Origin of the sequence: Frankia sp. R82 (genome assembly GCF_023716925.1) — a bacterium.
GTDB lineage: Bacteria > Actinomycetota > Actinomycetes > Frankiales > Frankiaceae > Frankia.
Map to the genome: position 1 here is coordinate 83,885 of NZ_JAMQQG010000001.1, position 43,902 is coordinate 127,786.

A 43,902-nucleotide genomic window follows, 5' to 3' on the forward strand; every position below is an offset into this window, starting at 1 on the left:
GCGACGGTTCCGCGGAACACCACCAGACGCGACGGTTCCGCGGAACACCACCAGACGCGACGGTTCCGCGGAACACCACCAGACGCGACGGTTCCGCGGAACACCGGGCCGGGGCCGAAGCCCCGGCCGGTGTCCTCAGGAGGCGATGCGCTCGTAGATGGCGGTGATGCCCTGGCCGCCGCCGATGCAGAGGGTCTCGAGGCCGTAGCGGGCCTCGCGGCGGTGCATCTCGTGGAGCAGGGTGGCCAGGATGCGACCACCGGTGGCGGCGACGGGGTGGCCGAGGGAGATACCGGAACCGTTGACGTTGAAGCGGTCCCAGTCCGCGGCGGACCAGTCGCCGGCGGGGAAGCCCCACTCGCGGGTGCAGGCGAGGACCTGCGCGGCGAACGCCTCGTTGAGCTCGATCAGGTCGATGTCGGAGAGCTTCAGGCCGGCGCGGTCGAGTGCCTTCGCGGTCGCGGGGACCGGGCCGATGCCCATCCGCGACGGTTCGACGCCGGCGACGGCCCAGCTGACCAGACGGGCCAGCGGACGCAGGCCGAGCCGCTCGGCGGCCTCGGGGTGGGTGACGACGCAGACCGAAGCACCGTCGTTCTGACCGCTGGAGTTACCGGCGGTGACGGTGGCCTCGGTGTCCTCGCGGCCCATGATGGGCCGCAGCCGGCCGAGGGTCTCCAGGCTGGAATCGGCGCGCGGGTGCTCGTCGGTGTCGACGACGGTGGTGGCCTTGCGGCTTTTCACCGTCACCGGAATGATCTCGTCCTTGAACCGGCCCTCGGTCTGGGCGGCCACGGCGCGCTGGTGTGAGCGCAGCGAGAACTCGTCCTGCTCGGCGCGGGAGATGCCGTACTCGCGGCGCAGGTTCTCCGCGGTCTCGATCATCCCACCGGGGACGGGGTGGTTGACGCCGCCGGCGGTCGTGCGACCGCGAGCGAGGGCGTCGTGCAGGGTGAGGTTGCCCGAGTTCGGACCCCAGCGCAGGTCGGTGGAGTAGAACGCGGCGTTGCTCATGCTCTCCGCACCGCCGGCGAGCACCACGTCGGCCACGCCGGTCTGCACCTGCATCGCGGCGAACGCGACGGCCTGCACACCCGACCCACAGCGCCGGTCGAGCTGCAGCCCGGGGACGGTGATGTCCAGGCCCGCGTCCAGGGCGACGACCCGACCGAGTGCCGGCGCCTCCATCGTCGGGTAGCAGGAGCCGAACAGGACGTCGTCGATGTCCGCGGAGCCCAGGCCCGTGCGCTCGAGCAGGCCACGCAGGACGGTGGCGCCGAGCTCGTGGGCGGTCAGCCCCTTGAAGACACCGCCGTAGCGCCCGACCGCGGTCCGGACCGGCTCACAGATCACCGCGTCACGCATGAGAACTCCCGTCTGCACCTACGCCATCCCGGGGGACGGCCCACACACGCCACGTCCCGGGCCGGTTCCGAACAGCACGATAACGCGGCGGGGACGCACATTCCGCAATCGTGCCGACGTTCTGATCATTCCCGCAAACGGCCTGATCATGGGGCTGTTGTGGGGTGATCCGCATTTCTGGCGCCGTCCACGGCGGCAAAGTAGGCTCTTGCGCCGGTGACCTCGCCGACGCGGCCGGCCCGACCTTCCGGCGCGCGCACCTGGGCACCCCGGCACGCGCTCCCCGGCTTCGGCCGCCCTGTGGCCGTCAGACCTGGCACCGTCAGACCTGGCACCGTCGGACCTGGCACCGTCAGACCTGACAGCTGACATGGATGGCATGCCCACCGTGAACTAGGAGATGCTGATGAGCGAAACCCGACGCGTCGCGATCGTGACCGGGGCGGCCCGGGGTCTTGGCGCGGCCACGGCCCGCCGGCTCGCCACCGACGGCTTTGCCGTCGCCCTGGTCGACCTGGACGAGGCGGGGGCCAAGGAGGTGGCCGAGAGCATCGTCGCGGACGGTGGGGCAGCCCTTGCCGCCGTCGCGGACATCAGCGACGGCGCGCAGGTCGCCTCGGTCGTCGCCCGGGTCGCAAGCGAGCTTGGTCCGCCCACCGTGCTGGTGAACAACGCCGGCATCACGCGGGACAACCTCATCTTCAAGATGCCCGAGTCCGAATGGGACCTGGTGCTTGCCGTGCACCTGCGCGGTGCGTTCCTGATGACCCGCGAGGTCCAGAAGTACATGGTCGAGGCCAGGTACGGCCGGATCGTCAACCTGTCGAGCACGTCCGCGCTGGGCAACCGCGGCCAGGCGAACTACTCGGCGGCCAAGGCCGGTATCCAGGGTTTCACCAAGACGATCGCGTTCGAGCTCGGCAAGTTCGGGATCACGGCCAACTCCGTCGCCCCCGGCTTCATCGCCAGCGAGATGACGAAGGCGACCGCCGAGCGGCTCGGCAAGGACTGGGAGGAGTACAAGGTCGAGCGGGCCAAGTCGATCCCGGTCGCCCGGGTCGGTGTCCCCGAGGACATCGCGCACACCGTGTCGTTCCTGGTCAGTGAGGGTGCCGGCTACGTCTCCGGTCAGGTCATCTACGTCGCCGGTGGCCCGCGGAACTGACCCGTCAGGCCACAGCGGCGCACGCCGAAGCAGCGTAAGCAGCCAACCAGCGCAAGCAGCCAACAAGGTGGAGAGATGACGGGCACCGAGGTCGTGGTGGTGGACGCCTGCCGGTCGGCGATCGGCAAGCGCAAGGGGTCACTGAAGGACGTCCAGGCGCCGGACCTGCTCGGGGATGTGCTGCGCGGCCTGTTCGACCGCACCGGCCTCGACCCGGCGCTCGTCGGGCAGCTCGTCGTCGGCTGCGTCAGCCAGGTCGGCCAGCAGGCGGCGAACATCGCCCGCAACGCCTGGCTCGGTGCCGGCCTGCCGCTGGAGGTCGGCGGTTCGACCGTGCAGGCCCAGTGCGGATCGTCGCACCAGGCGACCACGATGGCGCACGCGCTGGTCGGCTCGGGCCTGATCGACATCGCGGTCGTCGGCGGCATCGAGTCGATGAACCAGGTGCCGATCAACGCCAGCGTCGACGTGCCCTACGGCACCGGGCGGGGCGAGCGGTTCCGCGAGCACTACGAGGTGACCACCCAGTTCGAGGGCGCGGAGCGGATCGCCGAGCGGTGGAACATCACCCGCGACGACCTCGAGGCCTACGCGCTGCTCGCCCAGCAGCGCGCGGCCGTCGCCGTCGCCGAGGGACGCTTCACCGGCCAGATCGTCCCCGTCTCGGCACCGGTTACCGACGACGAGGGCACCGTCGTCGGCCACAAGCCGTTCACCATGGACGAGGCGCTGCGGGCCACCACGCTCGAGGGTCTGGCCAAGCTGAAGACCAACATGCCCGACCGTCCCGGTGGCAGCCGGCACACCGCTGGCACGTCGTCCCAGTTCGCCGACGGCGCCTCGGCGATCCTGCTCACCAGCGCCGCCCGCGCCGAGCAGCTCGGTCTGCCCGCCCGCGCCCGGCTGGTCCACTCGGTGCTGGTCGGCTGCGACCCGGTGACGATGCTCACCGGGCCGATCCCGTCCACCCGCAAGCTGCTCGCCGAGACCGGCCTGACCATCGATGACATCGACGTGTTCGAGGTCAACGAGGCGTTCGCGTCGGTCGTGCTGGCCTGGCGCAAGGAGCTCGGCGCCGACCTGGACAAGGTCAATCCCAACGGGGGAGCCATCCCGTTCGGCCATCCGCTCGGCGCGTCCGGCGGCATCCTGCTCACCCGCGCCCTGAACGAGCTCGAGCGTACCGGCGGTCGCTACGGTCTGATCACCATGTGCTGCGGCGGCGGCCTGGGCACCGCCTCCCTCATCGAACGTCTCTGACGTCGCTGATCCCGTCCGGGCCGCCCGCGCCGCTCACCTGAACGAGCGGCGCGGGCAGCGCGGGCGGCGCGGTCAGTGGCAGGACATGCCGCCGTCGACGGCCAGCGTGATGCCGGTGACGTAGGACGAGCCGGGTGACGCGAGGAAGATCACGGCGGCGTCGAGTTCGTGGGACTCGCCGATACGAGGCAGGATGCCGGTGTTGGTGATGAACGCGGTCAGGGTCTCGCGGGGGACGTCCGCGGTCAGTTCGGTCTCGAAGTAGCCGGGGGCGATGGCGTTGACGCGGATGCCCTTGCGGTCGGACCACTGCTGGGCAAGGTCGCGGGTGAGGCCGATCAGACCGGACTTGCTCGCGCTGTAGGCGGCCTGCGGGGTGTACGACTTGACCAGGCCCAGCACGCTCGCGATGTTGATGATCGACGAGCCGGGGCGCATGTGGCGGGCGCAGGCCTGGGCGGCCCAGTAGGCGCCGTTGAGGTTGATGTCGATGACCCGGCGGAACTCGTCGGGCTTCTCCCTTGAGGCGGGGACGGCGGTGCCGATCCCGGCGTTGTTCACCAGGATGTCGATGCGGCCGAACTCGGCGAAGGCTGCGTCGGCAAGGGCCGTGCAGGCGTCGGGGTCGGCGATGTCGGTCTCCACCGCGAGGGTGCGCCGTCCGGTGGACTCGGCGACCGCGGTCGCGACCTCGCGCAGCCGGTCGGCGCGGCGGGCCGCGAGCACCACGTCGGCGCCGGCCTCGGCGAGGATCTGGGCGAACCGGGCGCCGAGCCCGGAACTCGCGCCGGTCACGACGGCGACCCGGCCGTCCAGCCGGAACAGATCCAGCACACCGCCGGCGCCGTTGGAGCCGGTAGCAGAGCTGTCACCGCTCATGCCGGGACCACCTTTCCGTCATAGGTCCGGTCCGCCAGGGCCTGCAGGCCGGCCGCGGCGAGCGGGGCGGTGGCCTCGCCGACCCGGTCGAAACCTTCGCCACGGGTGAGGCCCTGCAGGTGACGGGCGTGGATGCCTTCCGCGATCACCGCGATCTTGAAGTAGGCCAGGCCCAGGTAGAAGGAGAACGCGCCGAGGCTGCGGCCGGTGGCGGCGACGTACCGGTCGATCAGGGCGTCGGCGGCGGGCATCCGCGGGCTGGTGGCGGCGGCGGAGCCGGCAAGGACGGGGGCGAACGCCGGATCGGCGTAGGCCAGGTGCAGGCCGAGGTCGGCGAGCGGGTCGCCGAGGGCGGCCATCTCCCAGTCGACGACGGCGCGGATGTCGGTCGGGTCGGCCGGGTTGAGGATGACGTTGTCGATGCGGAAGTCACCGTGCACGATCGACGCGCCGGACTCGACCGGGCAGAGCTCGGCGAGCCGGGCGTGCAGCGCGTCCACATCGGGCAGTTCGGCGGTGCGGACCCGCTGCCACTGGTCGTGCCAGCGGCGGACCTGGCGGGTGAGATACCCCTGCGGGCGGCCGAAGTCGCCCAGGCCCACCGCGGCGGGGTCGACGGCGTGTAGCCGGGCGAGCACGTCGACGAGCGCGAACGCGCAGGCGTCCACCTGGGCCTGGTCGAGCGCCGCGAGCTCCTCCTCGGTGCGGATCACCGAACCGTCGACGAACTCGACGACCGCGAACTGCACACCGAGTGGCCCGCTCGCGTCGCTGGACGCCACCGCCCGGGCCACCGGCACGCCGCTGCCGGCGAGCGCCGAGACGATCCGGTACTCCCGCAGCATGTCGTGGGCGGACGGAGTGAGCCCGCCGAGCGGCGGACGGCGCAGGACCCAGCGGTACTCACCCGCGGTGAGCAGGTAGGTCAGGTTGGACCGGCCACCCGAGAGCAGCCTCGCCGACAGCGGCCCGGTGAAGCCCTCGACCCGCTCGGCGAAATACGCCTCGAGCGCGGGCAGATCCAGTCCCTCGACGGCGCCGCTGTCCGCGGCCAGCTCATCCCCGGTCGCCTCGACTCCGGTAACTCCGGTAACTCCACTCTCGGTCACGCCGCTCACCGACCGGCACCGGACGTGGCGGCGTGGCGGGCGACGCGGCGGGCGATCGCCCAGCGGTGGGTCTCGGACGGACCGTCGTAGATCCGGAACGGCCGGACCTCGCGCAGGAAACGGCTCAGCGGGACATCGCCGGAGACACCGAGCGCGCCACAGATCTGCAGCGAGCGATCGACGACCCGGTAGATCGCCTCAGCGCAGAACGTCTTCGCGATCGCGGTCGACTGGGCGCCGGAGCGGCCCTGGTCGAGCTCCCAACAGGCCTGGTTGATCAGTCCGCGGGAGGCCGCGATGTCGATCTCGTTGTCCGCGATCATCTGCTGGATCATGCCGAGTTCGACCAGGCGGGAGCCGAACATCTCTCGTTCGTTCGCCCGGCGCACGGCGATGTCGCGGGCGTGTTTCGCGATGCCCAGCCAGCGCATGCAGTGCGTCATCCGGGCGGGGCCCAGGCGCACCTGGGCGTAGCGGAAGCCCTCGTCCACCTCACCGAGGACGGCGGAGTCGGGCACCTCGCAGTCGTCGAAGACCAGCTCACAGTGGCCGCCGAACAACGTCTCGTCCAGCGTCTCGATGTGTCGGACGATCTTCATGCCGGGGTTGTCGGCATCGACGAGGAACATCGTCGCGCCGCCGGTGGCGACCCCGGGCTCGCCGGAGGTGCGCGCCATGCAGATCGCGAAGCCCGCACCGTCCGCGCCGGTGATGAACCACTTGCGGCCGTTGATTCGCCAGCCGCCGTCGATCCGCTCGGCCCGGGTGAGCAGCGCCCGCGGGTCGGAGCCGGCGCCGGGGGCGGGTTCGGTCATCGCGAAGCAGGAGCGGATCTCGCCGGTGGCCAGTGGCCGCAGGTACTGCTCCTTCTGCTCGTCGGTCGCGATGATCTCGAGCATGTGCATGTTGCCCTCGTCGGGCGCGGCGATGTTCAGCGCGAGCGGGCCGAGCAGCGCGTAGCCGGCCTCCTCGAACACGGTGGCGCGCCCGCGCATGTCCAGCCCGTGACCGCCGTACTCGACGCTGACGTGCGGGGCGAACACCCCGGCCGCGCGGGCGGCGTCCTGCAGCTCACGGCGCCGCTCGGACGTGGGGGCGACGACACCGTCACGGGCCTCGAGTGGCAGCACCACGTCGCGGACGAACGCGGCGGTGCGCTGGGCCAGATCGGCGACGAACGGCTCGGGGGCGAGGTCAATGGTCATCAGGTCTCCACCGGAGCGGCGTTGCTGGCAGGTGCGGGTGAACAGCTGTCCCGGACCGGCTGTGCCCGGGACGGGCAGCGTCCGGGGCAGGCAGCTAATGGTCGTTAGCGAAATCCTAGAAGCGGCTTTCGTAGCCCGCAACCGGTCCCCGCTACCATCAGGGCATTCCAACGAGCAGCGCCGCGCTATCGCCTGTTAGCAGCGAAGGTTCGACGCGCGGCGGCGGTGCGCGATGTCCGACGGCGCCGCTCGACGGTGGGAGGTGATCGAGGAGTGGGACGGACCGGCTCGGCGCGTTCCGGGGAGATCCTGGCCGCCGCTCTCGATCTTTTTACCCGTCTTGGTTATGAGGCGACCACGATGGCCGACATCGGCACCGCGGTCGGGGTACGCGGGCCCAGCCTGTACCGGCATGTGGCGTCCAAGCAGGACATCCTGGCCCAGATCATGACGCGGACGATGGAGGAGCTGCTGGCGGCGCACCGGTCGGCGCTGGCCGGCCTGGCCGGTACCGCGCAGGATGATCCGGTCGAGCGGCTACGCCGGGCCACCGAGGCGCATGTGCGCTATCACGCGCGGCACCGGCGGGAGGCGTTCGTCGGCAACCGGGAGATCCGCAGCCTCGTCGCGCCGGGACGGGCCCGGGTGCTGGCACTGCGGGCCGACTACGAGCGCTGTTTCCGGGACCTGATCGAAACGGGCATCCAGGCCGGCCGGTTCGACGTGACCTCCGCGCAGTTGGCCTCCTACGCCATCCTTGACCTGGGGATGGGAGTGGCCGTGTGGTTCCGGGAGGAGACCTCACCGGACGAGGACGCGGTGGTCTGGCAGTACGGCCAGTTCGCGCTGCGTCTGGTCGGCGCGCACTGATGCGAGGTGCCGCGCCCTCCCGGGTCAGCTGCTCGTCGCCCCGCCGCCGGCGGCCTTGCTGGCGCGCTGGGCGGCCTCGGCGACCTGGCGGCCAAGCGCGTGCATCTCGCGGCTGGTGAGGTCGTAGTTCGGGCCGAGCAGCATCAGGGCGGCGACGACCCGGCCGGCGACGTCGAGCACGGGCGCGGAGACCTGGGTCATCCGCACGCTCACCCCGTCGTTCAGCTCGGGGACCAGGACCAGGTACTCGGTGTGCTGCATCAGGTCGACGAGTTCCTCCTGCTGGCGGCGAGCGGCCCCCATGTCGGGCGCGGACTCCATCAGCGAGAAGGCGGTCGCGAAGTCGGGGATGTCGCCGCGGGCCACCGTGATGCTGTAGCCACGGGCCCGGATGGCCTGCAGGGCCTGTTCCCAGGCCCGCGTCTGGCCGCTCGTCACGGCGTCGTCGGCCCGGGCGAGCCAGGCGGCGGAGTCGGCCTCACTCCAGGCGACCAGCACCGCGCCGAACGGCGGCACCAACGGCATCGACTGGCCGGGCCGGGGCCGCATACCCAGCGGCGGCCCCCAGTCGGACACCGACATCACCCGGGTCTGCGTCCCGGCCCGGGCCGACACGGCCACGCAGGCGCCGAGCTTCTGGGCCAGCTCCTCCGCCTCCCGGCTCGCGGCGCTCAGCGTCGGGTTGCCCACCCGGGTCACATCACCCAACGCAATGCAGAACGCACCCAGTTCGTAGCGCAGCCCCGGCTCGCGGCGGACCACAAGGCCGTGCTCGGCCAGCGCCTGCAGAATGGAATCGCAGGTGGCCCGGGGGATGTCCACGGCCCTGGCCAGCTCCGAGACCGAATAGGACTCGGAGGGGTGCCGTGCCATGAGCCACAGCAGCTGACCGGCCCGCAGGACGGCCGGGGACGGGTTGATCGGCATGTTCATCCCCAGGGGATGGCGCGAAGCGTAACAAGCTTCGCTAGTATTTCAGACAGGTCGCCCATATACTAGCAGCCCGCCGATGGGTTGCCGTCGACCCGGCTCTCGACCAGGTGGTCAGGCCAGGCGGGTTGCGGCCTCGCGCCGAAGCGTGGCCTTGATGATTTTTCCGGTGGAGGTCCGGGGGAAGTCCGAGACGGCCTGGACGTACTCCGGTGTCTTCTGCCGGCCGAGGCCCCCCTTGATGAGACGCTCCCGCAGCGCCTCCGGCGTCGGCGCGGTCGCGTTCGCGGCCAGCCGCAGCACCGCGCAGGCCTTCTCGCCGAACCGCTCGTCGGGCACGGCCACGACCGCGACCTCGAGCACCTCCGGAACCACCTTGAGGATGAGCTCCTCGACCTCGGCCGCGCTGATGTTCTCGCCACCCCGGATGATGATGTCCTTCCTGCGATCCGTGATGGTCAGGCAGCCCCGGTCGTCCAGGACGCCGACGTCCTCGGTGCGGTACCAGCCCTCGTCGTCGAACACCGTCGCGTTGAGGCTGGCGTCGGTGTAGCCGAGGCACAGGTCGGGGCCGCGCGACCAGATCTCTCCCGGCACCCCGACCTCGACCGGCTGGCCCTCGTCGTCCAGCAGCCTGATCTCCACGCCGGCCAGCGGTCGGCCGTCGGTGTAGAGCCGGTCGTGCCGGTCGTCCTCGTGCCGGGTGCCGGTGATCGACGGATGCTCGGTCGAGCCGTACATGCGGACCACCGACGTGCCGGCCGCGGTCGCCCGGTCGGCGAACGCCTCGGGCACCGCCGCGCCGCCCAGGCCCACGTAGGCGAGGTAGCGCATGTGCTCGGGGGTGAGGTCGGGATGGTCGAGCAGGCTGGCGAGGAAGTAGGTCGACCCGGCGCCGGTGGCCAGCCCATAGCGCAGCACGATCTCCAGCACCCGCTTCGGGTCCCAGACGTCGATCATGTTGACCTGGGAACCGCCCAGCACCGGCATCTGCAGGGCGCCCAGCATGCCCATGAAGTGGCCGACGGGTGTGCCGGTGAGGTGGTCCACGCCGCCGCCGGAGTTCATGGCCCGCAGCTGGTCCGCCTCGGCACAGATGGTGTTGTGCGAATGGATGACGCCCTTGGGCTGCGAGGTCGTACCCGAGGTGTAGGCGATGACGGCCGGGGAGTCCGGGTCGGGCCGGGCGATCTCGGCCAGCGGTACGGACGCCTCGAGCTCGGCGAACCGCACCGCGCCGGCCGGCAGCGGCGCACCATCCCCGCCGACCACGGCCAGTACCCGCAGCGACGGCAGGTCCGTGACGGCCTCGGCGAGATCGGCCAGGTAGTCGCGCCGGCCGAACCGCGCCGCCGAGACGAACGCGGTGACCCTGGTCCGGCGCAGGATGTACGCGACCTCCTTCGCCCCGTAGAAGTGCACGATCGGGACGACCGCGGCGCCGAGGAAGGAGGTCGCGTAGAACGCGACCGCGGCCTCGGCCCAGTTCGGCAGCTGGAAGGCGACCGCGTCTCCCGCTGCCACCCCGCGGGCCCGCAGGCCACCGGCCACCGCCAGGGCCCGCTCCCGCAGTTCGCCGAAGGTGCCCTCCCAGGGCCGTTCCTGGGAGTGGACCCGCAGAATCTGATCACCGTGTTCGCGCAGCGCGCTTTCGATCCGCACGCCCATCGGGACGTCGCCCCACAGGCCGTCCGCCCGGTATCGCTGCGCCAGGTGCGCCGGAACCGCACGCGTGACCCATTGCTGGTCCGACCCGGCAGGCTGGTCCGACCCGGGAGACTTGTCTGACACGACAGGCTTTTCTGACACGACGGCTTCCTCGTTGACGCAGTGTGCGGATGGGTGAGCACAGGTCGGAACAGACCACGGGCGGGGCCCGGCCGGGCCGAACCGATGGCGTCGGGTTCGGTGACCGGCGGGGTTCATGACCGGCGAAGGTTCAGTGGCCGGCGACAGTTCAGTGATCGGCGATGGTGAGAGCGTCGTGGTCCGCCGCGGCCGTGCCCAGGCGGCGCAGCAGTTCGGACCGGATCTTCGGCACCACGATCTGGGTGATCCCCCACAGGTAGAAGCCGTGCAGGATGCCGCCGCGCAGCGCACGCCACGCGTCGTCCTGGCCGGGCGGCTCGACCCCGCCGGCGCGCAGGTGGTCGAGGTAGTGGCGCAGCAGGTCCCGCTCGTGGATCCGGCGGTCCTCGACGGTCAGCGTCGAGGCGATGTGGTAGCCGACGTCGAGGTACCAGGGGCCACGCTGGGTGAGCTGCCAGTCCAGCAGCGCCGGCCGGCCGTCCGCCTGGAGGTAGAGGTTGCCGACGTGCGCGTCACCGTGGATCACCGACCAGGGAGTGGCTCTGCTGCTGCGCTCGACCAGCGCCCGGTAGGCCGCGGCCAGCCGCTCGGCATCGCGGACCTCGGCGGGGACACCGGCGCCGATCTCGGTGTCGAAGTTGACCGTACGGATCACCTCCACGCCCCGGACGTCGGCGATGGCGTGCAGCCGCGGCGTCAGCCAGGGCACGTCGGCAAGCTTCGGGCTCAGCCAGGTGGCGGCATGCAGCCGGGCAAGCTGGGCAAGGCTCTCGGCGACCTGCGCCGGGCCGTACTCGCTGGTGGGTTCGAGGAAACGGGCGCCCTGGGCGACGACGTCCTCGGTGATGATCACGTTGTCCTGGGTCTGCGGGTCGATGTCCGCGTACAGGCTGTTCAGGGTGCGCACACCGGTTGCGGCGGCCAGATCCCGGTAGAAGTAGACCTCGAAGGCTCCGGTTGACCGGGCCCCGGCACCGGCCTCGGTGAAGTAGCCCTTGCCGCAGAGATGGGCGGACAGGCCCTCGGGCAACCCGTCCTCGGCCTCGATCTCGAAGCGGGCGTTGGTGGAGACCCGGCTGACGATCGGCCCGGGCGTAACTCCGGTGATCCGGACGCCCGGGAAGCGTTCGGCGAGGGCGAGGTTCAGCCACTCCGGCGACTGTAACCGCGCCAGATCGGTGGGAATCGGCACGGCACGGTCCTGGGATAAAGCCATACGCCACCTCACATTGCCAGCATGACAACGGTGCCGGCATGACAACGGTGCCAGCGCTACACCAGCGCCGACATGGCAACAGCGCTAGCATTATAGCGATGTTGATGGAATGTTAGCGTCTTTTTGGTGGCCCCGCCAGGGTTCGACGCGACCCGAGCCGCAGATCGACGACCACCCCCGCGCGTCGACACCCAAGCGCATCATGATCGATAGCTAGATGGCTAGCAGATATTCAGAGAGATGTCAATCAGACACGCGCGGCAACGTGGCGATCGATCGGTGCCGCGGCTCACATTATTGCGGCCGTTCCACTAGCATCGACAGCAGCTTGTTGCTACGATTTCCGCAAGCCTGTTGAAATACTAGCATCTATCGGCAAGCTGACAGCTAGTTGATCTAACCGCCGCCAGAGGAGAGGTCACCGTGGACCAGGGTGCATTCGAGGGCTTACGCGTCGTCGAGCTGGCGCAATGGGTCTTCGTTCCCGTGGCCGGCGCGCTGTTGGCGGACTGGGGCGCGGACGTCATCCGGATCGAGCGCCCCGAGGGCGACCCGTACCGGGCCCTGGCGACGCAGGGCATCGGCACGGATGCCGGCGGGGTGAACATGTCGCTGGCGCTGGCCAACCGGGGCAAGCGCTCCGTCGCTCTCGATCTTCGCAACGAGCAGGGCCGCGCCATCCTCGAGCGGATCCTCGAGACCGCCGACGTGTTCCTGACCAACGTCCGCCCCGGCGCGCTCGAGCGGCTCGGTCTGGATCCCGAAAGCCTCACCGCGCGTTTCCCCGGGCTGGTGTATGCCCGCGGTAACGGCTACGGCTCCCGCGGGCCCGATGCCGGCCTGCCCGGCTACGACTCCTCGGCGTTCTTCGCCCGGGGCGGCCTCGCCCACGTCCTGACCCCCGCCGACCGCGACCAGCCCATCGGCCAGCGCGGCGCGATGGGTGACCGCAACGGGGCGATGGCGCTGGCGTTCGGGATGGCCGCGGCACTGCTGCGCCGCGAGCGCACCGGTAAGGGTTCCGTCGTCGACGTCTCTCTGCTCGGCATGGCGATCTGGACGCTGTCCTCGGATGTGCTCTCGGCGCTCCAGGGTCAGCAGCCGCGGGCGCTGTCCAGCCGCGAGCAGATGCCCAATCCGCTGGTCAGCAGCTACCGCACCAGCGACGACCGGCACATCCAGCTGGTGTTCCTGCAGCCGGACCGATACTGGCCGGACTTCTGCCGCCTGATCGACCGGCCGGACCTGATCGAGGACCCACGCTTCGTCGACCTCGCCGCCCGCGCGAAAAACCGCACGGAGTGCATCGCGGTGCTCGACGCGGAGTTCGCCAGGCGCACCTACGCCGAGTGGAAGGAGCTGCTCGCGGGGATCGACGCCCCGTGGGCGCCGGTCCAGGCCGTCGAGGAGCTGCTCACCGACCCGCAGGTACTCGCCAACGACTACCTCGGCGAGGTCGACGAGGACGGGCTGAAGTACACCCTGCCCGCCGTCCCCGTGCAGTTCGACAACCGGGCTCCCGAGCTGCACCGTGCGCCGGAGCACGGCGAGCACACCGAGTCGGTGCTGTTGGAGCTCGGCTACAGCTGGGCGGAGATCTCCGATCTCAAGGACGCGGGAGCGCTGCCGTGATCCCGGCGGGCACTGCGGGTGCGGCGGGCGTGCCGGTGCCCGCCGGTGCCGGCACCGGCACGCCCGCCGCGGGCTCCCCGCGGCCGGTGCCGGTGCCGGACGAACAGTCCGCCCCGTTCTGGGCGGCGACGGCTCGCCATATGCTCACCGCCGCCCGCTGTGCCCGGTGCCGGTCACTCACGATCCCGCCGGACCAGGTGTGCCCGCACTGCGACGCCACCGATCCGGAGTTCGTGTTCGAGCCGGTCAGCGGCCGGGGCCGGATCCGGTCCTGGACGGTCGTCCGGCAGTCGTTCCTGCCGGGTTTCAACGCCGAACTGCCCTACCTGCTCGTCGACGTCGAACTGGACGAGCAGCAGGAGTTACGGATGATCGGGCGCTTACTCGACGGCCCGGACAGTCCCGTGCGGCTGGGCACGCCCGTCCGGGTGGCCTTCGAGGACGTCGCGGACGGCGTCTCGATCCCCGCCTTCGTCCTCGCCGACGGACAGGAGGACGCATGAGCGGCAGACTGACGTCCAGCAACAAGGTCGCCGTCGTCGGCTACGCGCACAGCGTCGTCCAACGGCACAACCCACGCCCGCTGGGGGCGCTGACCGTCGACATCGTCCGGGCGGCGATCGCCGACGCGGGGCTCGTCCCAGCGCAGGTTGACGGGATCGTCGCCGCCACCCTGTTCCCGTCCGCCGGCTCGCACACCATCGAAGACGGTGTGCACACCGTGACCACCACCTGGCTTGCCGAACGCCTGGGTGCCTCGCCCCGCTATGTGGCCGGCTTCCAGGGCGTCGGGCAGGTGTCCGGCTCGGTGGCACTGGCGGTCAACGCGATCGTCAGCGGTGCCGCCGACCACGTGGTGCTCTACCGGTCGCTGCACAACCCCAGGGGCAGCTACCACGCCAGCGCGACGGACGCCTTCGGCGGCCCGGCGCAGTGGACCGCGCCGACCGGCTACTTCGGTCCGCTGGCGATGATCGCCCTGCCGTACAACGAGTACCTCCAGCGCTACGGCGCGACCCGCGAGGCGATGGCCGCGGTTCTGGTGGAGGCGCGCAAGAACGGCGCGCGGATCCCCTGGTCCTACTGGTACGGCAAGCCGCTGACGGCCGAGCAGTACCTGGCCGCGCCCACCCTCACCGATCCGATCTGCCGCTACGACTGCGACATCCCGGTCGACGGGGTGGCGGCGTTCGTCCTGACCTCGGCGGACCGCGCGGTGGACGGGCCGAACCGGCCGGTGTACGTCTCCGGCTACGCCCACGCCGTGCCGAAGACCAACAACCGGCTGCCGTTGCACTGGCCGCTCGACGACATCATGACCGCGGGCCTCGACACGGCGCGGCGGCTGTGGGAGAGCTCCGGGGTGAAACCGGGCGAGGTCGACCTGCCCCAGCTGTACGACGGGTTCTCACCGTTCGTCTGGTTCTGGCTCGAGTCACTCGGCCTGTGCCCGGTCGGCGAGGCGCACCGGTTCGTCCAGGACGGGCGGATCGACAGCGACCGACCCGACGGGCTGCCGGTGCTCTCCGGTGGCGGCGCGCTCGGCAACGGCCGGATGCACGGCATCCCGCAAATGCTCGAGTGCTACCTGCAGCTGGCCGGTCGGGCCGGCGACCGCCAGCGGGCGACGGCGACGTTGGCCGTGGCCTGCCAGTCCTCGCCGCACTACGGCGGGGCGGTCGTCTACAGCGTCGATCCCTTCTGACCCGGCCGGCCGCACCGGTCGTACCAACCCGGCGGCGCCTGGCAGGTCGGTGGGTCAGCCGGTAGGCCCGGTTCACGGCGGGGACGCCGCAACCGTCATCCAGCGAAGGAAAGGGACAGGTCGGTGGCACTGATACCTCAGACGTCGTCGTACGTCGCCGGGAAGTGGATCGACGGCGGCGACACCTTCGCCGTGGAGAACCCGGCCGACGAGTCGCGGGTCACCGAGGTGGTGAGCGCGCCGGCCGCCGAGTTCGAGCGGGCGATCGTCACGGCGCGCCAGAGCTTCGACTCCGGGGTGTGGGCGGATCTGGCGCCCCGGGAGCGGGCCCGGATCCTCAACGTGTTCCTCGACGCGATCGTGGCGACCCGCGCGGAGCTGGCCGACACAATCATCGCCGAGGCGGGCCTGCCGCGGTTCTTCACCGAGGGTGTCCAGATCGACGGCAGTATCACCCTGGGGCGCGAGACGCTCGAGCTGTATCTGTCGCTGCCGGCGGAGGACTTCAACCCGGTTCCGGTCAACCAGCTGGTCGCCGGCGGTACGAAGCTGAGCGTGCGCCGCTACGAGCCGGTCGGCGTGGTGTCCGCGATCACCCCGTACAACGCGGCGATCATCATGGGCATCCAGAAGATCATCCCGGCGTTGGCGGCCGGTAACTCGGTGGTGCTGCGGCCGAGCCCGCTCACCCCGATCTCCTCGCTGGTCTTCGGCGCGGCGGCCGAGGCCGCCGGGCTGCCCCCGGGCGTACTCAGCGTGCTGATCGAGTCGGGTGCGGCCGGCGCGGAACTCATGACCACCCACCCCGCGGTGGACCTGGTGTCGTTCACCGGGTCCACCGCGGTCGGCAAGGCGATCCTCGCCCAGGCCGCGGCCACGGTGAAGCGGGTGGCGCTCGAACTCGGTGGCAAGTCCGCGCAGATCTACCTGCCGGACGCGGTGGCCGCCGCCGCCCGCGGTGGTGCGGCCGTGGTCGCGGCGACCGCCGGGCAGGCCTGTGTGGCCGCGACCCGGATGTTCGTCCCGGCCGACCGCAAGGCCGAGGTCGTCGCCGCGGTTTCCGCGACCTACCAGCAGCTCACGGTCGGCGACCCGGCGGCGCCGGGCACGCTGATCGGCCCGGTGATCAGCGCCGGGCAGCGGGAGCGCTGCGAACGGTTCGTCGCGCTCGCCCAGGAACACGGCGCCACGGTGGCCACCGGCGGCCGGCGGCCGGCGGGCCTGGACAAGGGCTACTACTTCGAGCCGACCGTGCTGGACCTGCCGGACAACACCAACCCGGCCGCGCAGGAGGAGATCTTCGGCCCGGTGCTCGGAATCATCGGCTACACCGACGTCGACGAGGCCGTGCGGATGGCCAACGACAGCATCTACGGTCTGTCCGGCCAGGTCTACGGTGCCGACGTCGCGGCGGCCACCGCGGTCGCCCGGCGCATCCGGGCGGGCGCCGTCAACGTCAACGCCAGCGCGGGGCTGAACGCCTACGCCCCCAGCGGCGGGTACAAGCAGAGCGGTCTGGGCCGGGAACGCGGGCCGGACGGCATCCGCGCGTTCCAGGAGATCAAGAACCTCACCGTCGGACCGCTGACCTGACCAGCTTCGGCCGATGACCCTCCGGGGGGATTCCACTCCGGCCGGGTAGCGGCCGAGAGAACAAAGGGAAGGGAACAAGGAAATGGCATCAGAGCTCAACCTGGACTGGCTGATCTCCGTCGACGACCACGTCCTGGAGCCGCCGACGGTGTGGACCGACCGGGTCGCGGCCAAGGACCGCGACCGGGCGCCGCACATGGAGATCGACGACTCCGGCATGGACTTCTGGGTCTATGACGGCAAGAAGTTCCCCAGCTCCGGCCTGTCGGCGGTCGTCGGCAAGTCGAAGGAGGAGTTCAGCCCCGACCCGCTGCCCTACAGCGAGATGCGGCCCGGCTGTTACGACGCCAAGGCCCGGCTCGAGGACATGGACCGCGCGGGCGTGCTGGCCTCGCTGTGCTTCCCGACCATCACCCGGTTCTGCGGGCAGCTGTTCATGGAGGCCAGCGACCGCACCTTCGGGTTCGAGTGCCTGCAGCACTACAACGACTGGATGATCGACGAGTGGTGTGCCGTGGCGCCCGGCCGCTACATCCCGCTGATCCTCATCCCGATGTGGGACCCGCCCCTGGCCGCCAGGGAGATGGAGCGCTGCGCCGCCAAGGGCGCGACCACCTTCGCCTTCTCGGAGAACACCGAGCCGCTGGGTCTGCCGACCATCCACGACCCGAACCACTACTGGGACCCGGTGATGGCCGCGGCCAACGAGCTCGAGATGGTCGTCTCGATGCACGTCGGCTCGTCCTCGCAGCTGCCGGCGATCAGCAAGGACGCGCCGTTCATGGCCAACCTGACCTGGGGTGCCTCGCGGACCTCGGGCACGATGCTGGCCTGGCTGTTCAGCGGCATGTTCCAGCGGTTCCCGAAGCTGAAGATCGCCCTGTCCGAGGGTGAGGTCGGCTGGATCCCGTACTTCCTGGAGCGCGCCGAGCAGGTCGTCGACAAGCAGCGCCACTGGGTCAAGCGGGGCGGGCGCTTCGACACCCACGCCGGCGCCGGTGACCTCGACCTGGACACCTTCAACGTCCGGGAGACGTTCGCGAACCACGTCTACGGCTGCTTCATTGACGACGCGCACGGCATCGCGAGCATCGGGGAGATCCCCGAGGACAACCTCATGTGCGAGACGGACTACCCGCACTCGGACACGACGTGGCCGGACAGCATCAAGGTCGTGCAGAGCCGGATCCAGCACCTGCCGGACGAGCTCCAGTACAAGATCCTGCGTGGCAACGCCGAGCGCCTCTACCGGTTCACCCCGGCCGAGCCGCCCGTCGCCGCCACCGTCACCAGCGGAGTCTGACCTGTGGCGGGCCACGTCGTCGTCGACCGGGAGCTGTGTCTCGGCAGCGGCATGTGTCTTGTCTACGCGCCGAACACGTTCGCGCATGACGAGCAGAGCAAGGCCATCATCGTCGACCCGGCGGGTGACTCGGCCGAGGACGTCGACACCGCGGTCGACGCCTGCCCGGTCGGCGCGCTGAGCTGGGCTCCCGGCGAGGGCACGGACAGCGCCAGTGGTGGTACGCCGAGCACGGCGGCCCACGGATCCACTGGAGTATGAGACGAATGCTGCTGGTGGGCACGGCCGCCGAGCCGGTGGTGGCGCCCACCACCAGCGACGTCGTGGTCTGGACCGCCCCGCGCCGAGGACCGGATGGTCGAGCTGCGCGGGGCGCTCCCGCAGCCACAGGTGGATCGCGCCATGCCGCGGCCCGTGGGGTCCTAGTCCGGGCAGCGTCGAGCAACAGGTGACGAGATGACCCGCTACCCGAAACAACGACACTGATGACACGTACGAGGCGAGCGGCGAAGTTACGCGAGTGGCTGTCGCCGGAGGTGAGCAGCTGACATGACCACGGCCATCCTGGACCGCGAGCGGATCAAAACCCTTTTCGACCTGCGCAGCGCGGCCAACGTGTGGACGGGCGGCGACTTCGAGGCCGACCCGTACCCGATCTGGGCGAAGCTTCGGGAAAGCGCGCCGGTACACGAGGGCACCGTGCACAAGCTGACCGGCTATCCGGGTGAGGCGATGTTCCAGGGCCTCCCCGAGGCCGACCGGCCGCATTTCTCCGCTTTCACCTACGCGGCCCTCGACGCGGCCTATCGCGATTCCGAGACATTCGCCTCGTCGGGGTCTGCCGTCGACCCGACGAGCGGCGCCCAGCTCGAGAACAGCATGATCTACATGGGTGGCGATCAGCACCGCCGCTACCGCGGCCTGGTGCAGCCGTCCTTTGTGCCGGCAAAGGCCCAGTGGTGGCTCATCAACTGGATCCAGGAAGCGGTCCAGGAACTCATCAACAACTTCGTCGAGGACGGCCGGGCCGAGCTGAACGTCGACTTCTGCGCGGCGATCCCGGTTCTGACGATCACGGGCAGTTTCGGCATTCCGCCGGAGGAGGCACTGGACCTGCGGGCCGTGCTGCAGGACGCGCCGGAGGTCGTCCGGCGGCTGGCCCCGATCGTCGCCGCGCGGCGCGAGGAGCCGAAGGACGACCTGATCTCCATCCTGGTCCAGGCGACCCTGAAGGACGAGGACGGCGTCACCCATCACCTGTCCGACGCCGAGATCTACGCCTTCGCGCTGTTGCTGCTGAACGCCGGGTCGGGGACGACCTGGAAGCAGATGGGCATCACGCTCGCCGCCCTGCTGCAGCGGCCCGAGCTGCTCGCGCAGATCCGCGAGGACCGGGCGCTGCTGCGCCCCGCCATCGAGGAGTCGCTGCGCTGGGTGCCCACGGACCCGATGTTCTCCCGGTACGTCACCAGGGACATCGAGTTCTTCGGCACCGAGCTGCCCAAGGGCGCCGTGCTGCACCTGAACGTGGCCTCGGCGAACCGCGACCCGGCCCGCTGGGACAATCCGGACGAGTTTGACATCACCCGCAAGAGCCGGGCGTCGTTCGCGTTCGGCGGCGGCCCACACATCTGCCTGGGCATGCACGTGGCCCGGGCAGAGATCCGCGCGGGCATCTCGGCCCTGCTCGACCGGTTGCCGAACCTGCGCCTGGACCCGGACGCCGAGGCGCCCCGCTTCATCGGCCTGTACGAGCGCGGGGTCACCGAGATCCCGGTCCTGTTCGGCTAGGTCCCCGATCAGCCCGCCCATCGACAAGAGGCAGAGATAGAGATGACGACTGGAGAACCCGGCTACACCGCGCCGGATGCCACCCTGCTGGGCGCCGAGCATGTCGCCCGTTACCGTGAGACGAACGGCGAGGTCGGCTACATCTGGAACGGCGTCACGATCCTGCTGCTCACCACGACGGGCCGCAGGTCGGGCCAGCCGCGGACCACTCCGCTGATCTTCGCCAAGGACGGCGACGACTTCCTGGTGGTGGCCTCTCAGGGCGGCGCACCCACGCACCCGCTGTGGTTCCTGAACCTGGAGGCCGACCCGAAGGCCGAGATCCAGGTGCTGGACACGACCATCCCGGTCCTCGGGCGCGCCGCGTCCGAGCAGGAGAAGCCGCGGCTGTGGGAGATCGTCTCCGCCGCGTGGCCGAACTACCACGTCTACCAGACGCGCACCACGCGGCCGATTCCGGTCGTGGTCCTGACGCCCCGCGGGTAGCACGTCCGCATCCCATCCCGGCCCCGCCCTCGTCACGCCCGCCGCTGGTGGACGTGACGAGGGCGGGTTCCGTTGCGGGGGCGTCCGGGAACGGCTACGTTGACCGATGTCGACATCGATGTCGATTTCAGCTGGAAGCCGTCCAGTGGCAGAGCTCCGTCCAGTAGCAGGGATCCCTCCAGCGGCAGGGATCCCTGGGGACGAGGTCTGACAGCGGAGATCTGGCGGCAGCGGTCCGGCAGTGACGAGAGGATTATTTCGGTGACGGTGGGTTACGAGGTTACGGACGGAATCGCCTATCTCTCGTTCAACCGGCCCGAAAAGCACAACGCCCTGCGGGACGAGGACGTCCTGGGCCTGATCAGCGCCCTGGAGCGCCTCGACCAGGACGATGACGCGCAGATCGGCATCCTGTTCGGCCAGGGGCGGTCGTTCTCCAGTGGCGGTGACGTGAAGGACCGGTTGCAGCGCTCGATGGAGGAGGGCAGCACCGGCGGCCGGGCGCACGAGCGCGAGGCTTTCCTGAACACCGTGAACTGGAAGCCGGTCATCGCCGCGACGCATGGCTACTGCCTGGGTCACGCACTGGGAACCGCGTTGTTCTGCGACGCGATCGTCGCCGCGCGCAACACTCTCTTCCAGGTGGTCGAGATCAAGATCGGTCTGCCGATGGCCTCGTTCATCCCCCGGCTCGGCAAGGCGGCGTTCGCCAACGAGGTGTGCCTCACCGGCCGGATGTTCAGCGCCGAGGAGGGGCTGGACGCGGGCTTCGTGACCCGTCTGGTCGAGGACGGCGAGCACGTGCGGGAGGCGACGGCGCTGGCCCGCCTGATCCTGGCGAACCCGCAGCCCGCCGTGCGTGAACACATCCGTGTGCGGCGCCTCGTCGCGGCCCAGGACGTGTCCCGCTTCGGGGATCTGTCCAGCGCCTTCGTCGACGACTGGACGTCGAACACCGCTGCCCAGGCCGCCGTCGCCGCCCGCACCGCCAGCCTGGCCGCGAAGAGCTGACCAGCCCGCCGCGGGAGCCCACACCGCGGGTCCCGAGTGGCACATCGACGGAGGGATCGCCGTGGAGTTCCATCTGTACCTGCCGCAGATGCGGTTGACCCCGGACCGGCTCGCCGAACGGGCGCGGGCCGCGGAGGCGGCGGGCTTCGACGGCATCGCCGGAATGGACCATCTGGCCCCGCCGCTGGCCGAGGACCAGCCGATGTTCGGCGCGACCATCACCAATGCCTGGCTGGCCGCGCAGACCACCCGGCTCACACTCGGCTCGCTGGTGCTGTGTGACGCGTTCCGCCATCCGGTCGTGCTCGCCCAGGAGACCGTCAGCCTCGACCATCTGTCCGCCGGACGCTACGAGCTCGGTATCGGCTGGGGGTCACGCGGCGGCGAGTTCACCACCTACGGGGTGGCGCCGACCGAACCGCGAGCCCGGGTACGCCGGCTCCGGGAGACCCTCGAGATCCTGCGCGCCCTGTGGACGGGCGGTCCGGTCGACTACGACGGCGAGTTCTTCCAGCTGCGCGACGCCCGGCAGGCGCCCGTCCCGCTCGGCCACATTCCGATCACCGTCGGTGGCGCCGGCCCGCGGACGATGGAGCTCGTGGCCGAGTACGCCGACTGGTGGAACGTCCACGTCGGCATCCTCGACCGGTTCGACGAGATGCGCCCGCGCGCCGGCAGGGCCCGGGTGTCCCTGCAGCACATGGTCGCCCTGGTACCCACCGAGGCCGACCGGGAGCGGGTCACGGCAACCGCAACCCGCCGGTTCGGCACGAACGGCGTGGTCGTCGGCTCCCCCGCCGAGCTCGTCGACTTCTTCGGCGGTCTGCGTGAGCGGGGCGTCGAACGGGTCTACGCCTGGTTCTGCGACTTCGCCGAACCTGCCACCCTGGCCGCCTTCGGCGCATCCGTCATTCCCGCCCTGCGCTAGCCAGCCAGCCAAGCGGTGTGGTGGCGGGCGGTGCGGTGGCGGTGGGCGGTGTGGTTCAGGAGGCGGACTGGCACTGCTGTTCGGTCTGGTCCATCGAGGGCAGGGTGACGTCGCTGGCCCTGGCCGCGACCGACAGGCCGGTCGCATCCGTCTCGGCCGTGGTGACAACCAGGTTGAACGGAAGATCGCCCAACGGGATGGGCAGGGCCGTCAGGGCGCTGCTGAGGAAGCCGAGCGGAATCGTGAGGTTCACCAGGCCGCTCAGCGAGATCTCGCTGGGAACCAGCGTCAGCTGGTTGTTGTGCACCGCGAAGGTGACGATCCCGGCGACCTGCTGAGCTCCCAGCAGCGGAATGTTCACCATTGCCGAGAGCTCCAGGCGTCGTCCGCCGTCCACCGGAGTGATGTGGATCTTTCCGGTCTGGTTGGCCAGGTAGGTGTTCAGGTCCGCGTAGGTGACCCGTACGGCCGCCCGCATCCGGTCGACCGTGATCTTTCCGTCCCCGCCGGTGGCCAGCTTGAGGATCGGGACGTGCACGCCCTGTAGCCGGGCGCTGATCGCCTCGATCCGCGGGCCGGGTGTGGGCAGGTCGGTCAGGGTCATGCCGAGATCGCTGAAGGTTCCGGTGAGCACCTGGGTGAGAAACGGGAAGCCACCGATGCTGACATCACGCACCGTCGGCGGGGTGGTCCCGCACGCCATGCCGGCCACCACACCGGAGCGGATCTGCCGGGCCATCTCATGCTCGGCCAGTTGGACGCTGACCCGGTCGACGACCACGAACTGCAGGATCAGCGCGATCGGCAGCACGATGAGCAGCACCGTCCGGCGTGCCGCCGGCAGCCCACCGGACGCACCGCCCGATGACCCACCGCCACCGGAGGTGCCGCCGCCCGAGCCTCGTCGGCGACGGAGAGCGTCAAGCCGACCGCGCCAGCCGCGCTGCTCGACCGCGGTGGGTACGGACCCGGCGGCGTTGCCCGTTTCCGGCAGGTCGGGACGCCGGGTCGACGAGACGTCGGCGGGCCCTGACGCCCCGGTGTCGCCAGGCCGGATCGGCCGGGTGCCGGCCGGCCCTACCGGCCAGGCATCACCGGGATCCGGCGACCGGGAGTGGTCGTAGTCCCGCGACCAGGGGGCCGGCGGGTCGGGTGGATGCTCCCAGGTGCCCCCCGGTGTCCGTGCCTGCCCCGCATCCACGTCCCGCATCCTCCACAGGTCTCGCGCCACGTGCTCTGCCCATCGGATCATCTCTCGCGCCACGGTGCCGCCGTCGACACCGCCGCAGGACGCGCCCGGTCGGCGGGGACACCCGGTCGGTCCGGCCGGCCGGCGGGACGTGGGACGCACGGCACGCCTGGGGGGATCCCGACAGGTACCGGACCAATCCAGCACGGGACCTGTTCTGCGGATGAACACGAAAGATGCGTCAGCCAAGCACGGACAGCACAGGTTGACAGGTAAGCGGTAAAAGTGATGGAGTTAACCGTAGTAAGGCACTCTGGTTCAACTCATCCAACGGCTCAGCTCATCCAACGGCTCAGCTCATCCAACGGTTCAGCTTGCCGACAGTTTCAGCTTGCCGACAGTTTTAGCTCACCCGCGCTCCCGACCGCCCGCTGGCACTCCGCGTCAGGTCCTTGACGCAGCGAGGCCATGCCCGGCAGTCGCCGGACCCGGGCTGTAACCGCGGTTCGCGGATATCAGCGAATCCGGTTTTCCTGCAAACGTCTTCATGGACCCGGGCCGTCCTGGGCACCGTATCGAAAGGAAACAACCGTGCCGCACGCGAAGCCGAGTGAGCTCAAGCCCGGTAGCCTCCGCTGGCCGGTTTCCGGGCCGTCGTTCCGATCGGAGCAGTGGGGTGACATGGAGGTCGGCTACACCACGGTCGACGAGCCACTCGACTGCACGGAACAGTACAAGCTCGGTGGCCTGCCCGGCGGCGTCTGCAACTGTCCGCACTACGGATACGTTTTCAAGGGCTCAATCCGTGCGGTTTACCCGGGCTCCGACTGGCCGGAGGAGCTGGCGGTCGCCGGAGAGGCCTACTTCTTCCCGGCCGGGCATGTTCTGATCTACCCGGAGCCGGCCGAGATCCTTGAGCTGAACCCGGCGGCCGCGCTGGTCACCTGCATGGACGCGATGCAGCGGGCCTACGACCTGGGCAGGTTCAGCGAGGCGCCAGCCGAGGAGGCCACGGCAAGCTGACGGGCTGCCCGTCATGCCGGTCGGCCGCAGGTGCACTCATCCTGCGGCCGACCGGTCGCTCCAGCGCGCCCCTCGGCTCACAGAACGACGACGGAGCGCAGTACGTCGCCGGAATGCATCTTCGCGAAGGCGGCCTCGATGCCGTCCAGGGGGATCTCCTCGGTGACGAACGCGTCGAGGTCGAGGCGCCCCTGCTGGTAGAGGTCGATGAGCAGGGGGAAGTCCCGCGAGGGCAGGCAGTCGCCGTACCAGGAGGATTTCAGCGCGCCGCCGCGACCGAACACGTCGAGCAGCGGCAGCTCCAGCGTCATCTCCGGGGTGGGCACACCGACGAGCACGACGGTGCCGGCCAGGTCACGGGCGTAGAAGGCCTGCCGGTAGGTCTCCGGGCGCCCGACGGCCTCGATGACGACATCGGCGCCGAAACCGCCGGTCAGTGCCTGGATCGCGGCGACCGGGTCGGTCTCCTTCGCGTTCACCGTGTGGGTGGCGCCGAAGCCCTTCGCCCATTCCAGCTTGCGCGGGTCGGTATCCACCGCAATGATCTTCGACGCGCCGGCGAGGCGCGCCCCGGCGACGGCACCGTCCCCGACGCCGCCGCAGCCGATCACGGCGACCGAGTCGCCCCGGCCGACCTGCCCGGTGTTGATCGCCGCACCGATACCGGCCATCACGCCGCAGCCGAGCAGCCCCGCGGCCGCCGGGCGCGCCGCCGGGTCGACCTTGGTGCACTGGCCGGCATGCACCAGCGTCTTCTCGACGAACGCGCCGATGCCGAGTGCGGGGGCCAGCGGTGTGCCGTCGGTGAGGGTCATCGGCTGGGCCGCGTTGTGGGTGTTGAAGCAGTACCAGGGTCGGCCACGCAGACAGGCGCGACAGGTGCCGCAGACCGCCCGCCAGTTGAGGATGACGAAGTCGCCGGGCGCCACGTCGGTGACGCCGTTGCCGACGGTCTCGACGATCCCGGCCGCCTCGTGGCCGAGCAGGAACGGGAAGTCGTCGTTGATGCCGCCCTCGCGGTAGTGCAGATCGGTGTGGCACACCCCGCAGGTCTGCACCCGGACCACCGCCTCCCCCGGGCCGGGGTCGGGCACCCGGATGGTGGTCAGCTCGACCGGCGCGCCCTTGCCTCGGGCGATCACCCCACGGACTTCCTGCACGGTTGTCTCCTCTCGACGCTGAGGTCGTTCTCCCTCGGCTCGAGTGCACCTCGAGACACCGAGATCAGTGCTGTGCTCTGGCTACCCGGATCCGGCTTCCGGCCCTGATCCTGGCTCGGAGCCTGTGCTGGTGGGCGGGCCGGCGGCGGTGAAGGCGGTTGCGGGCGGGTCGACGGCCCAGGCGGGGGCTTCGCCCCAGGATTCACCGTAGACGAGTTCCGCCAGGGGTCGGCGGCGCACCGGGCCGTGGTTCCCGGCGGGCCGGCCGAGGGTGATCGCTCCGGCGATGAAGGTGCCGTCGGGCACGCCGAGCAGGACCCGCAGCTGCGCGTCGGCGGCGAGGTTGAAGCTGGTGAAGGCTCCGCCGTAGCCCAGTGCCCGCGCCGCGAGCAGCAGGTTCTGGCATGCCGGGTAGATCGAGGCACCTTCGGTGGGCGTGGGCTCCCGGTAGCGGACCAGGCAGGGCAGGATCAGCACCGGCACCTGCTCGAAGGTGTCGACGTAGTGCTGCATCGTCCGGGCCAGCCGGGCCCGCGGCGAGGCAGGGGGCGCATCCACGCCGTCGTAGCCGTCGGTGCGGGACTTGGACTGCCACACCTGACGGGCCGCCACACCGATGAGTTTCTTCGCCGCCTGCGCGTTCGGACCGTCGGACAGCACGAGGAACCGGAACGGCTGCCGGTTGGAGCCGCTCGGCGCGCGGGTGGCGGCGAACAGGATCGCCCGCAGGGCCTCGGCCGGCACCGGCTCGTCCCGGTAGCGCCGGATCGCCCGGGTGGTGGTCAGCCCGGCCAGCAGGCCGATCGTGTCCGCCGGGAGCCCGCCGCCGAACTCCTGGGGGGACGCACCCGGACCGGCCTCGACCTCAGGCATCAGCGGCGACAGTGTCGGCGGCGGTGGCGAGCAGACCGAGGTGGGTGCCGGCGGCGGCGGCAAGCTGCTTCGCGGTCGCCACGTCCTTGGCGATGTAGCGACCGGCGGCGGCCTGCAGGCCGGCCGACGAGCCGGCCGCGCGCACCGTGCCGAGCGCGTAGCTGGCACCGCTGCAGTGACTGATCGCCTCGAGGGCATGGGCGGGATCGATCCTGAGGTCGCCGGCGAGCCGCTCGGCCTCGGCGACCAGGGCGACCTGCGCGCCGAACAGCGCGTTGTTGACGAGCTTCACCCGCTGGCCGTCGCCCAGCCCGCCGACGTGCAGGATCGGCGACGCATACGTGGCGAGCACCGGGCGGACCCGTTCGAGGACACCCGCCTCCCCACCGACCAGCAGGGTGATGCGCCCGGCCGCCGCGTCCGCCGGGCCGCCGCTGAACGCCGCGTCGAGCACGGCGACCCCCCTGGCCTGGCCGATTCGGGCAAGCTCCGACGGGGTCTCGGGCCGGCAGGTGGTGTGAACGACCAGGGTGCTGCCCGGCGGCAGCCCGGCGAGCAGCCCGTTGTCGCCCCCGCACACCTCGTGGACCTGGGCGTCGGCGAAAACGCACACCACGGCCACGTCGAGCGTGGCGCCGAGCTCCGCAGGCGACGCGACGCTGGTGGCCTCGAGCGCGCCCACCTCGCGGGCGACCTCGGGCCGACGGGCGTGGAACGACACCTCATGCCCGGCGCGGACAACCTGTTCCAGCATGGGCCGACCCACACTGCCGACCCCGACGAATCCGACCTTCAACCCACGCTCCCGATCCGCTCACGACATCAGGCGAGTGCCGACCCCCGCGACCAGAACCCGGGCCCCGCCCCGGACCCGACACCGCGGGCGGGTCGAGCCCGTAGTCCGCGCACCATCCTGCGCCCGACACACCGCCGCGCGAAAGTGGTTCACCCGGCCCGGGCAAACGCGGGACCCTGCCCGCCGGCCCGCTGCCGGCGACGGGTGAGCAGCGCATCGGCCAGAGCGTCGGCGCGCTCCATGTCGTCGAGCGTGGCGCGGGAGCGGCCGTCAACTGCCAGGATGGCAGCCAGCAGCTCCGCGGACAGCCGCGTTCTCGCCGCCACCCGGGCCACACTCGGTGGCAGACTGCCGGCAGCGGCCCGCGGCGCCGCCGGACCGCTTTCCACCGCGGTCCGCGGGGCGGGAACCGGGTGGCCGGACCCGGGATGGCCCTCGGACGCGCTCCGGGAACGCGACCGGACCGCGAACACATCACGAACTCCGAAGACGTCACGAACTCCGAAGGCATCGAACATACATTCGATAATGCCCGTCGGTAGATCGTCCTGTCAAGCGCCGACGTCAGGATCTTCCGGTCGCGCCGGGCGGCGCGGTGGCCGGGGTGGTGGTCGCGGGCGGGTCGGTGCCGGGCAGCAGCTGGCCGACGGCGCTGGCCATCGGATGCTGCGGCCCCCAGATCCGCACGATGTCGGCGAGCAGCGCGGTGAGTGTCTCGCCGGCGGCCGTGCGCAGCCCGGCGCCGAGCTGCAACAGCCCGATCTGGCGGCGCAGCTCGAGCACCCGGGGATCGTCCACGCCGAACTCCCGCTCCTGGTCGGGCAGCACCGCGCCGAGCTGCGCCAGCGCCCGCTCGACATCACCGGTCATCGCCCGGCAGGTCGCCTCCCGGACCCGGACGTGCAAAAGCCGCTCGCTGTCCCGGTCGTCGCGGCGGGTCAGTTCACCGACGAGCAGTTCGTAGCCGCGGGTGGCCCGGTGGAAGTCCCCCCCGTCGAACAGGACGTCGGCGAGTTCAAGGCGCAGCGCAAGCACGTCGGCGCCGGCCACGCCGGTGGCCCGTTCGGCCCGTTCCACCGCCTCGGTGAGCATCCCGGCGGCCTGGCTGTAGCGGGAGGCGCGGGCCAGTGCCCGGGCCTCGTCCCGAGCCTGGCGCAGCTCCGCGCGGCCGACCTCGCCGGAACTCCCCCCGTCACGCGCGGCGGGAACGACCGGCACCGTCGACCCGGCCGGCACCGTCGACCCGACCGGGATCGTCGGCCCGGCCGTCGTGGCTGGCCCAGCGGTTACTGCCGTCTCTGCCGGCCTCGACGGCCTCGGCACCGGGCCCGATCCGGCCGAGCGGACCGGGCCGACCCGCGGAACGGCAACGGCCGGACCCACGGGCCCGACCGGCTCCACCGGGGTGACGGGCGCGAGCGAGCCGCCCGGGTGCACCCGGGCGGTGATGCGGGCGTAGGCGCGCACCGGGTTGGTCGGGGCGGGGTCGACGACTCCGGGCAACGGTTCGAGGTCCGCGGCGACCCGGGCCAGCACCTCGTACACCGCCGCCGCGCCCGACGGACGCTCCTGCGGGGCCTTGCGCAGCAGGTCGGCGACGAGCTGGTCGAACTCGTCGGGCACCCCACGGCGCAGCGCGGCGACCCGGGCCGCAATCTCCTCGACCTGGCGGTACATAACCGTGTGGGACGACGGACCGCCGAACAGCCGCCGGCCGGTCAGCACCTCGAACAGCGTCGCGCCGAGGGCATACAGGTCGGTGGCCGGCGTGCTGAGTCCGGCGAGGACCTGTTCGGGCGCCCTGTAGGCGGGGGTGCCCAGGTGTTGCCCGGTAAGGGTGATCTTCGACAGGTCGGCCCGGTCGAGGCCGACCGCGAGGCCGAAGTCGAGGACCTTCACCGTGCCGTCCGGTTCGAGCATCAGGTTCGCCGGCTTGAGATCACGGTGGACGAGCGACGCGCCGTGCGCGACGACCAGCACCGAGGCGACCTGGGCTCCGATGGCGGCGGCCCACCCGATCGGCAGTGGCCCCTGCTCGGCGACAAGGTCGGCGACGCTGATCCCGTGCACGCGCTGCATCACCAGGTACGGGCGCCCGTCGTGGGTCCCCGAGTCATAGACGGCGGGAACCCCTGGATGCACGAGCCGGGCGGTGATTCGCGACTCACGGACGAACCGGCGCACCAGATCCTGATCGAGCTGGCCGTCCGGAAACCGGACGAACCTGACCGCGATCTCCCGGTCGAGCTTCACGTCCCGGCCCGTCCAGACCTCGCCCATTGCGCCTTTGGCCAGCGGCAGCGCGTCCAGCTCGTAGCGCCGATCAATCAGCCAACGTTGGGTCGTCACCTCAAGCCCCCACCTGCAGATCGTCCGGAACCATACTCCCACGGACGAATCCCCCTCCGGCGCACGTGTGGTACCGGATGTGGGTCCCATGTCCGAACGCCTCGGCGGAGTGGTCGGCCGGCGGAGGTGGGCGGAGGTGGTCAGCCGGTGGGACGGTCCGGCCGGTTCGTCGCCGAGGCGCAGCCCACCGTCGGCCAGCCCGAGGTAACCGATTCGGATCAGTTCGGCTCCGAGCTCGGCGGTGTCGCGCAGGGCTGCGTCCAGTACCGCGAGTCGGCGGTAGCCCTCGCCGAGATCCCGCTGGTCGGCGAGGTCCAGCACGGGGATCCGCGCGCGGCGCAGATCGATGTCGGAGGTGGCTGTCGAAAGTTGTCGCGCCCGTGGTCCCGGCCGCGGCGCGGTCACCCGCGGCCCACGGGTAACCAGCCAGGATCGATCACCTGCGCCGCGATCAGCTCCGGCGCCACCACTCGCACCACATCCCTGGGGCGCGGCCGCAGCGTTCCGGGCCTGTACCGTCGGCATTTCCAGCACGCTCTTTTGCCAGTTCACCTACCGTGATTCAGTTCGGCGGGGACGGCTGGCAGCGCCCAGGCAAAGTCATCGGTTGGCAAACAAGATTCACGATCGCCTCGAGCAGGCCTTCGAGGCGGCGGGCGTGGTGACGGATTCCTGCGGCGATGTTCGTGGCGCCGGTCAGGCGTAGGAGCGCGATCGCGAGGTTGCGCGGGCTGGCCATGACCTGGGGCGCGTTGCCGGTCCGGATCTGGATTTGGTCTTCACCGAAGGCGACGTCGCGGACCCGTGTGCCATGAGGCGCTGTTGTTTCGAGTGGAGGTTGGAAACCTTCGCCGCTGTCTCTGTCGCAGCAGGGCGGTGGAGCTGAGGGCAGCCGGTTCCGGGAGGTGCCGGGATGGGTGGGAGCAGCCCCGACAAGGCCCGGGCGTGCCAGCACTGCCAGATGGTGCGGGTCCGGCGAGCGTGATGGAGAGGAGTACGAGAGGAACCCGCGATTCAATGAGGGCGAGAACACCGTTGGGGTCACCCAGACTCTCGACCACATGGTCGCGGACACCGTCCGCGTCCCTCACGGCCGAGTTCAGCAGTCTTTGCACCCCGTTCGGCCCGTTTCCAGTAGCTTGTCCAGGAGAGCCAGCTCCCGCTCGCGGCCAACAAAGGACGGAGACACCGGAGGAATCTGTGCCGGTATCGGCAGCGGCGCATATGGTGACGGTGCGCAGTCCGTCGGAGAGGGCATCTCGTCGCGAAGTATCGGTCCGCGCCACGACCTCACGCACCCACGCACCCACGCACCCACGCCCGGTCGGCCCGGATCCCGGACAACCGAAACGGCAGCGTGATGTTCTCCATCGCCGTCAGCGACTCGACAAGGTTGAACGCCTGAAAGACGAACCCCATCTCCCGACGCCGCAGCTCGGTCAGTTCCGGCTCCGCCATCTGCCCCAGATCGTGCCCCGACAGCCATACCGACCCTGACGTCGGCCGATCCAGACCAGCGGCGCAGTGCAACAGCGTGCTCCTACCAGAGCCGGAGGGACCCATGACCGCCGTGAACGCACCACCACGCCTGAATCCAAGGCTGACATCATCCAGCGCTGTCACCCCAGCCAGACCACTGCCATAGGACTTGACAACCTGTTCCAGGCCAACCACATACGCGTCACTGCGCACGACTCATATCCTCCTGTCCCCACAGCAACCGCACTCCTACGCCCTCAGCGACCTCGCGAGTACTGCACGTACCGCCGAGGTCGGGAGTGCAGATTCCCTGCTCCCTGGCGCTGCCCACCGCCCGCGCGGCGGATGCGGCCGATCTCCACGTCGGTCATTGCCCCTCCAATACGCAGGTACCGCTGCGCGCTCACCTGGTCGAACACGTCGAAATCCAGGCCAAGGTCCGGTGCCTGCAACGTGGCCAAGGCATGCTTGATGGCCTCGGGCCCGATTCCGTCCCCTGGAAGCACTGCCACGGGGGTACCCGACGCACTCCGATACTCTCGGAGCGTGTCGGGTCGCCACTGTCAGTTGGGTATCCAACTCCAGCCATCCGACCTCGTTCGCGCTTCACGGACACCACAGATACTACAGGTGGTCAGATGCCTACACTGCACGAATCGCGTCCAGTGTCTCACCATCCGGAGGGCTCCATGCGCGTTCGGCCGGACAGGCGACTTCCTGAGACCGGTTGAACCCGATCCGTATGAAGGGTCACCTGACCGGCCGCCGGGAACTTGGCTTCGTTCGCCTTCGGGGTCTCGGTCTTCGGAAATCTCCGGATGACGGCCGCGCCGAGCAGGGACTCGACGTCCGAGTGACTGCCGGAGGTGTCCGCCGCGTTGTCGCCCGTGTTGCCCCCGACCTCTCCGCCGTCACCGGCGATGTCACCGGCTGCGTAGAACCGAAACGATCCGTACTCGATGAGAATGCAGATCGGGCGGTCGTTCTGGTCCACCGAGTCCCCGTGCCGGACGACCGGTGTGAAGGTACCGGACACTGGTTCCCGGATACCCTGCGCAGCGGCCAGCACCCGCACCGTGATGTCCAGGTCGCCCGCACCCCTGCCCAGGGTGGACTCGACTGGCGTGGCGGCTCCGGGTGCCAACCCACCGGGGCCGATGGTGATGACCTTGGTCGCCACGGGAAAGGCGCCGGCCACCGTCATCGCGGTTTCCGCGCATTCCTTCACCGAGGGCTGCGGTTCCTTGACCACCGGAACCAGGATTCTCACCCCGTCCACCGTGACCGCTCTGTTACCACCATCGAAGGCCGGCCAGTAGATTGCCCTGAAGCGGTGGCGCTCTGCACAAGAGGATTCCTCCTCCTCGGTCACCTCGCCAGTTTCCGGGTCCACGACGTCGACCGTGCGGGTCGCCGGCTCACGCAGGAGCCTGATGACGCCTTCCCAGTGCTCCGAGTGGGCGTGACTCAGCAGGAGCGTCAAACAGGGCACATACCCCGGTGTTGCCGGCAGGACTCCCAGTCTGCGCAGCTGGCGGGCTACCGTGTCACCGAAGGTGCTTTCGCCGCCGTCGATGAGCATGGCCGCGACCACCGTGTTCTCGAGCGACACTTTCTTCAGAATCGCATACGGAACGTAGTCGATCGGCTCTGCCGGAAGCGACAGGGAGGCGGCAGTGATCTTGCCAGATCCCGGTTGACCACCAGGACGGAATCACCCTGGCCGACATTGGTGACGTGGATCTCCAGGCGCGCCGACCACTCGACATCCGCCCTACCCGGGCTGGATGCTGTCACGGCAGGACACCGTTCAGGTGCCCAATGCAGCATCACATTTATTTCCGTTACCAACGGCCCTGTCTATCCAGAATCAAGGGTTTTCTCGCGTGGGTGCCGTCGAGGCCAGCGACGGGGTGGCGCTGCCGGCCGGCGCGGTGAGCGCGGCTGTCATGCCACTCACCGCAGCGGCGATCCTGGCGACATGGGTCCGGGTTCGGCCCAGGGCGGGACGCCGCCAGCGACCAGCGCCGTCTCCGTGCGGAACCGGCAACCCGCAACGCAGGCGCACACCATTACGCTGCCTTTGGCAGGGACGTGGGCGTTTGCGAGCAGAGGAGTCCCGAAGGTGACCGACAGTGGGCCGCAGGACCCGGGCCGCAGCACGCCGACCGGGCTGGATGCGGGGCGGTGGTACCAGTCGCCCACCGGCGTCCGGGAGCCGGTGGACCTGCGCACCGACCAGGCGCATTCAGCCCGGATGTACGACTACTACCTGGGCGGCAAGGACAACTTCCCGGCCGATCGGGAGGCGGCCGAGCGGGCGCTGGCCAGTTTTCCGAACGCCCGCATCTCCTCTCAGCAGAACCGGGCGTTCCTGGTGCGGGTCACCCGCCATCTCGCCGCCGAGGCCGGTATCCGCCAGTTCCTCGACATCGGCACCGGCATTCCGACCAGCCCCAACCTGCACGAGGTGGCCCAGGGCGTCGACCCGCAGGCCCGGGTGGTCTACGTCGACAACGATCGTTGCAAGTCGGGTTGTGTACACTCATGATGGGTCTGTGCGGTAGGGCCCAGCGTTGCCGACCGCAGTAGCAGGCCGCCGACCTGGTCTTTTGCCTGCGTGTCAGCACCACCGGTGCGAAGCACGCGCCGGTGGTGCCCGGTAAGCCTGTCAGGCAGCACCACGGGTGTACCGCGCAAGGACACTCTCAATCTGTTCGACTAGCAAAAAGTCTAGTTCCGTAATTTTCTGCCCTGCGCTATAGGTCGTAAGGCTAAAGTGGAGCGTTTCCCAGCGAAGGTCAATATCCGGGTGATGTTCAAGCTCCCGGGCGGGATTCATAACATCGTTGATCGCTCGAACCGCCGTGTAATAATCCAGATAAAATGTTTTATGAATTTCCTCTCGATCGGGCGACTTTTCCCATCCTGAGAGCTGACTAAGTCGACGGGCGATCTCTTCCGTCGACAATGGGTCACGTAGCGCCATGCTCCTACACTCCTAAAGCGTTTGAAGGACTTCTCCAATTTGGCGACCTATTGGACTATTATGCCATGAGGCGAGGTGGGGCCACACTGCGGCCAATTCTCGGCGCAGGCGTATGGAGCTGGTTTCTCGCGTGATATTTGCAGCCTCGTGCACGGATCCGGCTGCCGCTTCTGGTTGCCCCGCATTGGCATATGCCACAGCTTGCCGCGCGCGATATACGCCTACATCACGTCGAGATCCCGCCGGTGGTTCTTTGAGTACCTGTTCCCACAATGCCACCGCCTCGACCCCGAGTCCGAGCCGGGTATAGCAGGTGGCTCGTTGAGCTGGTATATAGGTCGGACTTCTCCGACAGGCGTTATACCAAGGGTAGTCATCGTCTACTTTGGAGAGTAGGGCCTCTGCCTTGTCTAGCGCGTAATCTGCGCCGCGCCGGTCGCTTGCAAGGGAGTGACCGTGGGCGGACTGCTGCATAGCCTGCACCCGCACTTTGGCGCACAGGGAAGTTTCATCGGCTAGTGCCGCTAGCGCTAGGTCAAGGGTGCCAGGACCGTCTCCCTGGTCTGTGCAGATCATCGCCTTGTTCGTTAGGGCGTGCCGGACAAGCTGCACATCTCCCACCCGATGAGCAAGTTCCAAAGTTTTGTTCGCCCAATTAGAGGCGGTTCCCAAATCTCCGGCATCCTGGTATAGCCAGGTCACCAACCCAGAATAGGCGACATTGGTGCGCAGCAAGGAGCGGCGGATTTCGCCGCGAGAAATTGCAAGAAGTCGATCAATCAGTTCTTGTTGCACTAGCACGGCCGGAATAACAGCATGAGGGCCGAGTGAAGCTTCCGCCAGATAGTAGCTTTCTATTTGAGAAGCCAGGTGTTCAACCAGTTCGGGTGAGACATTCTCATACGAAGCTAGAGGAATAATTCTTCCTCCGGCAAGAATGCCCGCACCGCTACCTGCCAAAAATGTTCGTCTGTCTACAGCCACGATCACCACCTCACCCACAGCAGAAATGACGCTAAAAGGCTTTACGTCATCGGTCTCTAGTCCGTGGGTATTAGCCTGTATCGGACTCTTCCAACCTGCCGATCCCGATCCTTCGCGCGCGCGACTGGCGGGCAGCTTGAACCACAGATGCACCTCGGGGATACGCAGCACCACCGCCCAACGGATCAGTTTTTTGAGATCGGATATCGGTGGGCCGCTTTCGATACGCGAGAGCTGGGTTTGAGTAATACCCATCCATCTTGCCACTAGCTCTTGCGACAACGGCGCACCGTGGTAAGGGTGAAGGCGATAAGCGGCAATGACCCGACCCATATGCCACGACGCGAGGGCATCTCGGAGCTTATCTGATATTTCCCAAAAATCGCGCGGTACGGGGGGTGCGCCCGCTTCTAGCTCTACCGCCCGACGCTGGCATTGCGCACACAAGTCAGACTGATTGTCGCGGGCAAGAAGAATGCCACACCGACAGTAACGGGCCTTACCAGATCCGTTACCCACGGTTACCTCCGCCATTGACGCGCGCCCGCCTGAACCGTCACATGGCAGTCTATCCGTCACCGTGTGTCGTCAAGACATGTCGCGTATAGCGATCATGCAGCAGAGGGCTAGTGATCTTGAGTGTCGCGGATCAGCCTTCAACCTGGCTTCGCTGTTCGCTTCCCCTGGACGGCCGTCCGGTTCTTCCCGGACTGGGCGGCTCTCGATGGCTGCCCTACCCGCGTCCTGCAGCGTGCCAGACCGGTGCCGTGCCGGTTCGGAGTGATCACGCTTGCGGGTGATCGCGGGTAGGGCAGTCCCTTCTATCTCTCGGTGTTTGGAGTCATGCCCGTGAATTCGATCTTGCTTGCTGCTGCTGCGTTCGGTGTGGCGCCGGTGGGGCAGTTGTTCGGTCCCGAGGTGCACGCGGCCGACGAGCACGGGTTGTCCGCTGACCAGGTCGGGCGGTTGGCGGTCGAATGCGCCGCGTACACGCAGGGCTCGGACACGGCGCTTCGGCGGATGGCTGCGTTGTCGGCCCGGATCGCCACCGTGGCGTACACGCGGTCGTCCGAGCCGGATTGGGATGGGAACGGGGACGAGGTTGCCGCGTTGTTGGACGAGCATGCCCGGGAGTACCGGGCGCTGTTGGGCGTCTGGCATGAGCGTCTGGTGTCCGGTCTGGCCGTGCTGAGCGACGAGCAGGTGGATTCCGTCGCGTCGAGGCGGGCGGCATGGATGGTGCGGACCGTGACGAGCATCCAGGGTGTGGCACCGGCTGGTCCGGTCCGGCGAACGCTGACGGATGCGTCGACCTGACCGTTGTGTCTGCCGTCCCGGTGCGGGGCTGGTTGTTGTTCCGATCTCATCTCGAAGGAGAGTTCTGATGTCTGAGGGTTCCCGTACGCAGCGTCCGTCTCTGGCGGACATCAGCCTGGTCTGACCGGAGACGCTCGGTTGCCCTGTCCGCCCACGCCCCGTCTGGTGGCGCGGGTGTCGGACGGGTAGGGCCCGATGCTCTCGACCCGAGACAGCCCATCGGACCACCAGTGTCGCTGGCGCGGTGGGCTCTGCCGCTCCGTCCGTCGTGTGGCCAGCGTGGCGCCCGACTACCCCCCTCGTGGCGCACGGCTGCACATGGCGGGCGGGGCGGTCTTTCCCTGCCGTCTTCCCGAGGTTCCCATCATGATCCGTATCCAAGTTAGTGATCTTCCACGGCTGGACCTTCCGTCGCTGAACGGGATCATCATTTCCGGCCGTGGGCAGACCACGGATGGCAACAGGCATGTGTGTCTTTCGTTTGAGCTGACCGGCGATTCTTCTACCCGCCACGTTCGATCCCGCGCGGACCAATCCGACCAGTGTCTTGTTATTCATCCGAACGTCGTGCCGGTGCAGGTTACGGCGATTGCTTTCGCGGTGGGGCGCTGGTTGATGGACGCCCCCTGTACTCGGGAGCTTCCCGGACCGATCGTTACGTCGGGTGCTGTTCTGCCAGCGCACGCGGGGGAATGGCGTGGCATCACGCGGCAGGTGACTGTCGTAGACGATGATTCCACGGAGAACACTGTTACCGTGTGGGAACTCATGTCGCCACGACGCTATCGGGCGTGGCTTTCTGCGGAGTGCCCGTGACCATCTTCGGGTCGGCAGAAAAAGTTTTTGTGAGCTGGGATCATCGGCTTTCCGTAGAGGATTTGCCATCCCTGGAACCGTGGGCGGGAAACGGGGTTCATCTCACCCATCTTGGTAATCCGATCCTTGCCGACGGCGAGCTTTGGATCAGACCTGGTGACATTGAGATACATGATGATCCTCGGTCTTTGCCGGACATCGCGAAAAGTCTCGCGCGGAACATCGATATTTCCGCTGTGGCGTTGCATCCGCGGGGAGTTTCTCTGTGGAAAACACGGGTTGCGGTAGCGTCTGCGATGCGTCTTTTCCGCGAGGAGCCGACGCGGGCGGGAGACGGGCCGGTCATCACGTGTGCGGCCCATCCCGAGCTGCTGGACCTGCGCGCGTTCCGTGGTTTCCGCCTGCATTACCACAGGGTAGAGATCGTTCATTTCGGAGGGCTGATGACCAGGTCAGGGCTGTGGGAGCTACGCAGAAACGGTACGGAAAATTCCCGTCCGGAGCTCTGGTTTCGATGAGCGACAGCGACAGCGACTCCGCAGCGCAACGTATCCGCATCACACCGGTGCACTCACGCGGGAACTTCCCGGCGGGTTACAGCCTGATCTACGGGCAAGTTCCCGAGAGAAAAGAAAGCGATTCCAGCCTGCTGCACTACACCGGCGTCCGGGTCCTGCCGGACACGGTCCTTCACGTGGCTCTCGGCCTTCGTGAACCCGGAATTGTAAGCATCGTCATCCACCACGACGAAATACCGATCGCGGACACGATGAGCGCCCTAATTACTGGTCTTTCTATAGCCTATTTGGAACAGCGCAGCACGATTGTTATCGGTGGTTTCGATGCGATCCCACCGCGCGTTGATCTCAAGCGGGTGACGGCACACCCGGTGGACGGTGACGAGTCCCGGACGGTGTGGGAAATACACGACTAGAAGAATTCCGTGTCGGCACCGAAAGAAAGCCGATCGCATGTTTCACCTTGCCGCGTGCGACTGTGTGTTCGTCCAGCTACCAGACCTTTCCTTTTCCGATCCGGTGCCGTGCCGGTCACACCGCATTCTGAGAGGAATCCCGGTGGACAGTACGACAGACGTAGAAGCACGTGATCGGGTCATGTATCAGCAGCTCGACACGCTGCTGCACGGCACGAGCCCTGACGATCTCGCGGCCCTGCTGGCCACCTGGTACGGCGTCGTCATACCAGCGGAACATGTCGCGTCCCTGGGAATCGAAGCCATGCGTACCATTGCCCTCGCCATCTACGAAAATCTTGGCTAACCGACATAACCTGGTGTGGTGGGGCGCGCGCCCGGCGAAGTTGGTGTGCGGAACGCGCGCCCGCCGAGGTTACCGGGTGGTGGTGCGGGGTGGGTGGTGTGCTGGTCTGCGTGCTGTCTCGATGATGTCCGCGATGGCGACGACGCTACGGGGGTCACACCGCAACAGGCAACGGGCAAGGCGGGTACCGGTGGGTCCGGGCGGACCTGCGGACAGGATCACGTACAAGGCGTGTTGGTAGGGAGTCCAGCCGATCGCCGTGCCATCTGTGGGGGGCACCCATCCCGCCACGTCACGGACCCCCGAACCGGGGTGTACCAAGGTCGGGAAGTGCGCGGAGGTAGAGGGTTACCGCACTGTCCCATGGGGTCCGGCGACGGTTGTCGACGTAGATCAGTCGAGGCAGGGCCGCGACGACGTCGATCATGTCGTGTAGAGACGCGCCGGTTTCGAGGGTCAGCGCGTGGATCTCGGGTTCGGGGTGGGTGAGGGAGACGAACGGGCGTCCGTCGAACGGGTTGTGCCACCTGTCGTTGTGGGGCGGGATACTGGGCATGGTCACCGTCCTGGTCAGTCAGGGGTGTGATCTCCCGTCCGGTGGTCGCACACCGGACGGGACCGCCTAACTTTAGGGCGCTACGCCCTAAAGTTCAATGGAGTTCGGCCGATATCGTCTTGCACCGTGGATGACCCGCTTCTGAGCTACAGCGAGATAGCGACGATCGCGGGTGTCTCTGCCAAGACCATGCGCAACTACCGCGCGGCGGGGCGGTTTCCGCCCCCTGACGAGCTTCCCGCCCCGGACCGGCCACGGTGGCGCCGGTCTACGGTGCTGGACTGGTTGGCCACTCGCCCCGGGCAGGGTGCCCGGACCGACCTGCACGCCGGCACCGACAGGCACGGCGACGATGTGCGCGTGGACGGTGCGGACGGGCAGTAGGCGCCGATGGCGGCTTTGACATGGATCGGCCGGTGCCCCCCCGCAGGTTGGGGGCACCGGCCGATGCTCTTTCAGGACCTACACCACGGGCAGTTCTTCATTTTCGCGTCAGTGCCGGATTGGGCCCAAATCACCCGCGCCCGATAGCGACACCCACGAGGATGCCAGGTATAAAAATAAAAATGATGATCGCGGCGGCAAGTGCGACTTTGTAGCGCCAGGGCAGCCATTCATCGTTCACGATTCTTCCTCTTTCCGAGGTCGATGCTCGGGGGTTTTTCTTCAGGTAGGTACTTTTTCCAGTTGATTCCATCCTCGAACGCAAGGTCTACGGGATGGACGTGGACGGAAATCCAGGCGCGGGAATAGAAAAAAATGCGTAGGCCGTAGGTCACCCATGGGGGTAGTGGGTGTTCCTGGCGAATCGCGGATATTTCGGTGCACGCGGCATTACAGAGCGCCCGGTGGGTGGCCCACCCCACGTAGGGGGCTGGATCGTTACTGAGGGGCCGTGGGCTGTGGGCTCGGCCCACCAGTGGCCCGTGGCGGATGACCTCGTCTCTGCGGGCGTCGTCACCCGGGTAGGCGCTCCGGTACATCGTGAGCCCGACATGTTCCCCTGACCAGGTTGTCACCAGTACACCAGCGGGTTTCAGCAGGAAATCGGTATCTTCATTGACCGCGACGGTTTCGATGATCTCATCGGGCAGAACAATGCGCTGTAGGTAGCTTTCAAAGCGCGCCATGCGCATGCCGTCTACTCGCCGGTCGATGGTGTGACGGGCTTATGACGGGCGGCTTTGAACGCACTTGCAGGTGGCGGAGGATTTGCCGGACCGGGCAGAGTCGTGAAGATGGGGTGGGCTTTGTCCGGGACGGCATGTGTGGTGTCGTCACCTCGTCTGAGTCGCTGTTGCATTTCTATCGCCAGTGCCAACAGCAAATGCCGCTCGTAGTCCTTGCGAAAGGAGTCACCGAACACGTCGTAGTACACGGCAGCGTCACCACGGCGGTCGGTCAATGTGAGACTGACCCGCCCACGGGACGGAACGGGGTCGAGTGCCAGCAGCGCGCGTAGCGCGGAGCCGCGCGGGTGGCCGAGCGCGTGCGTAGCCGCGTTGAGCAGCCGCACAACGGCCATGGCCTCTGCCCACTCGCCACCGGTGGCGCGCACGCGGGTCAACAGCCTAGGGGCGGCCTTGATCACGTCTTCCGGGCCGCGTACGCCGCGCCGAACGAGCAGCACAAGATCTTCTAGGAGTTCCTTCCCGGTCGGGTCTTCCCTGTCCATGATCCTCTTCCCGTGCGTACGCCTTTGCGTGGGTACATCCTGACAGTGATCGGCGGATTACGCATCCGGGTTTAGTCCGGGTTGCGTCCGGGTTGCGTCCGGGCAGTTTGTCCCCTGTTGGTCGTCCGGGTTTCGTCCGGGTCTGGCGGCAGCGAGGTCCGGCGCACGCCCGGATATCGCCCAGGAATGACCCCGTCAGATACCTGCGCCCATGCATTTCTGCGGGAAGCATGAGTGGTGTTCGGCGGGGCAACCCGCAAACCCACCCCCGATTTTCCGGGAGTCCCCATGCTGCTTTTTCTTTTCCTCGTGATGCTTGTTCTCGCGATTCCTCTCTGGCGGTTTCTTGCGGTGTTTGTGCCGGTGGCGATGGCGTGCTGGACGGTGGTGTGGGTGGCCACCACGCCAGGCCACGGGATGGCCCGGTACGCCGTTGCCCTCACATTTGTGTTGTTCGCCGCGCGGGCCGTGAACAGGTGGACTCACAGGTGAACCGGAGCATGCGTCTCACCCTCTTTCTCGCGACGCTCGTGATTCTCGCTACTGCCGTTTTCATGGTGGGCTTCGCCATCGGCACGCAGGCTCCGCACGCCACGCCGCGGGACTGCACAACACCCCTACTCTGCGTGCATCCCGCTTTCTCCCTGTCTCCTTTGGACTCTGTTCGGACGGGCGGTATCTGTGTTCAGTAACCGGGACCTCGACATTCTCAGGACGAACGCGACGGACTCGTTCGACGCTTACATGGACACCTTTACCGCCGATTCCGTTCTCCACGACATTTACATGAACATCATCGACAGTAACGAGGAAGGCACCAGAGCGCTCGGGTACGTTTTCGCGCTGCTTTCCGCCCACCGGGACGTGATTCGCCTCGTGTGGGAGACAGCGCAAGGTGAATGGGTTTACGCGACCCGGATGGCATCCGAAACCGAATTCCACGAGGACGAGGACGGGGCCGACCAGTGATCGTTCCTATTTCTTTCCTGCTCATTCTGATCATCGCCGTATTCGTGCTTATCCGTGCTTTCGGCCTGAGCGCTGCCCACGCATTCGTCTGCGTGACGTTGGGCTATTACCTGGCGAGTTCCAGGCTGGCCAGCCCGTTTCAGCGGGTGATTGATCCCATCCTCGGACTCGTCACCTCCATTCATCTCTAGCGGACGGGGTGCCCGGACAGATGTCCGGGCACCCCGCCTTTCCCGAGGGGAAAAATGATGGCTCACATGCCGGCACGTCACCAGCGGGCAATGGCCCGTGATATGCGCCGTATGCGCCGTTACATGCGCAAATCAACAAAGCATCAGACCCGTGGGCGACCGCATCCGGTCAGCGGCATCAGCCGTGTTCTGTGGAAATACCGAAGCGAACTTGCTCCGGCTTACCTCGCGGTTTACCTAGCGTTTTCCGCAGCGCTGGCCCATCGGGCATGGGGACCCCTCACCACGATCATCATCGGCCTGTTAGTACTGGTCACAGCCGGTGTGAGAGTCCGCAGGTACGACCGGACGCCAGAGCGCACCTATGCGGCTGGTGTGGTCGTCCTGGCCGGTGGATGGTGGCTCGCCGCTGCCATCATCGGACCTGACACCAACCCCCTGCTGGGCATTCTGGTGATCGGTGGTTTTATCGCCGCGTTGCCATGGTGGCGGCACCATAGGCGCCGCGCACGGGTCCGTGTAGACCGGACCCTAGCTGCCTGGCCAGAATTGGCCGAGAACGCCGGACTCGGTGGTTCACGGGTCATGTCTGCGCTGGTGGATGCCTACGGGTACACCGTGCGCGTGGCCCTACGCCGTGGCACGTCCGCACGGACCGCGATTGCCCGCGCGGACGAAATCGCCAGCATGCTCGGTGTCCGTCCGAACAGTGTCCGGGTGACCGGCGATCCCGACCGGGAAGACCATGTGATCGTCCGCGTGACCGAAACCGATCCGCTGGCCCGTCCGAATCCCTGGCCCGGAGCATCCGACGCGCCGAGCATCACTGTTCCGGTGCCTCTCGGCATTGCGGAAGACGGAACCGTATCCACTGTTACGCTCTTGCGCCGCCATGCTCTTATTGGGGGCGTGGTCGGCTCGGGAAAATCGGGAGTGGTCAACGCCATTCTGGCGACACTCGGACCGGCCGAGGATGTCGCCCTATGGGGAATCGATCTGAAGGGCGGAATGGAACTAGGCCCCTGGGCCAACTGCCTCGAAAAGCTCGCTACCGCCCCGGACGACGCGGTCGATCTTCTCGCGGAAGCCTTCGAGGAATTGCAGCGACGGGCCCGCGATCTGTCCGCCCGTGGTGAACGCACCTGGCATCCCGACCGGACACACAAAGCACTTGTGATTCTGATAGATGAATTCGCGGAACTCCCCGACCAGGGAATCGCGATCACCGATTCTATTGCCCGGCTCGGCCGCGCAGTTGCCGTCACGCTCATTGTCGCCACCCAACGGCCCACGCAGGACGTGATGGGTAATGGTGCGGTCCGCAGTCAGATGGACGTCCGGATAGCCCTACGGGTACGGGAAAGAGGCGACACCGACCTGATTCTTGGTGCCGGTGCCTATAAAAGCGGGTGGCGGACCGACTATTTCAACCTGCCGGGCGTCTACCTGATTTACGATCCCGAGCACAACACCCCCGTCCCCAACCGTGCCTATCTGGTCGATGACGCCACCGTCACCAGGATTACCGGTGGTTTCCCCACGCCGAAAGCCCTCGCTGCGGCGGACGGCACCAAGCGTGTGGCCGATCCCGACGATGCTCTGTGGACGGCGCTTGCTGCGGCAGGGCCGGACGGTGCCAGCGTGGCCGACCTGGTCACTGCCACCGGTCGTAGCCGCCGGTGGGTGTACTACTCGCTGCGCCAACTCCAAGACGCCGGCACCGTCCACCAGGTTGCCCCCGGACGGTTCACCACCACCGGGCCGTCATGACACAGCGTCACCGCAGACCCGTGCAAACCCCTGTGCAACCCGGTGTGCACCCGCGTGCACCGGGGCGTGCACGCCCGGCCCTACGCGCGCGCGTGCGCGCCTGCGCGCATAGGCACCCACGCATCCCACCACGTGCACACACCAGCGCACCCACAACACAGCGTCACAGCACCAGCGGACAGGAACCGACCAGCGGACCTCACAGGCCGACCAGCGGACAGGAACCGAC

Annotated in this window: 44 protein-coding genes and 3 pseudogenes; 25 read left to right on the forward strand and 22 right to left on the reverse strand. The window is 68.4% G+C overall.

Going from position 1 to position 43,902, the window contains the following annotated elements:
* Positions 1 to 135: 135 nt before the first annotated feature.
* The gene (locus tag ND747_RS00325; protein WP_251730859.1) at positions 136 to 1,365 is read right to left on the reverse strand and encodes an acetyl-CoA C-acetyltransferase; all 1,230 of its coding nucleotides are present in this window, start codon (positions 1,363 to 1,365) and stop codon (positions 136 to 138) included.
* A 406-nt stretch (positions 1,366 to 1,771) separates the two neighbouring features.
* On the opposite strand from ND747_RS00325, the gene fabG reads away from it, so the two are divergent.
* Positions 1,772 to 2,530 (forward strand): 3-oxoacyl-ACP reductase FabG, encoded by a 759-nt coding sequence (gene fabG, locus ND747_RS00330; protein WP_251730860.1) that lies wholly within the window; start codon positions 1,772 to 1,774, stop codon positions 2,528 to 2,530.
* A 75-nt stretch (positions 2,531 to 2,605) separates the two neighbouring features.
* On the forward strand, positions 2,606 to 3,790 hold the full coding sequence (locus ND747_RS00335; protein WP_251730862.1) for an acetyl-CoA C-acyltransferase: 1,185 nt from the start codon (positions 2,606 to 2,608) through the stop codon (positions 3,788 to 3,790).
* A 72-nt stretch (positions 3,791 to 3,862) separates the two neighbouring features.
* On the opposite strand, the gene ND747_RS00340 is transcribed toward ND747_RS00335, so the two are convergent.
* The 3 genes from ND747_RS00340 to ND747_RS00350 are packed head-to-tail and all read right to left on the reverse strand — an operon-like array spanning position 3,863 to position 6,983.
* Positions 3,863 to 4,669 carry an SDR family NAD(P)-dependent oxidoreductase gene (locus ND747_RS00340; RefSeq protein ID WP_251730863.1) on the reverse strand — a complete coding sequence of 269 codons (807 nt, stop codon included), beginning with the start codon at positions 4,667 to 4,669 and terminating at the stop codon, positions 3,863 to 3,865.
* Complete coding sequence (locus ND747_RS00345) at positions 4,666 to 5,724, reverse strand: phosphotransferase family protein (protein WP_251730950.1); 1,059 nt, start codon at positions 5,722 to 5,724, stop codon at positions 4,666 to 4,668. Before ND747_RS00345 ends, ND747_RS00340 begins: the two co-directional genes overlap by 4 nt.
* Positions 5,725 to 5,783: 59 nt before the next feature.
* Entirely contained in the window at positions 5,784 to 6,983 is a 1,200-nt protein-coding gene (locus tag ND747_RS00350; RefSeq protein WP_251730864.1) for an acyl-CoA dehydrogenase family protein, read from the reverse strand.
* A 273-nt stretch (positions 6,984 to 7,256) separates the two neighbouring features.
* Between ND747_RS00350 and ND747_RS00355 the strand changes: the two genes are divergently transcribed.
* Entirely contained in the window at positions 7,257 to 7,853 is a 597-nt protein-coding gene (locus ND747_RS00355; protein ID WP_251730865.1) for a TetR/AcrR family transcriptional regulator, read from the forward strand.
* Between the two features lie 24 nt (positions 7,854 to 7,877).
* Here the strand turns inward: ND747_RS00355 and ND747_RS00360 are convergent, their stop codons facing one another.
* The 3 genes from ND747_RS00360 to ND747_RS00370 all read right to left on the reverse strand — a co-directional run bounded on the left by ND747_RS00360 (position 7,878) and on the right by ND747_RS00370 (position 11,784).
* Positions 7,878 to 8,780, reverse strand: a complete 903-nt coding sequence (locus ND747_RS00360; protein ID WP_251730866.1) for an IclR family transcriptional regulator — start codon at positions 8,778 to 8,780, stop codon at positions 7,878 to 7,880.
* Between the two features lie 117 nt (positions 8,781 to 8,897).
* A complete protein-coding gene (locus tag ND747_RS00365; RefSeq protein ID WP_251730867.1) occupies positions 8,898 to 10,574 on the reverse strand; it encodes an AMP-binding protein in 1,677 nt (558 codons plus the stop codon).
* 166 nt (positions 10,575 to 10,740) lie between these two features.
* Positions 10,741 to 11,784: a phosphotransferase gene (locus ND747_RS00370; RefSeq protein WP_308204531.1), complete on the reverse strand. Its 1,044-nt coding sequence runs from the start codon at positions 11,782 to 11,784 to the stop codon at positions 10,741 to 10,743.
* A 447-nt stretch (positions 11,785 to 12,231) separates the two neighbouring features.
* Between ND747_RS00370 and ND747_RS00375 the strand changes: the two genes are divergently transcribed.
* The 10 genes from ND747_RS00375 to ND747_RS00420 all read left to right on the forward strand — a co-directional run bounded on the left by ND747_RS00375 (position 12,232) and on the right by ND747_RS00420 (position 22,257).
* Positions 12,232 to 13,440, forward strand: coding sequence for a CoA transferase (locus ND747_RS00375; RefSeq protein WP_251730869.1), 1,209 nt, complete (start codon positions 12,232 to 12,234; stop codon positions 13,438 to 13,440).
* Positions 13,441 to 13,526: 86 nt separating this feature from the next.
* On the forward strand, positions 13,527 to 13,943 hold the full coding sequence (locus tag ND747_RS00380; RefSeq protein WP_374216112.1) for a Zn-ribbon domain-containing OB-fold protein: 417 nt from the start codon (positions 13,527 to 13,529) through the stop codon (positions 13,941 to 13,943).
* Positions 13,940 to 15,145 (forward strand): thiolase family protein, encoded by a 1,206-nt coding sequence (locus ND747_RS00385; protein ID WP_251730870.1) that lies wholly within the window; start codon positions 13,940 to 13,942, stop codon positions 15,143 to 15,145. The genes ND747_RS00380 and ND747_RS00385 overlap by 4 nt, the downstream gene beginning before the upstream one ends.
* Before the next feature lie 123 nt (positions 15,146 to 15,268).
* Positions 15,269 to 16,738 carry an aldehyde dehydrogenase family protein gene (locus tag ND747_RS00390; protein WP_251730871.1) on the forward strand — a complete coding sequence of 490 codons (1,470 nt, stop codon included), beginning with the start codon at positions 15,269 to 15,271 and terminating at the stop codon, positions 16,736 to 16,738.
* Positions 16,739 to 16,820: 82 nt separating this feature from the next.
* Positions 16,821 to 18,041, forward strand: coding sequence for an amidohydrolase family protein (locus tag ND747_RS00395; RefSeq protein ID WP_251730872.1), 1,221 nt, complete (start codon positions 16,821 to 16,823; stop codon positions 18,039 to 18,041).
* 3 nt (positions 18,042 to 18,044) lie between these two features.
* The gene (locus tag ND747_RS00400) at positions 18,045 to 18,302 is read left to right on the forward strand and encodes a ferredoxin (protein WP_308204532.1); all 258 of its coding nucleotides are present in this window, start codon (positions 18,045 to 18,047) and stop codon (positions 18,300 to 18,302) included.
* A 288-nt stretch (positions 18,303 to 18,590) separates the two neighbouring features.
* Positions 18,591 to 19,832 (forward strand): cytochrome P450, encoded by a 1,242-nt coding sequence (locus tag ND747_RS00405; RefSeq protein ID WP_251730873.1) that lies wholly within the window; start codon positions 18,591 to 18,593, stop codon positions 19,830 to 19,832.
* Between the two features lie 42 nt (positions 19,833 to 19,874).
* Positions 19,875 to 20,318, forward strand: a complete 444-nt coding sequence (locus ND747_RS00410) for a nitroreductase family deazaflavin-dependent oxidoreductase (RefSeq protein ID WP_251730874.1) — start codon at positions 19,875 to 19,877, stop codon at positions 20,316 to 20,318.
* Positions 20,319 to 20,579: 261 nt separating this feature from the next.
* Entirely contained in the window at positions 20,580 to 21,329 is a 750-nt protein-coding gene (locus tag ND747_RS00415; RefSeq protein ID WP_251730875.1) for an enoyl-CoA hydratase/isomerase family protein, read from the forward strand.
* 61 nt (positions 21,330 to 21,390) lie between these two features.
* Complete coding sequence (locus ND747_RS00420; protein WP_251730876.1) at positions 21,391 to 22,257, forward strand: LLM class flavin-dependent oxidoreductase; 867 nt, start codon at positions 21,391 to 21,393, stop codon at positions 22,255 to 22,257.
* A gap of 55 nt (positions 22,258 to 22,312) precedes the next feature.
* Here the strand turns inward: ND747_RS00420 and ND747_RS00425 are convergent, their stop codons facing one another.
* A complete protein-coding gene (locus ND747_RS00425; protein WP_251730877.1) occupies positions 22,313 to 23,458 on the reverse strand; it encodes a DUF2993 domain-containing protein in 1,146 nt (381 codons plus the stop codon).
* 669 nt (positions 23,459 to 24,127) lie between these two features.
* On the opposite strand from ND747_RS00425, the gene ND747_RS00430 reads away from it, so the two are divergent.
* The gene (locus tag ND747_RS00430; protein WP_285899766.1) at positions 24,128 to 24,469 is read left to right on the forward strand and encodes a hypothetical protein; all 342 of its coding nucleotides are present in this window, start codon (positions 24,128 to 24,130) and stop codon (positions 24,467 to 24,469) included.
* A gap of 77 nt (positions 24,470 to 24,546) precedes the next feature.
* Here the strand turns inward: ND747_RS00430 and ND747_RS00435 are convergent, their stop codons facing one another.
* The 9 genes and pseudogenes from ND747_RS00435 to ND747_RS00470 all read right to left on the reverse strand — a co-directional run bounded on the left by ND747_RS00435 (position 24,547) and on the right by ND747_RS00470 (position 32,738).
* Positions 24,547 to 25,629, reverse strand: coding sequence for an S-(hydroxymethyl)mycothiol dehydrogenase (locus tag ND747_RS00435; RefSeq protein ID WP_251730879.1), 1,083 nt, complete (start codon positions 25,627 to 25,629; stop codon positions 24,547 to 24,549).
* An 81-nt stretch (positions 25,630 to 25,710) separates the two neighbouring features.
* On the reverse strand, positions 25,711 to 26,502 hold the full coding sequence (locus ND747_RS00440; protein ID WP_251730880.1) for a nitroreductase family protein: 792 nt from the start codon (positions 26,500 to 26,502) through the stop codon (positions 25,711 to 25,713).
* A complete protein-coding gene (locus ND747_RS00445; RefSeq protein WP_285899743.1) occupies positions 26,495 to 27,298 on the reverse strand; it encodes an NAD(P)-dependent oxidoreductase in 804 nt (267 codons plus the stop codon). The genes ND747_RS00440 and ND747_RS00445 overlap by 8 nt, the downstream gene beginning before the upstream one ends.
* A 149-nt stretch (positions 27,299 to 27,447) precedes the next feature.
* Positions 27,448 to 27,816: a hypothetical protein gene (locus ND747_RS00450; RefSeq protein WP_251730882.1), complete on the reverse strand. Its 369-nt coding sequence runs from the start codon at positions 27,814 to 27,816 to the stop codon at positions 27,448 to 27,450.
* Between the two features lie 46 nt (positions 27,817 to 27,862).
* The gene (locus ND747_RS29080; protein ID WP_308204533.1) at positions 27,863 to 29,968 is read right to left on the reverse strand and encodes a protein kinase; all 2,106 of its coding nucleotides are present in this window, start codon (positions 29,966 to 29,968) and stop codon (positions 27,863 to 27,865) included.
* A 241-nt stretch (positions 29,969 to 30,209) separates the two neighbouring features.
* Positions 30,210 to 30,449 (reverse strand): annotated as a pseudogene (locus tag ND747_RS29955) (hypothetical protein); the annotation flags it as partial.
* A gap of 497 nt (positions 30,450 to 30,946) precedes the next feature.
* Positions 30,947 to 31,339 (reverse strand): annotated as a pseudogene (locus ND747_RS00460) (ABC transporter ATP-binding protein); the annotation flags it as partial.
* Between the two features lie 44 nt (positions 31,340 to 31,383).
* The gene (locus ND747_RS00465; protein WP_251730884.1) at positions 31,384 to 31,638 is read right to left on the reverse strand and encodes a hypothetical protein; all 255 of its coding nucleotides are present in this window, start codon (positions 31,636 to 31,638) and stop codon (positions 31,384 to 31,386) included.
* 158 nt (positions 31,639 to 31,796) lie between these two features.
* A complete protein-coding gene (locus tag ND747_RS00470; protein WP_251730885.1) occupies positions 31,797 to 32,738 on the reverse strand; it encodes a hypothetical protein in 942 nt (313 codons plus the stop codon).
* Positions 32,739 to 33,299: 561 nt separating this feature from the next.
* On the opposite strand from ND747_RS00470, the pseudogene ND747_RS00475 reads away from it, so the two are divergent.
* Positions 33,300 to 33,647: pseudogene (locus ND747_RS00475) on the forward strand (SAM-dependent methyltransferase); the annotation flags it as partial.
* A 150-nt stretch (positions 33,648 to 33,797) separates the two neighbouring features.
* Here the strand turns inward: ND747_RS00475 and ND747_RS00480 are convergent.
* Positions 33,798 to 34,115: a 4a-hydroxytetrahydrobiopterin dehydratase gene (locus ND747_RS00480; protein ID WP_251730886.1), complete on the reverse strand. Its 318-nt coding sequence runs from the start codon at positions 34,113 to 34,115 to the stop codon at positions 33,798 to 33,800.
* 12 nt (positions 34,116 to 34,127) lie between these two features.
* Complete coding sequence (locus tag ND747_RS00485) at positions 34,128 to 35,633, reverse strand: helix-turn-helix domain-containing protein (RefSeq protein WP_285899769.1); 1,506 nt, start codon at positions 35,631 to 35,633, stop codon at positions 34,128 to 34,130.
* Positions 35,634 to 35,960: 327 nt separating this feature from the next.
* On the opposite strand from ND747_RS00485, the gene ND747_RS00490 reads away from it, so the two are divergent.
* The 5 genes from ND747_RS00490 to ND747_RS00510 all read left to right on the forward strand — a co-directional run bounded on the left by ND747_RS00490 (position 35,961) and on the right by ND747_RS00510 (position 38,512).
* The gene (locus tag ND747_RS00490) at positions 35,961 to 36,416 is read left to right on the forward strand and encodes a hypothetical protein (protein ID WP_251730888.1); all 456 of its coding nucleotides are present in this window, start codon (positions 35,961 to 35,963) and stop codon (positions 36,414 to 36,416) included.
* A 366-nt stretch (positions 36,417 to 36,782) separates the two neighbouring features.
* On the forward strand, positions 36,783 to 37,232 hold the full coding sequence (locus ND747_RS00495; RefSeq protein ID WP_251730889.1) for a hypothetical protein: 450 nt from the start codon (positions 36,783 to 36,785) through the stop codon (positions 37,230 to 37,232).
* Complete coding sequence (locus ND747_RS00500) at positions 37,229 to 37,750, forward strand: hypothetical protein (protein ID WP_251730890.1); 522 nt, start codon at positions 37,229 to 37,231, stop codon at positions 37,748 to 37,750. The genes ND747_RS00495 and ND747_RS00500 overlap by 4 nt, the downstream gene beginning before the upstream one ends.
* Positions 37,747 to 38,166 (forward strand): hypothetical protein, encoded by a 420-nt coding sequence (locus ND747_RS00505; protein WP_251730891.1) that lies wholly within the window; start codon positions 37,747 to 37,749, stop codon positions 38,164 to 38,166. The genes ND747_RS00500 and ND747_RS00505 overlap by 4 nt, the downstream gene beginning before the upstream one ends.
* A 181-nt stretch (positions 38,167 to 38,347) precedes the next feature.
* On the forward strand, positions 38,348 to 38,512 hold the full coding sequence (locus ND747_RS00510) for a hypothetical protein (protein WP_251730892.1): 165 nt from the start codon (positions 38,348 to 38,350) through the stop codon (positions 38,510 to 38,512).
* 292 nt (positions 38,513 to 38,804) lie between these two features.
* Here the strand turns inward: ND747_RS00510 and ND747_RS00515 are convergent, their stop codons facing one another.
* On the reverse strand, positions 38,805 to 39,068 hold the full coding sequence (locus ND747_RS00515; protein WP_251730893.1) for a hypothetical protein: 264 nt from the start codon (positions 39,066 to 39,068) through the stop codon (positions 38,805 to 38,807).
* A gap of 126 nt (positions 39,069 to 39,194) precedes the next feature.
* Here ND747_RS00515 and ND747_RS00520 point away from each other — a divergent pair, with 126 nt between their 5' ends.
* Positions 39,195 to 39,452 carry a helix-turn-helix domain-containing protein gene (locus ND747_RS00520; RefSeq protein WP_251730894.1) on the forward strand — a complete coding sequence of 86 codons (258 nt, stop codon included), beginning with the start codon at positions 39,195 to 39,197 and terminating at the stop codon, positions 39,450 to 39,452.
* A gap of 230 nt (positions 39,453 to 39,682) precedes the next feature.
* Here the strand turns inward: ND747_RS00520 and ND747_RS00525 are convergent, their stop codons facing one another.
* Positions 39,683 to 40,204, reverse strand: a complete 522-nt coding sequence (locus ND747_RS00525; RefSeq protein ID WP_251730895.1) for a hypothetical protein — start codon at positions 40,202 to 40,204, stop codon at positions 39,683 to 39,685.
* Positions 40,205 to 40,209: 5 nt separating this feature from the next.
* Positions 40,210 to 40,743, reverse strand: coding sequence for a hypothetical protein (locus ND747_RS00530; RefSeq protein ID WP_251730896.1), 534 nt, complete (start codon positions 40,741 to 40,743; stop codon positions 40,210 to 40,212).
* A gap of 288 nt (positions 40,744 to 41,031) precedes the next feature.
* Here ND747_RS00530 and ND747_RS00535 point away from each other — a divergent pair, with 288 nt between their 5' ends.
* The 4 genes from ND747_RS00535 to ND747_RS00550 all read left to right on the forward strand — a co-directional run bounded on the left by ND747_RS00535 (position 41,032) and on the right by ND747_RS00550 (position 43,673).
* A complete protein-coding gene (locus tag ND747_RS00535; protein WP_251730897.1) occupies positions 41,032 to 41,235 on the forward strand; it encodes a hypothetical protein in 204 nt (67 codons plus the stop codon).
* Between the two features lie 294 nt (positions 41,236 to 41,529).
* Positions 41,530 to 41,712: a hypothetical protein gene (locus ND747_RS00540; RefSeq protein WP_251730898.1), complete on the forward strand. Its 183-nt coding sequence runs from the start codon at positions 41,530 to 41,532 to the stop codon at positions 41,710 to 41,712.
* Positions 41,709 to 41,903, forward strand: coding sequence for a hypothetical protein (locus ND747_RS00545; protein WP_251730899.1), 195 nt, complete (start codon positions 41,709 to 41,711; stop codon positions 41,901 to 41,903). Before ND747_RS00540 ends, ND747_RS00545 begins: the two co-directional genes overlap by 4 nt.
* A gap of 66 nt (positions 41,904 to 41,969) precedes the next feature.
* A complete protein-coding gene (locus ND747_RS00550; protein ID WP_251730900.1) occupies positions 41,970 to 43,673 on the forward strand; it encodes an FtsK/SpoIIIE domain-containing protein in 1,704 nt (567 codons plus the stop codon).
* Positions 43,674 to 43,902: the final 229 nt, after the last annotated feature.

Bases quoted from the DNA above. Each gene is read 5' to 3' on its own strand.
- ND747_RS00325 (WP_251730859.1), bottom strand. From the start codon at position 1,365: ATGCGTGACGCGGTGATCTGTGAGCCGGTCCGGACCGCGGTCGGGCGC.
- fabG (WP_251730860.1), top strand. From the start codon at position 1,772: ATGAGCGAAACCCGACGCGTCGCGATCGTGACCGGGGCGGCCCGGGGT.
- ND747_RS00335 (WP_251730862.1), top strand. From the start codon at position 2,606: ATGACGGGCACCGAGGTCGTGGTGGTGGACGCCTGCCGGTCGGCGATC.
- ND747_RS00340 (WP_251730863.1), bottom strand. From the start codon at position 4,669: ATGAGCGGTGACAGCTCTGCTACCGGCTCCAACGGCGCCGGCGGTGTG.
- ND747_RS00350 (WP_251730864.1), bottom strand. From the start codon at position 6,983: ATGACCATTGACCTCGCCCCCGAGCCGTTCGTCGCCGATCTGGCCCAG.
- ND747_RS00360 (WP_251730866.1), bottom strand. From the start codon at position 8,780: ATGCCGATCAACCCGTCCCCGGCCGTCCTGCGGGCCGGTCAGCTGCTG.
- ND747_RS00385 (WP_251730870.1), top strand. From the start codon at position 13,940: ATGAGCGGCAGACTGACGTCCAGCAACAAGGTCGCCGTCGTCGGCTAC.
- ND747_RS00395 (WP_251730872.1), top strand. From the start codon at position 16,821: ATGGCATCAGAGCTCAACCTGGACTGGCTGATCTCCGTCGACGACCAC.
- ND747_RS00405 (WP_251730873.1), top strand. From the start codon at position 18,591: ATGACCACGGCCATCCTGGACCGCGAGCGGATCAAAACCCTTTTCGAC.
- ND747_RS00410 (WP_251730874.1), top strand. From the start codon at position 19,875: ATGACGACTGGAGAACCCGGCTACACCGCGCCGGATGCCACCCTGCTG.
- ND747_RS00430 (WP_285899766.1), top strand. From the start codon at position 24,128: ATGGAGGTCGGCTACACCACGGTCGACGAGCCACTCGACTGCACGGAA.
- ND747_RS00440 (WP_251730880.1), bottom strand. From the start codon at position 26,502: ATGCCTGAGGTCGAGGCCGGTCCGGGTGCGTCCCCCCAGGAGTTCGGC.
- ND747_RS00450 (WP_251730882.1), bottom strand. From the start codon at position 27,816: ATGTTCGATGCCTTCGGAGTTCGTGACGTCTTCGGAGTTCGTGATGTG.
- ND747_RS00480 (WP_251730886.1), bottom strand. From the start codon at position 34,115: ATGGCGCTACGTGACCCATTGTCGACGGAAGAGATCGCCCGTCGACTT.
- ND747_RS00485 (WP_285899769.1), bottom strand. From the start codon at position 35,633: ATGGCGGAGGTAACCGTGGGTAACGGATCTGGTAAGGCCCGTTACTGT.
- ND747_RS00495 (WP_251730889.1), top strand. From the start codon at position 36,783: ATGATCCGTATCCAAGTTAGTGATCTTCCACGGCTGGACCTTCCGTCG.
- ND747_RS00505 (WP_251730891.1), top strand. From the start codon at position 37,747: ATGAGCGACAGCGACAGCGACTCCGCAGCGCAACGTATCCGCATCACA.
- ND747_RS00510 (WP_251730892.1), top strand. From the start codon at position 38,348: ATGTATCAGCAGCTCGACACGCTGCTGCACGGCACGAGCCCTGACGAT.
- ND747_RS00515 (WP_251730893.1), bottom strand. From the start codon at position 39,068: ATGCCCAGTATCCCGCCCCACAACGACAGGTGGCACAACCCGTTCGAC.
- ND747_RS00525 (WP_251730895.1), bottom strand. From the start codon at position 40,204: ATGCGCATGGCGCGCTTTGAAAGCTACCTACAGCGCATTGTTCTGCCC.
- ND747_RS00530 (WP_251730896.1), bottom strand. From the start codon at position 40,743: ATGGACAGGGAAGACCCGACCGGGAAGGAACTCCTAGAAGATCTTGTG.
- ND747_RS00535 (WP_251730897.1), top strand. From the start codon at position 41,032: ATGCTGCTTTTTCTTTTCCTCGTGATGCTTGTTCTCGCGATTCCTCTC.
- ND747_RS00540 (WP_251730898.1), top strand. From the start codon at position 41,530: ATGAACATCATCGACAGTAACGAGGAAGGCACCAGAGCGCTCGGGTAC.
- ND747_RS00550 (WP_251730900.1), top strand. From the start codon at position 41,970: ATGCCGGCACGTCACCAGCGGGCAATGGCCCGTGATATGCGCCGTATG.